This is a genomic window from Streptomyces sp. NPDC003042, from assembly GCF_053591315.1.
Map to the genome: position 1 here is coordinate 1 of NZ_JBSFTP010000030.1, position 57,304 is coordinate 57,304.

Annotated in this window: 48 protein-coding genes and 2 tRNA genes (1 of these 50 cut by a window edge); 16 read left to right on the forward strand and 34 right to left on the reverse strand. The window is 72.6% G+C overall.

Features of this window, described 5'->3' with window-relative positions; all coding sequences use genetic code 11:
* Positions 1 to 163: 163 nt before the first annotated feature.
* From ACWDYJ_RS17080 to ACWDYJ_RS17095, 4 genes are all read right to left on the reverse strand, one after another.
* A tRNA-Met gene (locus ACWDYJ_RS17080) sits at positions 164 to 237 on the reverse strand.
* 67 nt (positions 238 to 304) lie between these two features.
* Positions 305 to 2,176, reverse strand: a complete 1,872-nt coding sequence (locus tag ACWDYJ_RS17085; RefSeq protein ID WP_451566352.1) for a tetratricopeptide repeat protein — start codon at positions 2,174 to 2,176, stop codon at positions 305 to 307.
* A gap of 223 nt (positions 2,177 to 2,399) precedes the next feature.
* Positions 2,400 to 2,473, reverse strand: a tRNA-Met gene (locus ACWDYJ_RS17090).
* Positions 2,474 to 2,556: 83 nt separating this feature from the next.
* On the reverse strand, positions 2,557 to 5,445 hold the full coding sequence (locus ACWDYJ_RS17095; protein ID WP_451566410.1) for a UPF0182 family membrane protein: 2,889 nt from the start codon (positions 5,443 to 5,445) through the stop codon (positions 2,557 to 2,559).
* Between the two features lie 157 nt (positions 5,446 to 5,602).
* Between ACWDYJ_RS17095 and ACWDYJ_RS17100 the strand changes: the two genes are divergently transcribed.
* On the forward strand, positions 5,603 to 6,178 hold the full coding sequence (locus tag ACWDYJ_RS17100) for a PPA1309 family protein (protein WP_451566353.1): 576 nt from the start codon (positions 5,603 to 5,605) through the stop codon (positions 6,176 to 6,178).
* A 39-nt stretch (positions 6,179 to 6,217) separates the two neighbouring features.
* Here the strand turns inward: ACWDYJ_RS17100 and ACWDYJ_RS17105 are convergent, their stop codons facing one another.
* From ACWDYJ_RS17105 to ACWDYJ_RS17120, 4 genes are all read right to left on the reverse strand, one after another.
* Complete coding sequence (locus ACWDYJ_RS17105; RefSeq protein ID WP_451566354.1) at positions 6,218 to 7,306, reverse strand: YlbL family protein; 1,089 nt, start codon at positions 7,304 to 7,306, stop codon at positions 6,218 to 6,220.
* Positions 7,307 to 7,383: 77 nt separating this feature from the next.
* On the reverse strand, positions 7,384 to 7,581 hold the full coding sequence (locus ACWDYJ_RS17110) for a hypothetical protein (protein ID WP_451566355.1): 198 nt from the start codon (positions 7,579 to 7,581) through the stop codon (positions 7,384 to 7,386).
* 200 nt (positions 7,582 to 7,781) lie between these two features.
* Positions 7,782 to 8,243: a molybdenum cofactor biosynthesis protein MoaE gene (locus tag ACWDYJ_RS17115; RefSeq protein WP_451566356.1), complete on the reverse strand. Its 462-nt coding sequence runs from the start codon at positions 8,241 to 8,243 to the stop codon at positions 7,782 to 7,784.
* Positions 8,244 to 8,738: 495 nt separating this feature from the next.
* Positions 8,739 to 9,896 carry an SDR family oxidoreductase gene (locus tag ACWDYJ_RS17120; protein WP_451566357.1) on the reverse strand — a complete coding sequence of 386 codons (1,158 nt, stop codon included), beginning with the start codon at positions 9,894 to 9,896 and terminating at the stop codon, positions 8,739 to 8,741.
* Positions 9,897 to 10,087: 191 nt separating this feature from the next.
* Here ACWDYJ_RS17120 and ACWDYJ_RS17125 point away from each other — a divergent pair, with 191 nt between their 5' ends.
* Positions 10,088 to 11,485: a zinc-dependent metalloprotease gene (locus ACWDYJ_RS17125; RefSeq protein ID WP_451566358.1), complete on the forward strand. Its 1,398-nt coding sequence runs from the start codon at positions 10,088 to 10,090 to the stop codon at positions 11,483 to 11,485.
* Positions 11,482 to 12,012: an NUDIX hydrolase gene (locus ACWDYJ_RS17130; protein ID WP_451566359.1), complete on the forward strand. Its 531-nt coding sequence runs from the start codon at positions 11,482 to 11,484 to the stop codon at positions 12,010 to 12,012. Before ACWDYJ_RS17125 ends, ACWDYJ_RS17130 begins: the two co-directional genes overlap by 4 nt.
* Before the next feature lie 82 nt (positions 12,013 to 12,094).
* On the opposite strand, the gene ACWDYJ_RS17135 is transcribed toward ACWDYJ_RS17130, so the two are convergent.
* The 4 genes from ACWDYJ_RS17135 to ACWDYJ_RS17150 all read right to left on the reverse strand — a co-directional run bounded on the left by ACWDYJ_RS17135 (position 12,095) and on the right by ACWDYJ_RS17150 (position 15,980).
* Positions 12,095 to 12,850, reverse strand: a complete 756-nt coding sequence (locus ACWDYJ_RS17135) for an AIM24 family protein (RefSeq protein WP_451566360.1) — start codon at positions 12,848 to 12,850, stop codon at positions 12,095 to 12,097.
* Positions 12,851 to 12,867: 17 nt separating this feature from the next.
* Positions 12,868 to 13,548, reverse strand: a complete 681-nt coding sequence (locus tag ACWDYJ_RS17140) for an AIM24 family protein (protein ID WP_451566411.1) — start codon at positions 13,546 to 13,548, stop codon at positions 12,868 to 12,870.
* A 20-nt stretch (positions 13,549 to 13,568) separates the two neighbouring features.
* Positions 13,569 to 15,224, reverse strand: a complete 1,656-nt coding sequence (locus ACWDYJ_RS17145) for a TerD family protein (RefSeq protein ID WP_451566361.1) — start codon at positions 15,222 to 15,224, stop codon at positions 13,569 to 13,571.
* 117 nt (positions 15,225 to 15,341) lie between these two features.
* Positions 15,342 to 15,980 carry a M48 metallopeptidase family protein gene (locus ACWDYJ_RS17150; protein ID WP_451566362.1) on the reverse strand — a complete coding sequence of 213 codons (639 nt, stop codon included), beginning with the start codon at positions 15,978 to 15,980 and terminating at the stop codon, positions 15,342 to 15,344.
* Positions 15,981 to 16,093: 113 nt separating this feature from the next.
* On the opposite strand from ACWDYJ_RS17150, the gene ACWDYJ_RS17155 reads away from it, so the two are divergent.
* Positions 16,094 to 17,272, forward strand: coding sequence for a TOMM precursor leader peptide-binding protein (locus ACWDYJ_RS17155; protein ID WP_451566363.1), 1,179 nt, complete (start codon positions 16,094 to 16,096; stop codon positions 17,270 to 17,272).
* Between the two features lie 73 nt (positions 17,273 to 17,345).
* Positions 17,346 to 18,674, forward strand: coding sequence for an ABC1 kinase family protein (locus ACWDYJ_RS17160; RefSeq protein ID WP_451566364.1), 1,329 nt, complete (start codon positions 17,346 to 17,348; stop codon positions 18,672 to 18,674).
* A 31-nt stretch (positions 18,675 to 18,705) separates the two neighbouring features.
* Here ACWDYJ_RS17160 and ACWDYJ_RS17165 read toward each other — a convergent pair whose 3' ends face one another.
* From ACWDYJ_RS17165 to ACWDYJ_RS17185, 5 genes are all read right to left on the reverse strand, one after another.
* Positions 18,706 to 18,912: a hypothetical protein gene (locus ACWDYJ_RS17165; RefSeq protein ID WP_451566365.1), complete on the reverse strand. Its 207-nt coding sequence runs from the start codon at positions 18,910 to 18,912 to the stop codon at positions 18,706 to 18,708.
* Between the two features lie 106 nt (positions 18,913 to 19,018).
* A complete protein-coding gene (locus ACWDYJ_RS17170) occupies positions 19,019 to 19,351 on the reverse strand; it encodes a hypothetical protein (RefSeq protein WP_451566366.1) in 333 nt (110 codons plus the stop codon).
* Positions 19,348 to 19,719 (reverse strand): WhiB family transcriptional regulator, encoded by a 372-nt coding sequence (locus tag ACWDYJ_RS17175; RefSeq protein ID WP_451566367.1) that lies wholly within the window; start codon positions 19,717 to 19,719, stop codon positions 19,348 to 19,350. Before ACWDYJ_RS17175 ends, ACWDYJ_RS17170 begins: the two co-directional genes overlap by 4 nt.
* 197 nt (positions 19,720 to 19,916) lie before the next feature.
* Positions 19,917 to 20,252: a hypothetical protein gene (locus tag ACWDYJ_RS17180; protein WP_451566368.1), complete on the reverse strand. Its 336-nt coding sequence runs from the start codon at positions 20,250 to 20,252 to the stop codon at positions 19,917 to 19,919.
* Between the two features lie 166 nt (positions 20,253 to 20,418).
* Positions 20,419 to 22,596, reverse strand: coding sequence for an ATP-dependent DNA helicase UvrD2 (locus ACWDYJ_RS17185; protein WP_451566369.1), 2,178 nt, complete (start codon positions 22,594 to 22,596; stop codon positions 20,419 to 20,421).
* A gap of 177 nt (positions 22,597 to 22,773) precedes the next feature.
* Between ACWDYJ_RS17185 and ACWDYJ_RS17190 the strand changes: the two genes are divergently transcribed.
* A complete protein-coding gene (locus ACWDYJ_RS17190; RefSeq protein WP_451566370.1) occupies positions 22,774 to 23,034 on the forward strand; it encodes a mycoredoxin in 261 nt (86 codons plus the stop codon).
* 59 nt (positions 23,035 to 23,093) lie between these two features.
* On the opposite strand, the gene nudC is transcribed toward ACWDYJ_RS17190, so the two are convergent.
* The 5 genes from nudC to ACWDYJ_RS17215 form a co-directional block, all read right to left on the reverse strand.
* Positions 23,094 to 24,038 (reverse strand): NAD(+) diphosphatase, encoded by a 945-nt coding sequence (gene nudC, locus ACWDYJ_RS17195; protein ID WP_451566371.1) that lies wholly within the window; start codon positions 24,036 to 24,038, stop codon positions 23,094 to 23,096.
* Positions 24,039 to 24,103: 65 nt separating this feature from the next.
* Positions 24,104 to 25,507, reverse strand: a complete 1,404-nt coding sequence (locus tag ACWDYJ_RS17200; protein WP_451566372.1) for a dipeptidase — start codon at positions 25,505 to 25,507, stop codon at positions 24,104 to 24,106.
* Positions 25,508 to 25,517: 10 nt separating this feature from the next.
* On the reverse strand, positions 25,518 to 29,312 hold the full coding sequence (locus ACWDYJ_RS17205) for a UvrD-helicase domain-containing protein (RefSeq protein WP_451566373.1): 3,795 nt from the start codon (positions 29,310 to 29,312) through the stop codon (positions 25,518 to 25,520).
* A 43-nt stretch (positions 29,313 to 29,355) separates the two neighbouring features.
* Complete coding sequence (locus tag ACWDYJ_RS17210) at positions 29,356 to 33,012, reverse strand: UvrD-helicase domain-containing protein (RefSeq protein ID WP_451566412.1); 3,657 nt, start codon at positions 33,010 to 33,012, stop codon at positions 29,356 to 29,358.
* A gap of 621 nt (positions 33,013 to 33,633) precedes the next feature.
* Positions 33,634 to 33,963 carry an MGMT family protein gene (locus tag ACWDYJ_RS17215; RefSeq protein WP_451566413.1) on the reverse strand — a complete coding sequence of 110 codons (330 nt, stop codon included), beginning with the start codon at positions 33,961 to 33,963 and terminating at the stop codon, positions 33,634 to 33,636.
* 158 nt (positions 33,964 to 34,121) lie between these two features.
* Between ACWDYJ_RS17215 and ACWDYJ_RS17220 the strand changes: the two genes are divergently transcribed.
* Positions 34,122 to 36,884, forward strand: a complete 2,763-nt coding sequence (locus ACWDYJ_RS17220) for a lysylphosphatidylglycerol synthase transmembrane domain-containing protein (protein WP_451566374.1) — start codon at positions 34,122 to 34,124, stop codon at positions 36,882 to 36,884.
* Positions 36,885 to 36,988: 104 nt separating this feature from the next.
* Positions 36,989 to 38,638, forward strand: coding sequence for an alpha/beta hydrolase (locus ACWDYJ_RS17225; protein WP_451566375.1), 1,650 nt, complete (start codon positions 36,989 to 36,991; stop codon positions 38,636 to 38,638).
* Between the two features lie 5 nt (positions 38,639 to 38,643).
* On the opposite strand, the gene moeZ is transcribed toward ACWDYJ_RS17225, so the two are convergent.
* From moeZ to ACWDYJ_RS17260, 7 genes are all read right to left on the reverse strand, one after another.
* Positions 38,644 to 39,822, reverse strand: a complete 1,179-nt coding sequence (gene moeZ / locus ACWDYJ_RS17230; protein WP_451566376.1) for an adenylyltransferase/sulfurtransferase MoeZ — start codon at positions 39,820 to 39,822, stop codon at positions 38,644 to 38,646.
* A gap of 85 nt (positions 39,823 to 39,907) precedes the next feature.
* Positions 39,908 to 40,657, reverse strand: coding sequence for a spherulation-specific family 4 protein (locus tag ACWDYJ_RS17235; protein WP_451566377.1), 750 nt, complete (start codon positions 40,655 to 40,657; stop codon positions 39,908 to 39,910).
* The gene (locus ACWDYJ_RS17240) at positions 40,645 to 41,643 is read right to left on the reverse strand and encodes an NAD-dependent epimerase/dehydratase (protein WP_451566378.1); all 999 of its coding nucleotides are present in this window, start codon (positions 41,641 to 41,643) and stop codon (positions 40,645 to 40,647) included. The genes ACWDYJ_RS17235 and ACWDYJ_RS17240 overlap by 13 nt, the downstream gene beginning before the upstream one ends.
* Positions 41,644 to 41,744: 101 nt before the next feature.
* Positions 41,745 to 42,704: a hypothetical protein gene (locus ACWDYJ_RS17245; RefSeq protein WP_451566379.1), complete on the reverse strand. Its 960-nt coding sequence runs from the start codon at positions 42,702 to 42,704 to the stop codon at positions 41,745 to 41,747.
* Positions 42,701 to 44,317 carry a DUF3492 domain-containing protein gene (locus ACWDYJ_RS17250; RefSeq protein ID WP_451566380.1) on the reverse strand — a complete coding sequence of 539 codons (1,617 nt, stop codon included), beginning with the start codon at positions 44,315 to 44,317 and terminating at the stop codon, positions 42,701 to 42,703. The genes ACWDYJ_RS17245 and ACWDYJ_RS17250 overlap by 4 nt, the downstream gene beginning before the upstream one ends.
* Positions 44,318 to 44,545: 228 nt before the next feature.
* Entirely contained in the window at positions 44,546 to 45,901 is a 1,356-nt protein-coding gene (locus ACWDYJ_RS17255) for a DUF3152 domain-containing protein (RefSeq protein WP_451566381.1), read from the reverse strand.
* A gap of 5 nt (positions 45,902 to 45,906) precedes the next feature.
* Complete coding sequence (locus tag ACWDYJ_RS17260) at positions 45,907 to 46,887, reverse strand: alpha/beta fold hydrolase (RefSeq protein ID WP_451566382.1); 981 nt, start codon at positions 46,885 to 46,887, stop codon at positions 45,907 to 45,909.
* Between the two features lie 128 nt (positions 46,888 to 47,015).
* Here ACWDYJ_RS17260 and ACWDYJ_RS17265 point away from each other — a divergent pair, with 128 nt between their 5' ends.
* The 4 genes from ACWDYJ_RS17265 (at position 47,016) to ACWDYJ_RS17280 (ending at position 48,762) form a co-directional block, all read left to right on the forward strand.
* Entirely contained in the window at positions 47,016 to 47,231 is a 216-nt protein-coding gene (locus ACWDYJ_RS17265; RefSeq protein WP_451566383.1) for a hypothetical protein, read from the forward strand.
* Positions 47,232 to 47,357: 126 nt separating this feature from the next.
* Positions 47,358 to 47,996, forward strand: a complete 639-nt coding sequence (locus ACWDYJ_RS17270) for a TetR/AcrR family transcriptional regulator (RefSeq protein ID WP_451566384.1) — start codon at positions 47,358 to 47,360, stop codon at positions 47,994 to 47,996.
* A gap of 121 nt (positions 47,997 to 48,117) precedes the next feature.
* Positions 48,118 to 48,345, forward strand: coding sequence for a DUF3107 domain-containing protein (locus ACWDYJ_RS17275; protein ID WP_451566385.1), 228 nt, complete (start codon positions 48,118 to 48,120; stop codon positions 48,343 to 48,345).
* Positions 48,346 to 48,462: 117 nt separating this feature from the next.
* A complete protein-coding gene (locus ACWDYJ_RS17280; protein ID WP_451566386.1) occupies positions 48,463 to 48,762 on the forward strand; it encodes a hypothetical protein in 300 nt (99 codons plus the stop codon).
* Between the two features lie 45 nt (positions 48,763 to 48,807).
* Here ACWDYJ_RS17280 and ACWDYJ_RS17285 read toward each other — a convergent pair whose 3' ends face one another.
* Positions 48,808 to 49,566 (reverse strand): ferritin-like fold-containing protein, encoded by a 759-nt coding sequence (locus tag ACWDYJ_RS17285; protein ID WP_451566387.1) that lies wholly within the window; start codon positions 49,564 to 49,566, stop codon positions 48,808 to 48,810.
* A gap of 470 nt (positions 49,567 to 50,036) precedes the next feature.
* Between ACWDYJ_RS17285 and ACWDYJ_RS17290 the strand changes: the two genes are divergently transcribed.
* The 3 genes from ACWDYJ_RS17290 to ACWDYJ_RS17300 all read left to right on the forward strand — a co-directional run bounded on the left by ACWDYJ_RS17290 (position 50,037) and on the right by ACWDYJ_RS17300 (position 53,288).
* Complete coding sequence (locus ACWDYJ_RS17290; protein ID WP_451566388.1) at positions 50,037 to 52,079, forward strand: DEAD/DEAH box helicase; 2,043 nt, start codon at positions 50,037 to 50,039, stop codon at positions 52,077 to 52,079.
* An 89-nt stretch (positions 52,080 to 52,168) separates the two neighbouring features.
* On the forward strand, positions 52,169 to 53,041 hold the full coding sequence (locus ACWDYJ_RS17295; RefSeq protein WP_451566389.1) for an alpha/beta hydrolase: 873 nt from the start codon (positions 52,169 to 52,171) through the stop codon (positions 53,039 to 53,041).
* A 94-nt stretch (positions 53,042 to 53,135) separates the two neighbouring features.
* A complete protein-coding gene (locus ACWDYJ_RS17300; protein WP_451566390.1) occupies positions 53,136 to 53,288 on the forward strand; it encodes a hypothetical protein in 153 nt (50 codons plus the stop codon).
* A gap of 61 nt (positions 53,289 to 53,349) precedes the next feature.
* Here the strand turns inward: ACWDYJ_RS17300 and ACWDYJ_RS17305 are convergent, their stop codons facing one another.
* From ACWDYJ_RS17305 to ACWDYJ_RS17320, 4 genes are all read right to left on the reverse strand, one after another.
* On the reverse strand, positions 53,350 to 53,955 hold the full coding sequence (locus tag ACWDYJ_RS17305) for a MarC family protein (RefSeq protein WP_451566391.1): 606 nt from the start codon (positions 53,953 to 53,955) through the stop codon (positions 53,350 to 53,352).
* Between the two features lie 57 nt (positions 53,956 to 54,012).
* The gene (locus ACWDYJ_RS17310) at positions 54,013 to 54,879 is read right to left on the reverse strand and encodes a PHP domain-containing protein (RefSeq protein WP_451566392.1); all 867 of its coding nucleotides are present in this window, start codon (positions 54,877 to 54,879) and stop codon (positions 54,013 to 54,015) included.
* A 62-nt stretch (positions 54,880 to 54,941) separates the two neighbouring features.
* Entirely contained in the window at positions 54,942 to 55,586 is a 645-nt protein-coding gene (locus ACWDYJ_RS17315) for a DUF6758 family protein (RefSeq protein ID WP_451566393.1), read from the reverse strand.
* Positions 55,587 to 55,669: 83 nt separating this feature from the next.
* Positions 55,670 to 56,254, reverse strand: a complete 585-nt coding sequence (locus tag ACWDYJ_RS17320) for a suppressor of fused domain protein (RefSeq protein ID WP_451566394.1) — start codon at positions 56,252 to 56,254, stop codon at positions 55,670 to 55,672.
* A gap of 376 nt (positions 56,255 to 56,630) precedes the next feature.
* On the opposite strand from ACWDYJ_RS17320, the gene ACWDYJ_RS17325 reads away from it, so the two are divergent.
* On the forward strand, positions 56,631 to 57,304 hold the 5' portion of the coding sequence (locus ACWDYJ_RS17325; RefSeq protein ID WP_451566395.1) for a magnesium and cobalt transport protein CorA. The gene runs 451 nt beyond the window's last position; 674 of the gene's 1,125 nt are visible here — the first part of the coding sequence; its start codon is at positions 56,631 to 56,633; its stop codon lies beyond the right edge, outside the window.

A 57,304-nucleotide genomic window follows, 5' to 3' on the forward strand; every position in this document is an offset into this window, starting at 1 on the left:
TACAGTAAAGTAGGGGCGGGGCCTGACCACCGCCGATGGGGGGGGGGGGGGCGGGGGGGGGCCCCCCCCCCCCCCCCCCTTCTCTCTGTCTCTCTACGCTTCTCTTCACGTTCAAGAACGACTCAAGGCCCGGATCCATGGGATCCGGGCCTCGGGCCTTCAGTAGCGGGGACAGGATTTGAACCTGCGACCTCTGGGTTATGAGCCCAGCGAGCTACCGAGCTGCTCCACCCCGCGTCGGTAAACCTCACTGTACGGGGAGGGTGACAGCAGATGCAAATCAGTTAACCGGCCCGCGGAGGGACTACCCCGACAGCTCCTCGGCCAGCGCGTCCCGCAGCCGGGCCGCCCGCTCCGAGACCTCCGCCGGGCCCAGCTCCATGGCCCGTACGCACCACTTCTGCCCCTCCGACAGGTCGCCGTGCCGGGCCGCCAGGAGTCCCAGCCGCAGAGCGGCCCGGCCGTGGCCGGCGACCGCGGCGCGCGTCCACCACAGCGCCGCCTCGGGCTCGTCGCCCTCCCGCGCCAGCAGCAGCCCGAGGTTGAAGGCACCGTTGCGGGACCCCGCCTCCGCCGCCTCCCGGTACCACCGTGCGGCCACCACCAGATCCCCCCGGGCGGCGGCCAGCATCCCGACCCGCACCTGCGCCCGGCGGTGCCCCTGCTGGGCGGCCCGCTCGTACCACTCCTCGCTCTCGGTCCGCGCGGCGCCGCCGGCCGGCTCGCCCAGCGCCACCGGCTCCGGCGGCGGGGCCAGCGACTCCAGCAGGGAGGCCAGCCGGAACGCCGCCTCCGCGCTCCCGCCGCCCGCCGCGCACCGCAGGTGCCGCTCCGCGGCCCGCTCCGCGCCGTCCCGTACGAGCGCGATGCCGACCTGGAGCGCCGCGTCCGTATGCCCGGCCGCGGCGGCCCGCTCGTACCACTTCAGCGCCGTGCGGTCCTCGTCCCGGCTGGCGAAGAGGATGCCGAGGTTGAAGGCCGCGTCCACGCTGCCGGCTTCCGCCGCCTTGGAGAACCACGGCTCCGCTCCGGCCGCGTCCCCGACCTGGAGCAGCATGATGGCCAGGGCGTTGGCCGCCTCCCGGTGCCCGGCGTAGGCCGCCCGCCGGTACCACTGCTCGGCCTGCGCGGTGCGGTCCTGTGCCGCGCACAGCAGGGCGAGGTTGTACGCCCCGTTCTGGTCGCCCGCGTCCATGGCGGCCCGGTACCAGCGCTCCGCGGTCTGGGTCTCCCCGCGCGCGGCGTGCAGGGCGCCCAGCGCGTTGGCGGCGTTCCCGTCGCCGTCCTGCGCCGCCCGCAGCCACCACGCCGCCGCGCTCTCCTCGTCCCCGGCGTCGCGCAGCAGGAAGCCGAGCGCGCACGCGGCCCGGGCCTCCCCCTGCTTCGCCGAGCTGAGGTACCAGCGCCCGGCCTCCTTGAGCTCGCCGCGGGCCTCCAGCAGCGCGCCCAGGTGCAGCCCGGCGCGCCGGTGCCCGCGCGCGGCGGCCTGCCGGTACCACTGCTCGGCCTCCGCCGGGTCGCCCTTGCGCAGGTGCCGCGCCAGCCGGTACGCCGCTTCGCGGTGTCCCTGTTCGGCGGCAGCGCGGAACCACCGCTCCACTCCCTTGTCCCCGCGGTGCTCCAGGAGGTCGGCCAAGCCGTACGCGCCGAGGGCGTGGCCGGACTCCGCCGCCTGCCGCAGCCAGTACTCGGCGGCCGGCTCGTCGCCGCGTTCGCGGTAGTGGCGGCCCAACGCGTGCGCCGCCGGGGCGGATCCGGCCACGGCGGCCACCCGCCACCAGCCGGCGGCGTCGTCGGGGTAGCCCCGCTGGTGCAGCAGGACTCCCAGGTTGTTCGCGGCTGCGCGGTCCCCTTCCGCGGTGGCACCGCGCAGGTACGGCTCGGCCCCGGCCAGGTCGCCCCGGCGCAGCAGCAGCGCCCCGAGCACGCTCATGGCACCCGGGTCCCCCTTGTCGGCGGCCACCCGGTGGCGGGCCTCCAACTCGGCGTCGGTGGCCCCCTCGGCCTCGCCGAACGCTTCCTCCGCGCTGTGCCTGTCCAAGAAGTCCGCATCGGTCAATGCGGTTCGCGGGGAACCGGCCTGGGCCGCCCCACTGGTCTCGGTGCCCGACTCGGCCTCCGCCCTCACAAACCGCCCTGTCTCCAGCAGAGTTGACCTGTCCCCCATAAATCCCATCGTCGCATCACCTGCTACCCGCGTACACCTGGTATGTCGCAGCCAGTGAGGTCACTACAGCGTTTTGTCGACATGCCCACAGAGAGACAAGTCAAACACGCTCCCACCTCAACTCACCCGTCCCAGTGACCCCGTGTCCCCCGTGTGTCCCCGCCGCGCCCCCGCGCCCCGTCAGGGAACGACGAAGGCCCGGATCCCATTGGATCCGGGCCTTCGTCTTCAGTAGCGGGGACAGGATTTGAACCTGCGACCTCTGGGTTATGAGCCCAGCGAGCTACCGAGCTGCTCCACCCCGCGTCGGTGAAACCACAGTATCACGACACGGGACGGAGCCATTACCGCACGCACATATACAACTGGCCGGGCAACCAGCCGGCCAACTACCCGGCCGGCTTGGGCGCCGTCAGCTTCGCCTCCGCGTCGATCGCCCGCTTCAGCGCCGCCTCCAGATCGTCCTGGGCCTTGCCGTACGCGGCCCAGTCACCGGCCTTCATCGCCTTGTCGGCGTCCTCGACGGCCTTCTGCGCGTCGGAGAGGGCCGCCTTGACCGTCGGGTCCTGCGCGGCCGGGGGCGTCGTCGTGCCGTCGGGCGGAGTGGTGGGAGTCGTCGGCGTCGTGGGCGTGGTCGGAGCCTCGGCCCCGAAGACCACGTTCAACGCCTTCTCCAAGGTGTCCTCGAAGGCCGTCTGGCCGCCGTAGGTCACCAACACCTTGCGCAGCAGCGGGTACTTCAGCCCGGAGCTGCGCACGTACACCGGCTCCACGTAGAGCATTCCGCCGTCGAGCGGGACCGCGAGCAGGTTTCCGTACTCGATCTCCGAGTCACCACCGCGCAGCAGGCGGATCGACTCGGCGATCTTCGGTTCGGACTGGAACTTGCTCTGCACCTGCCCGGGGCCGTCCGGCGGCTTGCTCGTCGGCATCTTCAGGATGCGGATCTTGCCGTAGTCCGAGGTACCCGGATCGGCGTTCACCGCCATGAAGGCACTCAGGTTGGGCCGCCCGTTCGGCGTGAACGTCGTCGTGAGCGAGAAGACCTGGTCCTTCTCCTTCTGCTCCGGCATCTTCATCGACAGGTAGTACGGCGGAACCGCCGTACCGGCCTTGGTCGTCGGGTCGTCCGGGACGGCCCACGCCTCACTGCCGCTGAGGAAGGTCTGCGGGTCGGTGACGTGGTATCGCGTCAGCAGCTCGCGCTGGACCTTGAAGAGGTCCTGCGGGTAGCGGAGGTGGTCCATGAGCGGCTTGGAGATGTCGCTCTTGGACTTCACCGTCCCTGGGAACGCCTTCATCCAGGTCTTCAGGACCGGGTCCTGGGTGTCCCACTGGTACAGGCTGACCGTGCCGTCGTACGCGTCGACCGTGGCCTTCACCGAGTTGCGGATGTAGTTGACCCGGTTCTCCTGCGCCACCACCGCGCGCTGGCTGTTGGTCAGCGAGTCCGCGGTGCTCTGGCCCAGCGTGGTGCGCGAGGCGTAGGGGTAGCCGTTGCTGGTCGTGTAGGCGTCGACGATCCACTTGATGCGGCCGTCGATCACCGCCGGGTACGGGGCCCCGTCGATGGTCAGCCACGGCGCGACGGCCTCGACGCGGGCCTTGGGCGTGCGGTGGTACAGGATCCGCGAACCGTCGCCGATGGCACCGGAGTAGAGGATCTGCGGCTCGCTGAAGGCGAGCGCGTACGCCGCCCGGTTGACCGGGTTGTCGAGATTGACGCCGGAGCCGCCCTTGTAGCTCGTCTCCTTCTCGCCCTTGTCGTCCGAGTAGTCGAGCTCCTTCTGCGGTCCGCCGACGATCGAGTACTGCTTCGTCTGCTCGCCGTAGTAGATGCGCTGCTCGAAGTCCGTGCCGAACATTCCGTTGGAGGGCAGGTCGGACTGGGTGAAGTCGGGAGCGCCCTGGTCACCGACGGTGGTGCCCTTGGCCGCGACCACGCCGTAGCCGTGCGTGTACTTGAAGTGGTCGTTGATCCAGTTGTTCTTCGGGATGCCGCCGATGTTCAGCTCGCGGAGCCCGATGACCGTGTCCTGGCCGTCGTACCGGTCCACGGCGAGCGTGGATGGGAAGCCGTAGTAGCCCTTGACCTGCTGGAGCTGCTGGAAGGCCGGCGAGACGATGTTCGGGTCGAGGAGCCGGACGCTGGCGGTCGTGTCCGCCGCCCTGCGCAGCTGCTCCTTGTTGGTCCCCGGAGTCGGCGTACCCGGGTAGTCCTTGACCTCGGTGTCGCCGATCGCGTAGGCGTCGCGCGTCGCCTTGATGTTCTTCTCGACGTACGGGGATTCCTTGGCCTGCTCGTTCGGCTGGACCTGGAACTTCTGCACGATCGCCGGGTACAGCCCGCCGATCAGGATCGCCGAGAGGACCATCAGGCCGAAGCCGATGACCGGCAGCTGCCAGGTGCGGCGCCACAGGGTGGCGAAGAACAGCACCGCGCAGATCGCCGCGATGGCCACGAGGATCGTCTTCGCCGGCAGGTAGGCGTTGGCGTCGACGTAGCGCAGACCGGTCCAGTTGTCGGCCGCCTTGAAGTCACTGGACTTCACCGCGAGCCCGTACCGGTCGAGCCAGTAGGCGATCGCCTTGAAGGTGACGAAGAGGCCGAGCAGCACCGACAGGTGCCCGGTCGCCGCGGCGGTGGCCCGGGCGCCCGGGCTGGTCACGCGCAGGCCGCCGTACAGGTAGTGCACGACGACGGCGGCGATCACCGACAGCACGACCGCGGCGAAGCCGAAGCCGAGCAGGAAGCGGTACCAGGGCAGGTCGAAGGTGTAGAACGACACGTCCAGCTGGAACTGGGGGTCCTTCTGCCCGAAGGGCACCCCGTTCACATACATCAGCCAGGTCTTCCACTGGCCTGCCGCCGAGGCACCCGCGATCAGGCCGATGATCGCGGCGATGGCCAGGAGCAGCCACTTCTTGTACGGAGCGATGCTCATCCGGTAGCGGTCGAGGCTCTGCTGCTCCAACGACATGGCGCTGAGCGGCGGCCGCAGCCGGTACGCCAGCCAGATGTTCAGGCCGACGGCACCCGCCATCAGCAGACCGAAGACGGCGAAGAGCCCGACCTTGGTCCACAGCGTGGTGGTGAAGACTGAGGAGTACTTCACGGAGCGGAACCAGAGCCAGTCGGTCCAGAACCCCGCGAACATGATGAACGCCATGGCCAGGACGGCCAGGACGCCCAAGGTCATCAGAAGAGTCCGGGCGCGCCTGGACGGGCGGCCGACTCTCATCCGTGGCCCGGAGGGGCCTCCGCCGCGGTCCGGCATCTGGAAAGCCAAGGTGCGCACCTCGAAAGTCGCTGTGTCTGGTGTTGTCTCTGGTCTACTGAAGAGTTTCCAAAGCTGGGCCCCCGATCGTAGGGCCCACTCATGCAACTTACTGAGGCTTTAGTCAGTTCCCGGTATCGGGGGTGAAGGAGGCAGGATGTTGTCCATGTCCAACCTTTCGCCTTCCTCCTCCGGCACCCCGATGGCGGCCAGCCCGCTGACCCGCGCCGTCCTCGAGATCGACGAGTACGCCGCCACCCTCGGCTGGGACAAGCCGGCCCGGCTGTTCGCCCTGGTCGACACGGCCCGGCTGCGCAAGCAGGAGCCGGGGCTCGCCCGCCAGCTCGGCCTCGACCAGGACGACACCGGCAAGAACCAGCTCACCCCGATCGAGCAGGACGAGGTCCCTGCCGGCACCCCGCTGGACAAGTTCCTGGGAACCATCGCCTGGCCCGCCGCGATCGTCGGGTGCGCCCTGACGGTGGAGCGGCTGATGCTGCCGCCGTCCGCCGAGGCCTCCGTACCGGAGGGGCTCAGCGACAAGCAGCTGACCAAGTGGGTCGCCGCGCACCCGGACCGCCAGGAGGTACGCCTCACCGTGGGCGTCCTGCGTGACGGCTCGCGGGAGTCCGCCGTACGACTGCGGGAGAAGGACTCGTCCAGCGAGGTGCTGACGGGCGCGACCCTGGTGCCGGGGCTGGCCGAGGCGCTGGCCGCGACCTTCCTGGACTAGGACGCGGAGGGGATCGCGGAGGGGCCGCGCAGGGGCCGGTCAGGGCTTGGTGCACTGCGGCAGCCCTGCCGTGTCCCCCTTGGCGATCTTCTCCAGCGCCTTGGTGGCCTCGTCGATGGTGGAGACCTTCACGAGGGTCAGGCCGTCGGGCACGTGCGCGGCGGCGGAGGCGCAGTTCTCGGCCGGGGTGAGGAAGTATTCGGCCCCGGCCTGGCGGGCTCCGACGGTCTTCATCTGGATGCCGCCGATGGGGCCGACCTTGCCCGCGTCGTCGATCGTGCCGGTGCCCGCGACGAACTCGCCGCCCGTGAGGTTCTCCGGGGTGAGCTTGTCGACGATGCCCAGGGCGAACATCAGGCCGGCGCTCGGGCCGCCGACGTCGGCGAGCTTGATGTCGATCGGGAACGGGAAGGTGTGGTCCGTACCGGCCCGGATGCCGACGATGGCGTGGCCGTCGTCCGCCGCCTTGCCCGCGGTGACGGTGACCTTGGCCGAGGTGCTCGGCTCGCGGTTGGTCTTCTCCGCCTCGGCGGCCTCGGCGGCCGGGACGACGGTGAACTCCACCGGTTCGCCGGGCTTGTGGTTCGTCACGAGCTTGGCCACGTCGGCGGGGCCGGTGACGGCGGTGCCGTCCACGGACTTGATCACGTCTCCGGCGTGCAGCTTGCCCTCGGCGGGGCTGGCCTTGACCACGGAGGAAACGATCACGCGCGCGGAGACCGGGATGCCGAGCTGCTTGAGAGCGGCCACCTTGGCGCTCTCCTGCGACTGGCTGAACTCCTCCGCGTTCTCCTGCGTGGATTCCTTGTCCGTCTTCCCGTTCGGGTAGAGGTTCTCGTGCGGCACGACGATGTTGTCGTCGGCCAGCCAGCCGTACACCGCTTCCAGCAGGTTCATGTCGTAGTCGGCGCTGGTGACACGGACCGTGGTCATGTTGAGGTGGCCACTGGTCGGGTACGTCTTGCGCCCCGAGATGCTGAGGACCGGCTCACCGCGCGAGTCGCCGAGCGTGTTCACGGTCGGGCCCGGGCTCATCTCGGAGTACGGGACCTTCAGGAAGAGCCCTGTGCAGAGCAGCGCGAACAGCATGAGGGTGGAGGCGAGCATCGTCGCAGTGCGGCGTGGCATGGAATCGACAGTACGGGACGCCTCTGACGGGCGGCCCCTGGGGCCGGTCCGTACGGGGCGGGGGCTCGCGGGACGCGTCAGACGGCGTCGGAACCGGAGTGCGCGCTCTCCTTTGCCCTGGCCTGATCGGCCCTGTCCATCGCCTCGCGGAATCTCGCGTAACCCGCGAGTTCGGATATGTCGCCGGATGTACGGTCACGTGCTGCCCAGCTGCCCCATATCGCCGCTCCGATCGCGGCGGACAGCGGAATCAGCAACCATGCCAGTGACGCCATGGGCGTGCCTCCCTGCCCCGAAAGTACGTGTCGTCGATGGCTTCAACGCTCGTGCCCGAGAGGGGGTTACGCAAATCGGGGGCGTGTTGCGCGGCCGAACGGGTGTGACGTTACCGCCTTCCGAGTGTCAGTCCCCGCCGGGGTGCTTGAACCGCCCCGAAGGCGGTCGGCCGCGCCGGACTCCGTACGCCGGAGGCGACTCAGCAGGCGCCGACCCACTCCTCCGTGCCGTCGGCGAACGTCTGGTGCTTCCAGATCGGGACCTCGTGCTTGAGGTCGTCGATCAGCATCCGGCACGCCTCGAAGGCCTCGCCGCGGTGGGGGCAGGAGACGGCGACGACCACGGCCAGGTCGCCCACGGCCAGGTCGCCGATGCGGTGGACGGCGGCCAGGGCCCTGACCGGGTACTTCGCGACGACGCGCTCGGCGACGCGGCGCATCTCGGCCTCCGCCGACGGGTGCGAGGAGTAGCCGAGCGAGTCGACGTCGGCCCCGCTGTCGTGGTTGCGCACCGTGCCGACGAAGAGCGTCGTGCCCCCCGAGGCGTCGTCGCCGACGGCCTGGAAGACCTCGTCGATCGAGAGCGGGGTGTCACGGATTTCGAGCAGCCGGATCGGGTCCGGAGCGGCCTGCTCGCCGGGGTGGTCGAAGTGCGGTGCCATGCCTTCATCGTGCCCTAGCCGCTGACATGGCGGAATAGCCGATTCGCCCGGGCCGGGCCCGCCGGCTTGGGAGCCTCCTACAGAAACCGGGCCCCGGGCCCCTTCCCCTCCGGGCCGCCTCCCCCTGCCCACGGTCCCGTCACCCGCCCCGGCCTTCCCCTTTCACGGGGCGCACGGAACGCCACAGCGTGTGCCGGCCCTGCCTGACCCCGCAGGGTGCGGCGCGGCACGGCGCAGCCGGTGCGGACCCCACGCGGAGCGGCCCAGGCGAAGCCCGCCCGCGGGCCACACCGTGTCGTCGGTGCGGCTCTACCGGGCACGGGAGCCGCGGGGCGCGGTGTACCCGGTGCGGCCCCATCCGGGCCGCAGCTGGCGGCCGTCCGGCCCTGCCGGGCCCCGGCAGGCGGACGCGCGGCACGGTGCGACCGCGCGCCGGCCGTGCACGGCCCCGGCCCGGCGGGAGAGGCGGGGTGGACCCGTAAACGGCCGGCCAGGTCAGAGCCCGCGGCGTTTGCGGGCGCGGCGGACCGCGGCGGCGGCGCCCAGGAGGGCGACCGTCGCGCCGGCGGCGCCCGCGGCCGTGGCGGCGTCCTTGCGGCCCAGGCGGCGCCCCGCCACCGTGTGCCGGCCCGCGACCTCCTGGAGCAGCTCGGCCAGCACCTCCTCATTGGTCCAGCGGGGCCGCCAGCCCGCCGCGTGCAGCCCGCTGACGCTGACCACCCACGGGTGCATCGTGTACGCGAGGTCCCCGGCCGGAGACGGGGTCAGGCCGATCCGGTGCAGCCGGGCCGCGGCCCCCAGGGCGACCGCCGAGGGCAGTTCCATGCGGCGGATGCCGCTCAGCTCCTCGACCTCCTCCTGCTCCAGCCAGCCCTCGCAGCCGACGGCCAGCTCGCCCTCGACCTTCTCCAGCGCCGCGTACTCCAGTGCGCTGACCAGGTCCTCGACGTGGCAGAACTGCCAGGTGGGCCGGGATCCGGCCACCACGAGGAGCCGTGGGGACTCGAAGTACCGGGTCAGGGCGGTATCGGTGCCGCCGACCAGGACGGCGGGGCGGACCACGGTCACGTTGAGCCCGGGGTGCGCCCGCGGCGCCCGGCGGCCCAGGCGTTCGATCTCCAGCAGGTCGCCGACGCCGGTCGCTTCGGCGGTGGCCCGCAGTTCCGAGTCCTCCGAGAGGGGGATGTCGTTGTCGGGGAGGGCTCCGTAGACCATCGCCGAGGTGCACAGCACCACCCGGTGCACTCCGGCGGCCGCGGCGGCGGTCAGGACGGTCTGGGTCCCGCGGACGTTGTACGCCGTACGGGCCGCCGGGTCCGTCTCCAGGTCGAGGTCCAGCGCGAGGTGGACGACGACGTCGGCGCCGCGCAGCTTCTCGGCGATCGCGGGGTCGCGTACGTCCAGGATGTGCCACTGCGCGTCCGCGCAGTCCCCGCGCCGTTCGTCGATGGCGACGACCTGCTTGACCTCGTCGGATGCGGCGAGGCGGGTGACCAGGGCCGCGCCGACCCCCGACGCGGCACCGGTCACCGCGATCACGGGGCCTCGTACGGCCGGGTTTCGCGGCTGGCGAACGCCCGAGGCGCTGTCACCGTGCTCAGGGCGGTTTTCGGCGTCGTGCGGCGCGCGACCTTGCGGATCTGGGGAACTCACCGGGCGTCTCCAGCGGTTGTCTTCAGTGGGGACGCGCCGTGACGCGTACCTACCAGGTGATGTCCATCCTGCCGCAGCCCAGGAGTCGGCGGAGCACCGAGCCCGGAAGCGGGTGCGGTGTCTACGCTGGGTGGTGTTGTCGGACCATCGCCGTCGGCTCCCGCCGGCGGCCCTACGAGCCGAGGAAACCCGTGAGCGACACCCCATTCGGATTCGGCCTTCCGCCGGAGGAGCCGGAGAACGGCGACGAGGGCAAGAAGAGCGGCCAGGGCGGCCAGGGCGGTCCCGCGAATCCGTTCGGGTTCGGCCCCGGCGGCCTGCCGGGCGGCGCGGACAATCCGTTCGCCGCGATGTTCGGTTCGATGAACCCGAACGATCTGGGTGCGGCCTTCCAGCAGCTCGGCCAGATGCTGAGCTACGAGGGCGGTCCCGTGAACTGGGACATGGCCAAGGACATCGCGCGCCAGACCGTCGCCCAGGGCACGGCGGACGGCGTGAAGGACGCGAGCGTCGGCCTCGCGGAGAAGTCGGCGGTCGAGGAGGCCGTGCGCCTCGCCGACCTGTGGCTGGACAGCGTGACCTCCCTGCCGTCAGGTGCCAACACGGCCGTCGCGTGGAGCCGCGCCGAGTGGGTCGAGGCGACCCTCCCGGTGTGGAAGGAGCTCGTGGACCCGGTCGCCGAGCGGGTCGGCGCGGCCATGGGCAGTGTCCTGCCCGAGGAGATGCAGGCGATGGCGGGCCCGCTGCTCGGCATGATGCGCTCCATGGGCGGGGCCATGTTCGGCCAGCAGATCGGGCAGGCCGTGGGCGTACTCGCGGGCGAGGTCGTCGGCTCGACCGACATCGGGCTGCCGCTGGGTCCGGCCGGCCGGGCGGCGCTGCTGCCGCTGAACATCGAGAGCTTCGGCAAGGACCTGAGCGTCCCCTCGGACGAGGTACGGCTCTACCTGGCCCTGCGCGAGGCGGCCCACGCGCGGCTGTTCGCGCACGTGCCGTGGCTGCGTTCGCACCTGTTCGGCGCGGTCGAGGGCTACGCGCGCGGCATCAAGGTCGACACCTCCAAGCTGGAGGACGTGGTCGGCCAGCTCGACCCGTCGAACCCCGAGCAGCTCCAGGAGGCGCTGCAGGGCGGCATGTTCCAGCCGCAGGACACCCCGGAGCAGAAGGCCGCCCTGGCCCGCCTGGAGACGGCGCTCGCGCTGGTCGAGGGCTGGGTGGACGCGGTCGTGCACGAGGCGGCCAAGCCGCGGCTGACCTCGGCCGACGCCATGCGCGAGACCATGCGCCGGCGGCGTGCCTCGGGCGGCCCGGCGGAGCAGACCTTCGCGACCCTGATCGGGCTGGAGCTGCGTCCCCGGCGGCTGCGCGACGCCTCGCGACTGTGGGCCTCGCTCACCGACGCGCGCGGTGTCGAGGGCCGCGACGGGCTGTGGGAGCACCCGGACATGCTGCCGACGGCCTCCGACCTGGACGACCCGGACGGGTTCGTGCACCGCGAGCAGCTCGACTTCTCGGAGATCGACAAGATGCTGGGTGAGGCCGCCCAGAAGCGTGACGAGGACGGCAAGAACGGCGACGAGAAGAAGTGAGCCTGTACGACGACGCGGTCCTCGTGCTGAAGGGCTACGAGGGCCAGCCGGAGATGCGCGATCTGTACCTGGAGCACCTGGCCGGGCATCCGGACGGGGTCTACAAGCCCTGCCGGGCCGGGCACGTCACCGGCAGCGCGCTGGTGATCGACCCGGCGCGCGGGCGGGTCCTGCTGACCCTGCACAAGAAGCTGGGCATGTGGCTCCAGATGGGCGGCCACTGCGAGGACGGCGACACCACGCTGGCCGGGGCGGCGCTGCGCGAGGCCGTCGAGGAGTCGGGCATCGCCTCCGGGCTGACCCTGCTGCCGGGCGGGCCGGTGCGCCTCGACCGGCATCCGATCCCGGCGCCGTGCAACTGGCACCTGGACGTGCAGTACGCGGCGCTGGCGCCGGACGACGCGGTGGCGGAGATCAGCGCGGAGTCGCTGGACCTGCGCTGGTTCCCGTACGCGGAGGTCGCGGCGGTCGCCGACGCCTCCGTCGTACGCCTCGTCGAGGCGACCCGGGCGCGGCTGGACGCGTAGGCCGACAGGACGAGGCAGGGGCGGGTCCGCGCGATGCGCGGGCCCGCCCCTGCCTTTGCCGTAAGGGCTCTGGTTCTGCCGGCTAGTTCCAGGCGTTGTTCTGGTTCTGGGCGTGGGCGCCCTGCTGGCCCATGCCGAACTGCGCGGCCGCGCCCTGGCCGATCTGCGCGTTCTGCGGCGGCAGCACCTCGCTGGGCTGCACCAGCGCGAAGCCGGTGCCGAGGAAGCTGAGCTCCCAGCCCTCGCCGGTGTTGCCGCGCCGCCGCCAGACCCCGGTGGAGTGGGTCTGTGCCTGCATCTGCACGCGCAGTGAGGTCGACCAGGCGACGATCGCGTCGGCGTCGGCGTTGACGTACTTGTCCGGGGTGACCTGCATCATCAGCGGCTGTCCGGAGGTCATGAGGGCGACCTTGCCGCGGCCGGTGATGTTGAGCTGGTACTTGCCGGACCCGGAGATCCCGTACTGGCTGTCCACCGCGATGACCTCGGTGTGCAGGGTGGAGTCCAGGGCCAGCACGTAGCCGCTGTCGACGGTGAGCCCGTCGTGGTCCACGTCCAGGACGTGCACGTACTGGGCCAGGTTGGCCAGGTAGACCGTGCCCTGCCCGGAGCAGCGCATCAGGTCCAGGCCCTCGCCGGTGCGCGCGCGGGCGCCCCGCTGGCTGGTGGTCTGGATCTCTCCGTCGAAGTCGATGAGGCCCTGGTAGGCGACCATCGCGCCCTTGCGGGCGAGTACGTCGTCGGTGCCGTTCAGCGAGACCCGCAGGAGCTGCGGGTTCTGGACGGTGTACCGGTCCTGGGACTGCGCTTCCGCGTAGCCGAAAAGTGCGCTCTGCATGATGTGTCCGCTCCCCCTCAGCCCCGGGCCCGGAGCCGGTCGGTGCTGTCCTCGCTGGGCTGTACGACGACGATGCCCTGGCCGGAGAAGGCCATCTGGTAGGCCTCCCCGCTGCCCCGGCCGATCATCGACGAGGCCTTGAAGCTGCGCTTCCCCTTGACCTTGAGGTTCGGGGACCAGGCGACGAGCGCGTCCGGGTCGACGTACGTCTCGTCGTCCCCGCGGCCGCAGTCAACCACGATCGGGGTGCCGCGGGAGGTGATCGCGACCCAGCCCGTGCCGGCGATCTGTACGTTGAACAGGCCCTGGCCGGCGAACTTCGCCATGCCCTTGACCCGCTCGACGCCCCACTGGAGGTGGGCGTCGAAGGCCAGGAGGTTGGTGCCGTTGACCGAGAGGTTGTCGTTGTTGAGGTTGATCACGACGACGTCGGCGCCGTAGTCGGCGAGGTAGAGGAGCCCGTCGCCGGTGCACTTCATCAGCGGGGCGCCCTCGCCGGTCAGCCACTGCGAGGCCATCTGGCGCACGGCGGGCGGATTGGGCTCGTACTGGACGAAGCCCTCGTAGGCGACCATCGAGCCGGTGCGCGCGAAGAGGTCCTGGCCGCTCTGCATGGCGACCTTGAGCATGGCGCGGCCGTGGTTCTCCATGCGGGCCGTGACGGGGGTGGGGGCGTAGCCCGCGAGCTGCTGGTTGATTGCGTTCATGACGGGCTCCCTCAGACCTCGTACGGCTGGACGACGATGAAGTTGCCGGGAGCGCCGCGGAACTGGAGGTTCACGGTCTCCCCGCTGTGCCCGGGGTAGGCGTTGCGCCGCAGCCGGACCTGGCTGGAGATGATCACCTGCGAGGCGGCGGACCACGCGACGATGGCGTTGCTGTCCGCGAAGGTGGTCGGGGTGACGGGCAGGACGACGGGGATGCCGTGCGTCTTGACGATCACCGTGCCCGAGCCCTGGAACTGCATGGTGAACAGGGCGCCGCCTGGGATTCCGTGGCCTTCGATCCGCCGGACCTCGTGCTGGAGGGACTCGTCGAAGGCGAGGACGTTCTCCGCGGAGACGCAGATCGCGTCGCCCTGGAGCTCGATGGCGTGCAGGTGCGCACCGTTCTCGGCGAGGAAGACCTGGCCGCGGCCGGTACAGCGCATGAGCTGCATCTCCTGGCCGGTGGCGTTGCCGACGATGCGGCCGGCGAAGCCCGCGCTCTTGTAGCTGAAGTCGACCTTGCCCTGGTAGAGGACCATGCTGCCCTGGCGGGCGAGGACGGCCTGGCCGCCCATCGCCAGGTCGACCCGCATGAGCTGCTGGTTCTGCGCGGTCCAGCGGGCGCCGGTGGCGGCTTCCTTGTAAGGCTGGAGGGCGGCGGCGAGGCCGGCGCCGGTCGCGGCGGCGGCCTGCGGGGCCTGGCCGTAGCCGGGCTGCTGGCCCGGGACCTGGCCGTACGCCGGCTGCTGGCCCGGGACCTGGCCGTACGCCGGCTGCGGCTGCTGCCCGTAGGGAACGGGGGCGGGGGCGGGAGGCGGCACCTGGCCGCCGTACGAGGGCTGCGGCTGCTGGCCGTACGGGGGCGGGGTGGGCTGCTGCGGCTGCGGCGGGTGCCCGTACGGCGCGGGGGCCGGGGCGGGCGGGGCCAGCGGCGCCGCCATGGTCGGGGCCGAGTGCACCGGCGCGGGCGCCGGCGCCGGGGCGCCGAAGGAGGGCGCCGGGGCCGGAGGCTGCTGCTGCGGGGCGGGCGCCTGGGCGGGGGCGCCGAAGGACGGCGCCGGGGCTGCTGCCTGCGGGGGCGGGGCGAAACCGGGCGCGGCGCCGGCCTGGGCCGGGACCTGCTGCTCCGGCTGGGCTTCCTCGGCGACCTCGCCGCCGAAGTTCTTCAGCAGGGCGGCGAGCCCTCCGTCGAAGCCCTGGCCCACGGCGGCGAAACGCCACACGTCCTTCAGGTAGAAGTCGCCGATCATCAGCGCGCGCTCGGTGCTGAACTCGGCGCCGGTGAAGGAGTAGCGGACGACCTCCTCGCCTCCGGCGACGATGCGGATGTAGCCGGGGCCGATCTGCGACATCTGCCCGGCGCCGTCGAGCGTGGCGGTGAAGGAGAGCTTGTGGATCGTCGGCGGAACGCGGTCGAGGGTCACCCGGAAGGATTCCGTGTCACCGGCCTGCGCGCCGAGCTGCTGGATGGACTCTTCCGGAGACTTCGGCTGGTTGAAGAAGACGAAGTAACGGTCGTCCGACAGCTGCTCGTTCGCGTCGAGACCGAAGCAGCTGATGTCGAAGGTGAGTCCGGGCCCGGCGATCTGCACGCCCACGTACAGATCGGTGCCCGGCGTCAGATCGCTGATCTTGGCCTTGTGGCCGCGTTGGAATTCCCTGGCCATGCGTACGACCGTCCCCCATCCCGACTGTGAATCCGTGGCGCTCAGGCTAACGGCAACTGCCGACATCCGGCCAAGTCGGTACCGACCCGGTACAAATCACGGTCGCCGCCGTGACGGTCATTCCTCGCGGGCGGCGGGGACCTTCGGGAGGCGCTCGGCCGCGACCACTCCCTCCAGATACCCGCGGGCCCGCTCGGTCTTCGGGTACGCCTCCAGCAACTCCCAGAACCGGGGCCCGTGGCCGGGCACGAGGAGGTGCGCCAGCTCGTGCAGGAGCACGTAGTCGACGACGTACTCCGGCATTCCCTGGAGGCGGTGGGAGAGCCGGATGCTGCCCTCGGCCGGGGTGCAGGAGCCCCAGCGGGTGTTCTGGTTGGTGACCCAGCGCACCGAGCGGGGGCGGGCGCGGGCGCTGAAGTACTGCTCGGACAAACGCTCGGCGCGCTCGGTGAGTTCCGTGTCCCCGAGGGTGCGCTTGCTCTCCTGCGCGGCGAGTTTGTCGAGCATGACGCCCACCCAGCGCTGCTCTTCCGCCTCGGACATCCGGGCAGGGATCAGGACGACCGTCCGGTCACCCTCGCGGTAGGCGGACACGGTCCTGCGGCGGCGCGCGCTCCGGCGGACTTCGACGGCGCGCTGGGGTGGGTCGGCGGACACGCCACGACGGTACCCGGTCGCCGTGGCCGAAGTCGCGCCCGTCCGGGCATCGAACGTGATCGATTCCCGGGTGGCGGCCGGAACACCCCATTTCTTCATCTCATATGCCTGATTCCCCTTCCCTGTGGACAACTTTCCGCACGTCGTCGGGCGGACGGGCAATGTGGGCGACGAACGGAAAAGGTGCGGTATGCGAGCGAGGAGGAACGGCGATGTATCCGAAGGTGAAGCCGGCGTTGGCACGGGCCTGGCGGGATCGGCAGACGGTGCAGTTCGGCGTGACCCCCGCCCATGCGGTGGTGCTCGGACCGGTGGACACGGCCACCGGATCGCTCATCGACCGGATCGACGGGACGCGGGGGATGGACATGCTGCGGGTGGAGGCCTCCGGAATGGGCCTCGCGGAGGGGCTGGTGGACGAGCTGGTCCGGCGGCTCGCGGCAGCCGGGCTGCTCGACGACGTCACGGCGGGCGGGCAGCGGGCCCAGGCGGTGCGACAGCGTCCGGAGGTCCTGGAGCGGCTGGGTCCCGATCTGGGCTCGCTCTCACTGGTGCACCGGGAGCCGGGTGGTGATTTACGGGGCGTCGCGGCGCGCAGGGCGATACGGGTCCAGGTGCGCGGGAGCGGCCGGGTGGGGGCGGTGATCGCCACCGTCCTGGCGGGAGCCGGGGTCGGCCGGGTCGAAGTACTGGACGGCGGCCGGGTGCTGCCGGCCGATGTGGCGCCGGGCGGGCTGGGCCCGGGGAGCGTGGGCCGGCTGCGCGCCGAGGCGGCGGCGGCGCTCGTACGGGAGTCGGCCCCGGGGAGGGCTCCGCGGGCCGGGGAGTGGGCGGGGCCGGAGCCGGGGCTGGCGCTGGTGGTGGTCGCGCCCCGGGACGGGTTGCAGGCGTGGGCCCCCGACCCGGAGACGGCCGCCGACTGGGTGGGCACGGGCATCCCGCACCTGTACGCGGGGGTGCTGGAGGGGACCGGGCTGGTCGGGCCGCTGGTGCTGCCGGGGACGACGGGCTGCGCCGGATGCATGGAGCGCGACCGGGTCGACCGGGATCCGGGCTGGTCGAGAATGCTGGTCCAGTGGCGCTCGGCGCACCACCGCCGGGCCACGGCGGCCTGCGACCTGGGGCTGTCCACGGCGGTGGCCGGCCTGGCCGCGGCCCACGCGCTGGCCTTCCTCGACGGGGAGGTCCCGGCTTCGGCAGGAGCCCGCTGGGAGGCCGCCCTGCCCGGACTGCGCTGGGAGCGCTCCGCGGTGTGGCCCCACCCGGACTGCCCTTGCGCGGCGGCCACCGCCCCGCAGCCGGAAGCCGGCGCGGATGGTACCGACGGGGGTCGAGCGGAGCTGGAGGGTGCCAAGGCAGGATCGGCCTCGGAGTGCGCGGGAGGGCCGTGACAGGATGCGTCGCAGCCGAAGTTCGTCCTGAACCGCCGCTTGCGGCACAGCTGTCTGGGAAATGGAGGGGCGCATGTCTGATCTTCCCCTGAAGGCGGTCACTCGTACCGTCAAGCTGGCCGCGCTGCCACTCGGGATAGCGGGCCGGGCCACTTGGGGGCTGGGGAAGCGGATCGGCGGCAAGTCGGCCGAGATCGTCGCCCGCGAGCTCCAGCAGCGCACCGCCGAGCAGCTGTTCCGCACGCTCGGGGAGTTGAAGGGCGGCGCGATGAAATTCGGGCAGGCCCTGTCGGTGTTCGAGTCCGCCCTGCCCGAGGACGTGGCCGGACCCTACCGGGCGGCGCTGACCAAGCTTCAGGAGGCGGCCCCTCCGCTGCCCGCGGGGCGGGTGCACCAGGTACTGGCGGAGCGGCTCGGCGAGGACTGGCGGGAGCTGTTCGAGGAGTTCGAGGACAAGCCGGCCGCGGCCGCCTCGATCGGGCAGGTCCACCGCGCGGTGTGGCACGACGGGCGGCAGGTGGCGGTCAAGGTCCAGTACCCGGGGGCCGGGGAGGCGCTGTTGTCGGACCTCAAGCAGCTGAGCCGGTTCGCCGGGCTGCTGGGGCCGCTGATCCCGGGCATGGACATCAAGCCCCTGATCACCGAGTTGCGCGACCGGGTCACCGAGGAACTGGACTACGAGCTGGAGGCCGAGGCGCAGCGCACGCACGCGGACGCTTTCGACGGCGACGTGGACGTGGTCGTCCCGGATGTCGTGCACCAGGGGGACCAGGTGCTGGTGACCGAGTGGATGGAGGGCACCCCGCTGTCAGAGGTGATCGCCGACGGCACGCAGGAGGAGCGCGACCAGGCCGGACAGTTGCTGGCCCGGTTCCTGTTCTCGGGGCCCGCGCGCACCGGTCTGCTGCACGCCGATCCCCACCCCGGGAACTTCCGGCTGATATCGGGGGCCGACGGGCGGATGCGGCTGGGCGTACTGGACTTCGGCACGGTCGACCGGCTGCCGGGCGGCTGGCCCAAGCCCATAGGCCGGTCCCTGCGGATGACACTGGACGGAGACGCCGAGGGGGTCTACGGGCACCTGTCCGCCGAGGGGTTCGTGAAGGAGTCCATCGCACTCGACCCGGAAGCGATGCTCGACTACCTCAAGCCGATGATCGAGCCCGCCGAGGCCGACGAGTTCACCTTCACCCGGACGTGGCTGCGCGGGCAGGCGGCACGGATCGCCGATCCCCGCTCCCCCGCGCACCAGTTGGGCCGCCAGATCAATCTGCCGCCGTCGTACCTGCTGATCCACCGGGTGACGCTGAGCACCATCGGGGTGCTGTGCCAGTTGGGCGCGACGGTGCGGCTGAGGGACGAACTGGAGTCGTGGCTGCCGGGGTTCCTGCCCGAGGACTGAGCGGGAAGCCCGAGCGGGACCACGGCCGCGGTCACCACCAGGAGGAGTCGAGTCTGCCCTCGATCGCCCGGATGTTGGCCCGGGCGCAGTCGTCGCAGAAGTACTGTCTGCTGCCGTTCTCCATGGAACAGGTCCAGGTGGGCGGGGCACCGTCCGGGGAGCGGGCACCGCAGCGCGCGCAGACGACGGGCTGGGCCTCGGATCCTTGCGGTCCGCGGCGGGGAGTCGGCTGGTCCACCTCCAGACGATATCCCCGCGGGGGTTGACCGCGCTCCGCAACGCACCGGGGGGACCGGTCCGTTCGGACCGGTCCCCCCGGGTGGTTCTTCGGCTCTTGCCGACTCTTAGTGCATGACGGCCATGGCCAGCGCGCGCCGGGCGCGCATGGAGACGCGCTCGGCCTTGCGCTGCATGCGCCGAGCGGCGACCAGGCGCAGGGCGTGACGCTCGGCGTCCGCCTCACGCATGCGGTCGTCCATATGGGCACGAGCCATGGCTTCTGGGATGAGTTGCATTTCGCGGGTCCTGTTCTGACGCGAGGTAATCGCGCCGGCGGTGATGAAGTCTGCGGTGGCGGAGCCGTGCGGCTGCTCGCTCGTGGTGGCGTGGGGGGACATGAGGGCCTGCTTCAAGGGGTCGCGCGTCAGGGGGCGGTCGATGGTTCCGGTGGCGGTCATGCCGCTGCGACCGGGTTCTTGCGCGGACGGCCACGCGGCCGCTTGCGGGCGACGACGACACCCTGGACGAAGAGCTCGCCACCCCAGACACCCCAGGGCTCGCGGCGCTCCTGGGCGCCGGCGAGGCAGGCCTCGACCAGCGGGCAGGTGCCGCAGAGGGACTTGGCGTACTCGACGTCGGCCGGGGACTCGGCGAAGAAGACCTCGGGGTCGAAGGTGCGGCAGGGGACGGGCACGCCGAGGTTCTCGATGGCGTCGTCGAGCGCGGTGAGCGCGGTGAGGGGGGTCAAGGTGGAGTCCTCCGGGACTGCGGGCGGGGAGATCGTTTGGGTCTGCGGTACGGACGGGGCGTGCGCTTCGAGTTGCACGGTGTTTTCTTCCTCGTCTTGTTCGGCTAGTCGTTCCGGCCGGTCGGCCGGGTGCGGCTGGGCTACGTCGTCTCACCGACTGGTCTTGCCAGTCCCGAGGCCCCTTCGCTGCGTCGTCCCCGTTCGGGGACAAACAAAAGGGCCGCGGATCCCGGGTGGGGTTCCGCGGCCCTGAAGGCGCCGGCCTGATCTTTCGATCAGGCTGGATCACTCCAGGGTTCGAGCCCACGGAAGGCCCACATCAGGTGGTGCTGCTGCTTCGTCGTCTTCGTCTGCTGCGTCTTGAATCGGGCACTGGCGGCACCGGCTGCGGCCGCGAAGCCATAGGCGCCATGCGCCTGGGCTTCCAGTACTGCCACCGGTGCCTGGGTCGGTCGCTCATTGCGCTCGCTGACCGGAAGGGTCGCCAGCAGGGCGGGGCTGTCAGCGCAAATCGCGGACAGACCGGTACCCCGGAGGGAGACAGAACCGAGCAGGCAGGAAGCGTCGACCGAGCGATCGGTCATTTTGGTGAAGGTCATGAAGCTGGCCACTGGTCTCGCCTCCTCTCGGCGTCTCGGGGACTCGGCCCGGGGGCCTGTCCCTACGTGTTCGGATAAGTACAGCACGGATCCTGGGCTTCGGAGAAGCCACCGTTTCCGTTGCTAAGAACCTATGGGGATTCGCTGGGCATGCGCAAACTATTTTTCCGACGAGTTTCTACGCGTCGTCAGAATCCTCGCCCCCAGGCTCCTGGCCTGCGCAGATGGCCAGGACGTCGGCTCCGTACCGCTCGAGCTTACGGCCTCCCACCCCCGAGATCATCGAGAGCTCTCCCTCCTCCGCGGGCGTGGCCTCCGCGATGGCCATCAGCGTCTTGTCGGTGAAGACGCAGTACGCGGGCAGACCCTGGGCCTTCGACTGGACGGCGCGCCACTCGCGCAGCCGCTCGTAGAGACCCTCGTCCATGTCGGACGGGCAGTCCTCGCAGCGCATCAGCTTGATGTCCCCGGCCTCGGTCAGGGTCTTGCCGCAGACCCGGCACAGCGCCGGGCCGCGGCGGCCGCGCTTGCGCGTCGCGCGCTCACCCGGCGCCCCCGGCCCGCTGCCGGGGGCCGCGGAGCCCGGCCGAAGGCCGTTCAGGAAGCGGCTGGGCCGCCGGGAGGCCCGGCCGCCCGGAGCCCGGGAGAGCGCCCAGGAGAGCGTCAGGTGCAGCCGCGCCCGGGTGACGCCGACATAGAGGAGCCGGCGCTCCTCCTCGACCTGCTCGTCGGTCTTCGCGTAGGTGATCGGCATCATGCCGTCGGCGAGGCCGACGAGGAAGACGGCGTCCCACTCCAGACCCTTCGCCGCGTGCAGCGAGGCGAGGGTGACGCCCTGCACGGTCGGGGCGTGCTGTGCGGCCTTGCGCTCCTCCAGCTCGATCGTCAGGTCCGCCAGGGTGGCGCCGGGCCGGGTGCGGGCGAAGTCCTCGGCGAGGCGCACCAGCGCGGCGAGGGATTCCCACTGGTCGCGCACGGCGCCGGAACCGGCGGGCGGCTCGCTGGTCCAGCCGGTGGAGCTGAGGACGGCCCGGACCTGGGAGCCGAGCTCCACGACGTCGTCGAGCAGCGGGTCGTTGCCCCCGGAGCGGGCGGCTCCGCGCAGGGCGAGGACCGCTTTCTGGACCTCCTGGCGCTCGAAGAACCGCTCGGCGCCGCGCAGCTGGTAGGGGACTCCGGCGTCGGCGAGGGCCTGCTCGTAGACCTCGGACTGCGCGTTGATCCGGTAGAGCACGGCGATCTCGCCGGCCGGGACGCCCGCCGCGATCAGGTCGCGGATCCGGTGGGCGACGCCCTCGGCCTCGGCGGGCTCGTCCGGGTACTCGGCGTAGACCGGGTCGGGACCGGCCTCGCGCTGGGAGATCAGCTCCAGGCGGTGTTCGGCGGCTCGGCCTTTGGCCTGGTTCAGCAGACCGTTGGCGAGGTGGACCACCTGGGGGGTGGAGCGGTAGTCGCGGACCAGCTTGACCACGGTGGCATGCGGGTAGCGGGTGCGGAAGTTCAGCAGGTGGTCGGGGGTCGCGCCGGTGAAGGAGTAGATGGTCTGGCTGGCGTCGCCGACGACGCAGAGGCTGTCGCGCTCGCCGAGCCACAGGTCCAGCAGCCGCTGCTGGAGGGGGCTGACGTCCTGGTACTCGTCCACCACGAAGTGCTGGTACTGGGTGCGGATCTGCTCGGCGATGTCGTGGCGGTCCTGGAGGATGCCGACGGTGAGGAGCAGCACGTCCTCGAAGTCGATCATGCCGCGGTCGCGCTTGAGCTGCTCGTACGTGCCGTAGATCTGGGCGATCTCGGCCATGTCCCGGGGGGCCTCGCGGCCCGCCTTCAGGGCGGCCGCCGGGTAGTCGGCGGGCACGGTCTGGGTGACCTTGGCCCACTCGATCTCGCCGGTGACATCGCGCAGCTCGCCCCGGTCGAGGCGGATGCGGCTGCGCGACCCGGCCTCGGCGACGAACTGGATCTTGCGCTCCAGCAGCCTCGGCACCTCTCCGCCGATGGCCTTGGGCCAGAAGTACTGGAGCTGGCGCAGGGCGGCGGAGTGGAAGGTCCGGGCCTGGACCCCGCCCGCGCCGAGGGTGCGCAGGCGCCCGCGCATCTCGCCGGCGGCGCGGTTGGTGAAGGTGACGGCCAGCACACTGGCCGGCATGAGCTGACCGGACTGGACGCCGTAGGCGATGCGGTGGGTGATGGCCCGGGTCTTGCCGGTACCGGCGCCGGCGAGCACGCACACCGGCCCGCGCAGGGTCGTGGCGACCTCGCGCTGCTCCGGGTCGAGGCCCAGGAGCACGGCGTCGGCGGCATCGGCGCCGGGATCGCCGCCGGCCGCGAAAGCTGGGGTGTGCGTTGCTGTGGTCACCCCGCCATGCTGCCAGGTCTCGTGGGTCGGACGGGAAACTTGTCCACAGGCTGAGGGTGTCCGTCATATCACCACACCGGTTCCGTCACACCGGTCGCCGTGCGGGAATGGCGGGGTGGCGGCAGGCGTTCGAGTACTCGGTTCCACCGAGACCAGACCTCACAGAGGAGAGCGAGCATGCAGGACACGGGTTCCGTCACGATGTACAGCACGACCTGGTGCGGCTACTGCCGTCGGCTCAAGAGCCAGCTGGACCGGGAAGGCATCGCGTACAACGAGATCAACATCGAGCTCGACCCGAAGTCCGCGGCTTTCGTGGAGCAGGCGAACGGCGGCAACCAGACCGTTCCGACCGTCCTCGTGGTCTCCTCCGCCGGCAGCGAGTCGGTCATGACGAACCCCTCGCTCGCCCAGGTCAAGCAGGCCCTCGCCGTCTGATGTCCCCTGACAGCCGTGAAGGCCCCCGCCGTCGGCGGGGGCCTTCGCCGTGACGTCGGTTACCGGCCCGGCTTCGGCAGCGGCTTGCCGTACCAGCTCTCGACCAGGCGGGCCGCGATGGAGATGCCGCCCGACGGGGGCAGGACCTCGCCCGCCTCGATCGCCGCGCACAGGTCGTCGCGGGAGAACCAGCGGGCCTCCTCGATCTCCTCGCCGTCCACCGTGATCTCCGAGGTGATCGCACGGGCCGTGAAGCCCAGCATCAGGCTGTACGGAAAGGGCCAGGGCTGGCTGGCGACGTACTCGACGGCGCCGACCTTGACGCCCGCCTCCTCCCACACCTCACGGATGACGGACTGCTCGATCGACTCGCCCGGCTCCACGAAGCCGGCCAGCGTCGAGAAGCGGCCCTCCGGCCAGTGCACCTGGCGGCCCAGCAGCGCGCGGTCCTGCTCGTCCGTGACCAGCATGATCACGGCCGGGTCGGTGCGCGGGTAGTGCTCGGCGCCGCAGCCGGGGCAGCGGCGGATGTGGCCGGCCGCGGCGACCACCGTGCGCTCGCCGCAGCGGGAGCAGAAACGGTGCATCCGCTGCCAGTTCTCCAGCGCCACCGCGTGCACCATCAATCCGGCGTCGCGCGGGGACAGCAGCAGCCCGGCCTCGCGCAGCCCAGCCGGGCGGGCCGACTGGTCCATCCGGCCCGGCAGCGCGTCCTTCTGGAGCGCGAAGTACCGTACGCCGTCCTCGTCGGTGCCCAGGAAGTAGCGGTGGGTCTCGGTGACCGGTGCCTCGAAGGCCGGGGTCATCACGATGCCGCTGCCGCCGTCGGGGGTGTCGTCGATCAGCACCTGGCCGCCGGAGACGACGAAGACGCGGGTCGTCGGGTGGCTCCAGGCGGCGGCGAGCCACGCCTCGTCGAGGCGGTGGTGCGCGGCGCGGTCGATGCCGCTGGGCGCGGCGAGCGAGAGCGGCCGCTCGGTATGGGTGCTCACAGGTACTTCCAACTCCCCCGGTGGTGGGACAAGGCAAGCGTGGCGGTGGGTGCGTGCGTCGTGCGTGGGCGGATGCGTCAGGCCGTCTTCCAGTGGTCGGCCAGGTCGCCCCACAGGTAGGCGGTCGTCTCGACGCCCTTGAGGAGCAGGTCCAGCTCGACCTTCTCGTTCGGCGAGTGCCAGCCGTCGGAGGGTACGGAGATCCCGAGGAAGAGGACGGGCGCGTGCAGGACGTCCTGGAGGTCGGCCGCCGGTCCGGAGCCGCCCTCGCGCGTGAAGCGGACCTGCTGCCCGAAGGCGCGGCCCATGGCCCGTACGACGGACCGCAGCGCCGGGTGGTCCAGCGGCGTGAGGCAGGGCCGGGTCGGCGCGCCGAACGTGATGGAGTGCCGGATCCCGGCGGGGACCCGGGCCGCGACCCAGTCCTTGACAGCCGCCTCGATCTCGTACGGGTCCTGCCCCGACACCAGGCGGAACGACAGCTTCAGGTGGGCGGAGGCGGGCACGATCGTCTTGCCGCCGGGGCCCTGATAGCCGCCGCCGATGCCGTTCACCTCGGCGGTCGGGCGGGCCCAGACGCGCTCCAGGGTGGAGTACCCGGCCTCGCCCGCCGCCGCGTAGGACTTGGCCGTACGCAGCCACTCGGCCTCGTCGAAGGGCAGCTCCGAGATCAGCCGGCGTTCGGCGTCGGTCAGCTCGGTGATGTTGTCGTAGAAGCCGGGGATGGTGACCCGCTCGTCCTCGTCGTGCAGCGCCGCGACCAGGCGGGCGGCGACGGTGGCCGGATTGGGCACGGCCCCGCCGAAGGCACCGGAGTGGATGTCCTGGTCGGGCCCGTGGAAGTCGATCTCGCAGTCGGCGACACCGCGCATGCCGGTGCAGACGGTGGGGGTGGTCTCGGACCACATGCCGGTGTCGGAGACGATCACGACATCGGCGGCCAGCTCCGGGGCGCGGGCCTCGACGAGCGCGCGGAAGTGCGGGGAACCGGACTCCTCCTCGCCCTCGATGAGGAGCTTGAGGTGCACGGCGGGGGCTGCGGCGCCGGTGGCGGCGAGGTGGGCCCGTACGCCCAGGGTGTGGAAGAACACCTGGCCCTTGTCGTCGGCCGCGCCGCGCCCGTACATCCGGCCGTCCTGGACGACCGGCTCGAAGGGCTCGGTGTGCCAGCCGTCGGCGAGGGCGGCGGGCTGGACGTCGTGGTGACCGTAGACGAGGACGGTGGGGGCCGCCGGGTCGGCGCTCGGCCAGTGGGCGAAGACGGCGGGGGCGCCGTCGGTCTCCCATATCTCGGCGACCGGGAAGCCGGTCTCCTTGAGCTTCGCGGCGAGCCATTCGGCGCTGCGCCGTACATCACCCGCGTGCTCGGGCTGCGCCGAGACGGAAGGGATGCGCAGCCACTCGGCGAGGTCGTCGAGGAAGGTCGCGCGGTGGGTGTCGATGTACGTGCGGACGACGCTGTCCGCCGGGAGGTCGCTCATGCCCACGAGCCTAGCTGTCCGCCTGGTGGGCACCGTCCGGGCCCGTATCCCCTTGGAGGATCCGCTCAAGGCGGGCCCGGTCGGGCAGGTCACGGGGGCGGATCACGCGTCCGCTGCGGACGTGCAGGAAGGCAGCGCCGACCCGGTCGAGGGGGGTTCCGGTGGCTTCGGCCCAGGCCAGCCGGTAAACGGCGAGCTGGAGCGGATCGGCCTGGCTGGTACGGCCGGTCTTCCAGTCGACGACCTCGTACGAGCCGTCCGGGTCGCGGTACACGGCGTCGATCCGGCCGCGGATCACCCGGCCGGCGAGGGTGAGCTGCACCGGGGCCTCCATCCGGTACGGAGTGCGCTCGGCGTACTCGCTGCGCTCGAAGGCCGCCTTGAGGGAGTCGAGGTCGGCCTCGTCGGCGACCTCCTGGTCGGAGCCGGGCAGTTCCGTGGCGGGGTCGAGGATGTCGAGGAGGGGCAGCGGCAACTCGTCGAAGCGGGACTCGACCCAGGCGTGGAAACGTGTGCCCTGGCGCGCCGCGGGCTGCGGGGGCTTGGGCATGGGGCGGGCGAGGTCGCGTACGAAGCCCTGCTCGTCGGCGGCGAGGCGCATCAGCTGGCTGGCGGAGAGGGCGGAGGGCAGCTCGACGTCGCGCACGGCTGCGCGGGCACGGCGGAGCTCGCCCTCCAGGGCCTCGAGGTCACGGTCCCAGGAGGCCACCGCGCGGGCGTCCTCGGGGGTGAGGTCGCGCCGGCCGGGCCTGGCGGGGTCCCGGGGGCCGGCCTCCGGCCAGAGGTCGTCGTCCTGCACGTCGGTTCGGACCACGGGCCCGGCCGCGCCGTCGCCGACGTCCGGTCCTGCCGGGGCGGCCGGCGTGACGGGGGCGGGTTCTTCCCCCACCCCGCCCCTTCCCGAAACCGGGGCGCTGCCTCGGACCCCGGCGCGACCGTGGCCTGCGGCCCCGGGCGCCCAGAACTCGGCCTCCGGCCAGAGGTCATCGCCCCCAGCGGCCTCCGCCGAGCCCGGCCCCGCCGAACGGCCCGAACCCAGAACCGGGGCGTCGCCCCCCGCGCCCCCCGGCGCCCGGGCGGCGGGCGCCCAGGACTCGGCCTCCGGCCAGAGGTCGTCGGCTGCGGCGGGCGGGGTCGGCCGGGCGGCGGGCGGCTCCGAGGCCGGCAGGGCCTCGGACCAGGGGTCGTCCGGCTCGGCCGGGGCCGCTTCGGACCAGGGGTCGTCCGGGGCGTCGTCGTACGCGGGTTCCTCGCAGTCCGGCGGCCAGAGGTAGGCGTCCTCCTCCGGGGGCGGGGCCGACAGGTAGGACTCCACCAGGGCCGCCGCCCGACGGCGCAGGGCGAGGGACTCGGGATCCAGGGGCAGGGGCCAGGAGTGGTCCGGGGTGGTGTCCGAGGCCAGGGCCGGGTTCTCGGCGTCCGGGGCGGGCTCGTCCGCCCAGGCCTCGATCTCACCGAACCCGGCCGCGCAGTGCTCGTAGAGCTCGGTCAGGAAGGCTGACGGGCCGCGGCGCTTCTTCTGGGTCGGTCCCCACCAGTGGCCGGAGGCCAGAAGGAGGGAACGGGGGCGGGTGAAGGTCACGTAACCAAGGCGCAGCTCCTCCACCGCCTTGTGGGCCTTCAGGGCCGCCTTGAAGGACGCGAGGCCGGCCGAGGTCCACGCGGGGGCCCCGGGAAGCGTCGGGGCGTCGCCGCGCAGCTCGTACGGGAGCACTTTGGCGTACGAGGTCCAGGACTCCGGCGGCTTCTCCTTCGGGAAGGCCCCCGCGCACAGGTCCGGGACCACCACGACGTCCCACTCCAGCCCCTTGGACTTGTGGGCGGTGAGCACCTTGACGGTGTTCTCCCCACCCGGGAGGGCGTGGTCGAGGCCCTTCTCGTACTGGGCGGCGGTGCGCAGGAAGCCCAGGAAGGCGAGCAGGGTCGCCTCGCCGTCCAGCGCGGCGAAGCCGGCCGCCACGTCCATGAAGTTCGACAGGGTCTCGCGGCGGCGGGCCGCGAGCGCGTGCGGGGACGCGGACAGTTCCACCTCCAGGCCGGTGACGGACAGCACCCGGTGCAGTACGTCCATCAGCGGGTCTGCGAGCGAACGCCGCAGGTCCCGCAGCTCCTGCGCGAGGTGCGCGAACCGCACGCGGGCGGCCGCCGAGAAGGGGAGGTCGTCCGGGGACTGGCCGGAGCCGTCGAGGAAGGTCTCCAGGGCGTCCGCGAGGGAGATGATCTCCGCCGGGTCGACGCCTTCGACCGCCGCCGCGAGGCGCCCGTCGGGACCCGCGTCAGGCCCGGAGGGGCGGGCGACCAGCTGCCGGGCCCGGCGGCCGAGCAGCGCCAGGTCGCGGGCGCCGATCCGCCAGCGCGGGCCGATGAGGAGCCGGACGAGGGCGGCGTTGGCACCGGGGTCCTGGAGCACCTCGCACACCGAGACGAGGTCGGCGACCTCCGGGAGGTGCAACAGCCCGGACAGGCCGACGACCTCCACCGGCACGTCACGGGCCACCAGCACGGCCTGGATCTGCGCGAAATCGGCGGCGGACCGGCACAGCACGGCGATCTCACCCGGCTCCTTGCCGGTGCGCACCAGGTGGGCGACGGAGTCGCCGAGCCACTCCAGTTCCTCGGCGTGGGTCTCCAGCAGCGCGCAGCGCACCGAGCCGTCGCGCTCGGCGCCCGGCGCGGGGCGCAGCGCCTCGACCCCCTCGTGCATGGCGCGCAGCGGGCCGGCGAGGCCGTTGGCCAGGTCGAGCAGGCGTCCGCCGCTGCGCCGGTTCTCGCTGAGGGAGAGGCGGGTGGCGGGCCGCCCGTCGGCGTGCGGGAAGTGCTCGGGGAAGTCGTCGAGGTTGGCCACGGACGCGCCGCGCCAGCCGTAGATGGCCTGGCAAGGGTCGCCGACGGCGGTCACCGCATGCCCGGTACCTCCGCCGAACAGGCCGGACAGGAGCAGCCGCTGGGCGACCGAGGTGTCCTGGTACTCGTCGAGCAGGACGACCCGGAATTCCTCGCGCAGCAGCGTTCCGACCTCGGGCCGGGTGGTGGCGAGCTGCGCGGAGAGGGCTATCTGGTCGCCGAAGTCGAACAGGTCGCGGGAGCGTTTGGCGGCGCGGTAGCGGGAGACGAGTTCCAGCAGTTCGAGGCGTCCGCGCACCGCCTCGGGCACCTTGCGCAGGTCTTCGTTGGTGAGCTTGGCGTCCGCGAGGGTGTCGAGGAGCGCGGTGTCGTACGCGCGCAGGTCCTCCGGGGTGACGAGGTGCTCGGAGAGTTCCCCGTCGAGTGCGAGGAGGTCGCTGACCAGGTCGGGGACGGACTTGGTGAGCGAGGGGTAGGGGCCGGGGGCCTCGCGGAGCACCTTCGCGGCGAGCTGGAAGCGGGTGGCGTCGGCGAGCAGCCGTGCGCTCGGTTCCAGGCCGATGCGCAGGCCGTGGTCCTTGAGGAGCTGACCGGCGAAGGCGTGGTAGGTGGCGATGCGCGGCTCGCCGCCGGCCGCGCCGGTTTCGATGTCGGCCGGGGAGGGGTCCGGGTCGGTGATGCCCGCGCGGGCGAGGGCCTTGCGTACGCGCTCGGCCAGTTCACCGGCGGCCTTGTTGGTGAAGGTCAGGCCGAGGACCTGCTCGGGGGCGACGGCGCCGGTGCCGACGAGCCAGACGACGCGGGCGGCCATGACGGTGGTCTTGCCGGATCCGGCGCCCGCGACGATCACTTGGGGGGCGGGCGGGGCGGTGACGCAGGCCAGCTGTTCGGGCGTGAAGGGGATCCCGAGGAGCTCTTTCAGCTGCTCGGGATCGGTGAGGACGGACGCACGCGCGGACACGTAAAGAGGCTAGCCGCAGGGACCGACAACGCTTGCCGCCGTTCTATTCGACGGTCTGGCGGCCCTCCGGGCGGGCGCTGCACGCGCTGCGGAAGGAGCAGCGCTTGCAGTGCTCGCCGGTGGCGGGAGCGAACCGCTCGTCCAGCACCCGCCCGGCGGCGGTGGCCAGCAGGTCGCCGACCCACTCGCCGGACGCGCCGCCGACGAGCGGCTGCTGCGCCTGGATCTTCGGGATCTCCCCGCCGCCGTCCTTCTTGGCGGCGCCCTGGCGCAGCTGCACGAGCTCGGCGCCACCGGGCTCCGGGCGCTGCCCGTCGAAGACCTCGTCGACGGCGCCTTCGCGGACGGCGAGCTGGTAGACGGCGAGCTGGGGGTGCCGGTCGACCTCTTTCTTCGTGGGCGCGGCCTTGCCGGTCTTGAAGTCGACGACGTACGCACGCCCCTGCGCGTCCGATTCGACCCGGTCCATGGACCCCCGGATGCGAACGGCGTACTCGCCCGCTTCGAGCGTGACGTCGAAGTCGTGCTCCGTGGCCACGGCCGTCCGGCCCCCGCGGTCGGTGGTGTGCCAGCGCAGGAAGCGTTCCAGGGCAGCGCGGGCGTTGTCCTTCTCCTGGCGGGATTTCCAGGGGGCGTCGAAGGCGAGGGCGTCCCAGACGGAGTCGAGGCGTTCCATCAGGACGGCGAGGTCGGCGGGCGTGCGGCCGGAGGCCACCTCGTCGGCGAGGACGTGCACGACGTTCCCGAAGCCCTGGGCGGCGGTGGAGGGGGCGTCGGCCTTGACCTCGCGGCCCAGGAACCACTGGAGGGAACAGGTGTTGGCGAGCTGGTCCAGGGCGCTGCCGGAGAGGGCGACCGGCCGGTCCCGGTCGCGGAGCGGAACGCTGCTGCGGGTGGGCTCGTACAGGCCCCACCAGCGCTGCGGGTGCGCGGCGGGGACCAGGGGGCGGTCCTCGTCGTCGGTGAGCGCGGCGAGGCGGGCCAGGCGGCGGGCGGCGGCGTCGCGCAGGGCGGGTGAGGCGGCCGGGTCGACGGTGGTGGCGCGCAGCTCGGCGACGAGCGCCGGGACGGCGAGGGGGCGGCGGGGGCGGCCGGTGACGTCCTTGGGGGTGACGCCGAGTTCGGTGAGGAAGCGGGAGGGCTGGTCGCCGTCCTCGGCGGGCGCCTTGACGGCGGTCACGACGAGGCGGTGGCGGGCGCGGGTGGCGGCGACGTAGAAGAGCCGCCGTTCCTCTGCGAGGAGCGCGCGGGGGGTGAGGGGCTCGGCGAGGCCGTCGCGGCCGATGCGGTCGGCTTCGAGGAGGGAACCGCGGCGGCGCAGGTCGGGCCAGAGCCCTTCCTGGACGCCGGCGACGACGACGAGGCCCCACTCCAGGCCCTTGGAACGGTGCGCGGTCATCAGTCGGACGGCGTCCGGGCGGGTCGCGCGGGCGGTGAGGGTGTCGGCGGCGATGTCCTCGGCCCCGAGCTGTTCGAGGAAGTTCAGGGCGCCACGGCCGCCCGTACGTTCCTCCGCGCGGGCGGCGGTGTCGAAGAGGGCGCAGACGGCGTCGAGGTCACGGTCGGCGTTGCGGCCGGCCGTGCCGCCGCGGCGGGCGCTCCGCTCCAGGCGCTGCGGCCACGGGGTGCCGTCCCACAGGGTCCACAGGGCCTCTTCGGCGGTGCCGCCGCCCTGGAGCAGCTCACGGGCCTTGCGCAGGAGCAGCCCGAGGCGTTGCGCTCCGCGGGCGTACGCGGGGTCGTGGGCGGTGAGCCGCTCGGGCTCGGCGAGGGCGCGGGCGAGCAGGACGTCGGAGGGCGCGGGTGCGGTGACCCCGGCGGCCCGCTCCTCGTCCCGCAACGCCCGCCCGAGCCGCCGCAGGTCGGCGGCGTCCATCCCCCCGAGCGGGGACCCGAGCAACGCGATGGCGTCTTCGACGCCGACCCACTGCTCGGGGGCCGCGTCGGCGGAAACCGGCGCGGCCGGCTCGGTGGGGGCCTCTGCGTCCGGCGCCTGAGCCGGGTGGGGGACGGCCACCGTGCCGGGGTCCAGGACTCCGCCCGGGACGGAGTCCGCGGGCCGCACCGTATCCGCGTGCGGCAGGCCATCCCCGCCGACGGAGGCCTGCCGGGAGGCCTTCGGCGAAGCCGGAGCCGGATGCGCGACGGCGTCCCCGCCGAAGGCCGCGCCCGAGACCGGGGCTCCGCCCGGAACCGCGGCCCCCTCCGGAGCCGGGTGCCGGGCCGCGTTTGCGTCCTGGGCCGGGGTCGGGAGCCCGCCGGAGGCAAGGGCCGGGGTCGGGAGCCCGCCGGAGACCGGGGTCGGGAGCCCGCCGGAGACCGGGGTCGGGGTCGGGAGCCCGCCGGAGACCGGGGTCGGGGTCGGGAGCCCGCCGGAGGCAGGGGCCGGGGTCGGGAGGCTGCCGGAGACCGGGGTCGGGGTGGCCGCCGTTGCCGTGAGGCGGAGGGCCGTCAGGAGGGGGGCGACCGCCGGTTCGTGGCGGAGGGGGGTGCCCGCGCCGTCCGTTTCCGTCGGGACGCCCGCCGAGATCAGCGCGCGGCGCATCGCGGGGAGGGTGCGGCCGCCGGAGCGGACCAGGACGGCCATGTCCTGCCACGGCACCCCGTCCTCCAGGTGCGCCCGCCGCAGGATGTCCGCGATGTTGTCGAGTTCGGCGCCGGCCGTGGGGTACGTGTACACCTCGACCCGGCCGCCCTCCCGCGTCGGCTGGAGCGCGCGGTGGGCCCGCACGGCCGCCGCGGGAAGCCGCGGGACCGGCATGCGGGTGGTCAGGAGGCGGGTGGCGGCCAGCAGGGCCGAGCCCGAGCGGCGGCCGACCGTCAGGGCGCGGACGGCCGCTCCGGGGAAGGACGTCTCGAAGTCCAGGATGTTGTCGAGGTCGGCGCCCCGGAAGGCGTAGATCGACTGGTCCGGGTCGCCGAAGGCGACCAGCGTGCCGCCCGGGCCGGTCAGCGCGCGCAGCAGCCGCAGCTGCGAGGCGTCGGTGTCCTGGTACTCGTCCACGAAGATCACGTCGTAGGCCGAGGCGAGGGCCGGGGTGCGTTCGGCGAGCAGCACGGCCCGGTGGAGGAGTTCGGCGTAGTCCAGCGTGCCCTGCATGTCCAGGACGTCGAGGTATTCGGCGAGGAAGGCCGCGGCCGCCTTCCAGTCGGGGCGGCCGATCCGGGTCGCGAAGGAGTCGAGGGCGGCCGGGCCGAGGCCCAGTTCGCGGGCGCGGGCGAGGACCGCCCGTACCTCGTCGGCGAAGCCGCGCGTGGTCAGGGCGGCCCGCAGGTCGTCCGGCCAGCGGATGGAGCGGAGCCGGCGCTGGCCTTCCAGCAGGGTGCGGACCATCACGTCCTGCTCGGGCCCGGAGAGCAGCCGCAGCGGGTCCGCGAAGAGTTCGTGGTCCTGGTGGGCGCGGACGAGCCCGTAGCAGAAGGAGTGGAAGGTGGTGGCCTGCGGAGCCCGTGCGCCGCCGAGGCGCAGGGCGGCCCGGTCGCGCAGTTCCACCGCCGCCTTGCGGCTGAAGGTGAGGATCAGGATGCGGGCCGGGTCGACTCCGGCCTCGACGCGGGCGGCGGCCGCCTCGATCAGGGTGGTGGTCTTGCCGGTGCCCGGTCCGGCCAGGACGAGCAGCGGACCCCGGGTGTGATCAACCACAGCGCGCTGCGCTGCGTCCAGCACAGGGGGCGCCACCCGTTCCGGCCCGGTGCGCACCAGGCGGTACGCGTCAGGAGTCCGCGTACGCCGCTCTGCGCGGCCGGAGGAAGAGGTGATCACGTGGGGTGCCGGTCCTGGTGGGTCTGCGGTTGCCGAAGAGGCAACGCTACGGCAACCGGCGGACTCGGGGTGGTTCCCCCGGGTCCGTCATCCGGTCCCGCGCGTGCCCCGTACGGATCTCCGCACGGGCCTTCGACCGCCCACTCGGGCGTCGCATGGCCGAAGCTGTCAGGTGTGAGCGTCTCGGATGAGCTTAGGTTTTCCTGGGCGGGCCTGGGTTTGCGGGCCTGCCCGGAAAGCGGCGCCTGCTGCCGTGCGCGTTCTGGATGCCTGCGGTGGGCCGCATGCCCACGCCGCTGGTTGCGGTGGGATGCTCATCGTGTGCGGTACCTGCCGCCTGTGTCGCCGCTGGCTGCGGGGGTTCGGTGGCTGGGGCAGCCGCCCCGCCGGACGCTTTCCACCCGGTATGGACCCGGGCAGGGCGGGGACCCCGCGTCGCTACCTGGGCACGGGGCGGATTCTTGGTCGGCCCACCCCCTGTGGCGGACCGATCTACCGGGAAGAACGACAGTCCAGCCGCCAGGACACGGTCCAAGTCACTATCAACAGATCAGACGATCACCCATGAATCCCGTCCCAGCGGGCCGGCCGCATCGCCACTCGCGGCTCACCGCCGCTGCTCTCGCGCAGCGGAGTGCCCTCCGTCCGGTAGTGCTCCAGGGCGCGCCGCTCGCTGCCGGGCAGCGGTACGCCGTCCGCCCGCACCACACGCCACCAGGGCACGGCTCCTCCGTACAGGGCCATGACACGCCCGACTTGGCGCGGTCCGCCCTCGCCGAGCCACTCCGCGACGTCGCCGTACGTCATCACCCGGCCGGGCGGAATCCGCTCGACCACCTCCAGCACCCGCTCCGCGTAAGCGGGCAGCTCTTCGCTCATCCCGCCCATGGTGCCCGATGCCACGGACATGCGGACGGAAGCTTCGCTTCCGCACCGGCGCGCACCCTGCTGCCCCGCTGGGTGGCCGGTCCGTGCCACCATCTTCCGGGCGGTGACTGGTGATACGTGATCAAGAAGAGACGGAAGTGACGGCGAAGGAGCAGGGTGTGAGCCCTCCGGACGGCGCGACGAGGGACGAGGGCGCGCACCCAGATCCGCGGCCGGGCGAGCCGCGCGACGCGCACGCGCACCCGCGCCCGGGCGAGCCGCTCCCGGCCGACCCGCCCCCGGGTCCGCGCCCGGACCACGCCGACGAGCCGCACCACGGACACGCCCCGACCGCGGCCGACCAGGTCGAGGTCGACGAGCCGCTGCTCGCCGCCCGCGTGCACCGCCCCTCCGACCTCGTACGCCTCCTCGTCGGCATCCTCGGCATCGCCGTCGTCCTGGCCATCGCCGCCTTCGCCCAGGGCACGACCGTCGGCCTCGAGGCCGACATCACCAAGGGCACCGGCCAGGCTCCGGACCTGCTGATCAAGATCGCGGGCCTGGTGTCCAGCATCGCCGTCCTCCTCGTACCCGTCGCCTTCGCCATCGAACGGATGATCAAGCGCGACGGCCTGCGCATCGCCGACGGCGTCCTCGCCGCCGTCCTCGCGCACGGCATCACCCTCGCCACCGACCTGTGGGTCTCGCAGGCCGCCCCCGGCACCATCCAGGACGCCCTGACCCAGTCCACCGGCGTCGGGCAGACCCTCACCGATCCGGTGCACGGCTACCTCGCGCCCGTCATCGCGTACATGACCGCCGTCGGAATGGCGCGGCGCCCGCGCTGGCGGGTGGCGCTGTGGGTGGTCCTGCTGCTCGACGCCTTCGCGATGCTGGTCAGCGGGTACACCACTCCCTTCTCGATCATCCTGACCGTGCTGATCGGCTGGAGCGTCGCGTACGGCACCCTCTACGCGGTCGGCTCGCCGAACGTCCGCCCCACCGGCCAGAACCTCCTCGCCGGGCTGCGCCGCGTCGGCTTCCAGCCGGTCAGCGCGATGCGCGCCGAGGCCCCCGACGAGAGCAACTCCGAGGTGAGCGACCGGGGCCGCCGCTACCACGTCACCCTTGAGGACGGCCCACCGCTCGACGTCACCGTCGTGGACCGCGAGCAGCAGGCGCAGGGCTTCTTCTACCGGGTCTGGCGACGGCTGACCCTGCGCGGGATCACCACCCGGCGCAGCCTCCAGTCGCTGCGCCAGGCGCTGGAGCAGGAGGCGCTGCTCGCCTACGCCGCCATCGCCGCCGGGGCCAACGCGCCGAAGCTGATCGCCACCTCCGAGCTCGGCCCGGACGCCGTGATGCTCGTCTACGAGCACCTGGGCGGCCGCACCTTCGACTCCCTCCCCGACGAGGAGATCACCGACGAGCTGAGCCGCAACGCGTGGGAGCAGGTACGGGCCCTCCAGTCGCGCCGGATCGCGCACCGCCGGCTCACCGCGGACGCGCTGGTGGTGGATCGTTCCGGCAAGGTGACGCTGACCGACCTGCGGGGCGGCGAGATCGCGGCCGGGGACCTGGTCCTGCGGATGGACATCGCGCAGTTGCTCACCACGCTCGGCCTGCGGGTCGGCGCCGAGCGCGCGGTGGCCTCGGCGGTGTCGGTGCTCGGGCCGGACGCGGTGGCGGACTGCCTGCCGCTGCTCCAGCCGATCGCGCTGAGCCGTTCCACCCGGGCGACCCTGCGCAAGCTGGCCCGCGAGCGGTCGGAGCGGCAGCGGGAGGCCGTACTGGAGTCCTCGCGCGCGGCGAAGGCGGCGCGCGAGGCGGACGCCTCGGCCGCGGCCACTGCCCCGGCGACGGCGGCGGCCAGCGCGGCGGCCGAACGCAAGGCCGAGAAGCGGGCCCTGGACGACGCGCTCGAAGACGCCCGCGAGGAGGACCTGCTGAGCCAGATCCGCCGGCAGGTGCTGCTGATCCGCCCGCAGGCGCCGGTGGAGCCGGCCCGGCTGGAGCGGATCCGGCCCCGCACGCTGGTGTCGTTCATCGCGGCCGCCTTCGCCGCGTACTTCCTGCTCACGCAGTTCGCGCACGTGGACTTCGCGAAGATCATCGGGCAGGCGCAGTGGGGCTGGGTCGGGGCGGCGTTCGCCTTCTCGGCGCTGACCTACTTCGCGGCGGCGATGAGCCTGCTGGGCTTCGTACCGGAGCGGGTGCCCTTCCTGCGGACGGTGCTCGCGCAGGTGGCCGGGTCGTTCGTGAAGCTCGTCGCTCCGGCGGCGGTCGGCGGAGTCGCGCTGAACACCCGGTTCCTGCAACGGGCGGGGGTCCGCCCGGGGCTGGCGGTCGCCAGCGTGGGGGCGTCGCAGCTCTTCGGGCTGGCGAGCCACATCCTGCTGCTGCTGGCCTTCGGCTACCTGACCGGGACCGAGAAGACCCCGGAGATGACGCCGTCCCGCACGGTCATCGCGGGTCTGCTGACGGTGGCGGTGCTGGTGCTGGTGGTGACGGCGGTGCCGTTCCTGCGGAAGTTCGTGGTGACGCGGGTACGGGCGCTGTTCGCCGGTGTGGTGCCGCGCATGCTGGACGTGCTCCAGCGGCCGCAGAAGCTGGTGACGGGCATCGGCGGGATGCTGCTGCTGACCGGCTGCTTCGTGATGTGCCTGGACGCGTCGATCCGCGCCTTCGGGGGCGGGGAGGCCATCAGCTACGCGAGCATCGCGGTGGTCTTCCTCGCCGGCAACGCCCTGGGGTCGGCCGCGCCGACGCCGGGCGGCATGGGCGCGGTGGAGGGCGCCCTGACCCTGGGCCTGATCGCGGCGGGCCTGGAGAAGGAGGTCGCCATCTCGGCGGTGCTGCTGTTCCGCCTGATGACCTTCTGGCTGCCGGTGCTGCCGGGCTGGCTGTCGTTCAACTTCCTGACCCGTAAGGAAGCCATTTAGCTCCGCGCGCCCGGCCGGGGCGCGCGTTCCCGGGACGGGGGCGCGCGTCCCCCGGACGGGTCAGCGCGCGGGCGCCGGGGTGCGGGCGGCCACAGGATGGGTACATGCCGAGAATCGTCCTGCGGACAGCCGCTGCCGCCGCCCTCGCCGCCGCGCTGCTCACCACCGGCGCCTGTTCCGACGGCGGCGACGGAAAGAGACCGCGGGCCGACGGCGCCACGGAGGTCAAGCCCCTCAAGTGGGGCGAGTGCCCCATCCCCTCCCCCATCGAGGGCGGCGGCCAGGCACCCGGCAAGGACTGGCAGTGCGCCACGCTGGACGTGCCGCTCGACTACGCGAAGCCCGAGGGCGAGACCATCCCGATCGCCCTGATCCGCGCCAAGGCACGCAACAGTGACCAGCGGATCGGCTCGCTCGTCTTCAACTTCGGCGGCCCCGGCGGCTCCGGCATCACCACGCTTCCCGGCGCCGCCAAGGAGTACGAGGCCCTGCGCGCCCGGTACGACCTGGTGAGCTTCGACCCTCGCGGGGTCGGCCGCAGCACCCCGGTCCGCTGCGAGGACGACCGGCAGCTCGACGCGTACTACGCCCAGGACGCCACTCCCACGACCCCCGCGCAGGAGAAGGCCTTCATCGAGAACATCAGGGACTACCAGCAGGCCTGTCGGGAGAAGTCCGCCAAGATCCTCCCCCACGTCGGCACCTCCAACGCCGCCCGCGACCTGGACCGCATCCGCCAGGCCCTCGGCGACGAGAAGCTGCACTACTTCGGGATCTCCTACGGCACCGAACTGGGCGGGGTCTACGCCCACCTCTTCCCGAAGAACGTCGGCCGGGCGGTCTTCGACGCCGTCGTGGACCCGACGAAGGACGCCGAGGAGGGCGCACTCGGCCAGGCCGAGGGCTTCCAGCTGGCCCTCGGCAACTTCGCCCAGGACTGCGTGGACCGGGGTGACGCCTGCCGGCTCCAGGGCAGCACCGCCAAGGAGATCGAGGCGAACATCATCAAGCTCCAGAAGGAGCTGGCCGCCAGGCCCATCCCGGGCATCGGCGGCCGGCAGCTCACCGAGACCGCCGCCACCAACGGCATCGCGCAGGCCCTGTACTCGAAGGAGCTGTGGCCGCTGCTGGAGCAGGGGCTGGACGAGGCGGAGGGCGGTCAGGGGCAGCTGCTGATGGCCCTCTCCGACGCGCTCAACGGGCGTGACCAGCAGGGGCGTTACAGCAACATCGGCGCGGCCAACACGGCAATCAACTGCGCCGACTCCAAGGAGCGCTACACGCTGGAGGAGACCAAGTCACGGCTGGCGGCCTTCCGTTCGGCCTCGCCGGTCTTCGGGGACTTCCTCGGCTGGGCGATGATGAGCTGCACCGGCTGGCCGGTCGCGGGCGCGTGGGAAGCCCCGGACGTCTCCGCCCCCGGCGCCGCCCCGATCCTGGTGATCGGCAACACCGGCGACCCGGCGACCCCGTACGAGGGCGCCCGCAAGATGGTGGAGCGGCTCGGCCCCGGCGTGGGCGTGGAGATGACGTACAAGGGCGAGGGGCACGGCGCGTACAACAGCGGCGACCCGTGCGTGCAGCAGACGGTGAACGAATACCTGCTGGAGGGGAAGGTCCCGGGCCCGGGCACGGTCTGCACCGCCGCCAGGCAGCCCGCGGACACGGCGGGCACGGCGGAGGCGGCGCAGGCCACGGACATGCCGGAGGGGCCGTACCGGCGCACGTGGCGCGGTACGGCCCCTGCGGCATGACGTGGCTAGTAGACCGGCTTCTCGGGCTCGATCTGGTGGACCCAGCCGATGACGCCGCCACCGACGTGCACCGCGTCCGCGAAGCCCGCGGACTTCAGGACCGCGAGGACTTCCGCACTGCGGACACCCGTCTTGCAGTGCAAGACGATGCGCTTGTCCTGCGGCAGGTCCTGGAGGGCGGTGCCCATCAGGAACTCGCCCTTGGGGATCAACTTCGCGCCGGGGATCGAGACGATCTCGTACTCGTTGATCTCACGGACGTCGATGATCTCGATGGGCTCGTCGTTGTCGATCCACTCCTTGAGCTGCTTGGGAGTGATCGTCGAGCCGGCGGCCGCCTCCTGGGCCTCCTCCGACACGACGCCGCAGAAGGCCTCGTAGTCGATGAGCTCGGTGACGGTCGCGTTCGGACCGCAGACCGCGCAGTCGGGGTCCTTGCGGACCTTGACCTGGCGGTACTGCATCTCCAGGGCGTCGTAGATCATCAGGCGGCCGACCAGGGACTCGCCGACACCCGTGAGGACCTTGATGGCCTCCGTCACCTGGATGGACCCGATGGACGCGCAGAGCACGCCCAGTACGCCGCCCTCGGCGCAGCTCGGGACCATGCCCGGCGGCGGGGGCTCGGGGTAGAGGCAGCGGTAGCACGGGCCGTGCTCGGACCAGAAGACCGAGGCCTGGCCGTCGAAGCGGTAGATCGAACCCCACACGTACGGCTTGTTCAGCAGCACGCAGGCGTCGTTGACCAGGTAGCGCGTGGCGAAGTTGTCCGTGCCGTCGACGATGAGGTCGTACTGGCTGAAGATCTCCATCACGTTCTCGGCTTCGAGCCGCTCTTCGTGAAGGACCACGTTCACGTACGGGTTGATGCCCAGCACGCTGTCACGGGCCGACTCGGCCTTGGAACGGCCGATGTCCGCCTGGCTGTGGATGATCTGGCGCTGCAGGTTCGACTCGTCGACCTCGTCGAACTCCACGATGCCGAGCGTGCCGACACCGGCGGCGGCCAGGTACATCAGGGCGGGCGAGCCGAGTCCGCCGGCGCCCACGGCGAGCACCTTGGCGTTCTTCAGGCGCTTCTGCCCGTCCATCCCGACGTCCGGGATGATCAGGTGCCGCGAGTACCGGCGGACCTCGTCAACGGTGAGCTCAGCGGCTGGCTCAACCAAGGGTGGCAGCGACACGGGGACTCCAGGCGGTGGTCATCCCCGCGGTGGGCGGGGAGCATTCAAAGGGTTGTTCTGACCGGTAACACTGCCACGCCCTCCTTCATTCCGAGACACCCGGTCCGATCCGCGAGACGATTTCGTCCCAGTACCCGGGCATCGACGCCCACGGGTCCCGGTTCCCGGCTCCGCGCCGGTCCGTGAACCAGATGGTCCCGGCACCCTGCCAGCGGGCGATCCGCGTCGCCTCCTCCAGGTGGGTGCGGGGCACCCCGTGGACGAGGTGGCAGAACCGCTCCGGCGGATGGTCGGCCGTCCACTCCGCCACCTGCGACCACCGGTAGTCGGCCCACGCCCCGGAGAAGGTGACCAGCTGGTCCGCGGTCTCGGTGTAGCCCTCGTACGGGTGGGTGCCGTGCCCCAGCACGATCCACAGGTCCTCGCCGAGCCCGCGCAGGGTGTCCACGACCCGGCGGACCGAGGCCAGTTCGGCCCGGTCGGCCGGGGCCTGGGCCAGGTAGAAGCCGCCCACCCCGTACCAGTCGCGGAAGCGGTGGGCGTCGGAGACCAGCTCCCCGAAGGAGCGGGATCCGTCCCGCATGGCGAGATGGCCGAGGACGACGCCGCCCGCGCCGCGGAGCTTCGCGGCCGCCTCCGTGCAGTGCGGGTCGGGCCGGCCACCCGGGCCGTCCGTGACATTGAGCACGGCCCAGTGCAGCGGGGTCCCGGGGCGGGTCAGCTCGGCCCACTCGACGGGGGCGAGCAGCGGGTGCGCGTAGCCGGGGATGCCGAGGCCGAGGCGGCCCGCCCCGGTGGTCGCCGCGATCCCGGGCGGCGTCGTCAGATACGGCACGCCGCCTCCATCCAGATGTCGGCGAGGGATTCCTCCAGGTTGATCCGGGGCCGCCAGCCCAGCCGGTCGCGGGCCGTGCGGACGTCGGCCTGCTGCCAGGCTCCGCAGCCGTCGGGATAGGGGTACGGCTGGGGGGCCGCGGCGGCGAGCTGCTCGGCCGTCGCCTCGGAACGCGGCGAGCCGATGGCGGCCAGGCCCGGCGGGCGGCCGGGGTGGGCGTGCGGCTGCTGCGGTACGTCCAGCTCGTGCAGGGCGCCCGCGTACCCGGCGACCCGGGCCAGCACGCCCGCGGCCTCGCGCAGCCGGACCGCGCGGCCGGTGCCGATGTTGACGACGCCCTGGGCCGCGGAGAGCGAGGCGGCGTGCACGGCCCGCGCGACGTCCCGTACGTCGACGAAGTCGCGCTGCACGCCGAGCCCGCTGAGCTTGAGCTCCCCGTCCCCGGACTGCATCGCGCGCCGCATGGCCTCGGCGAGCCGGCCCAGCGGGGAGCCGGCCGGGGTGCCCGGGCCGACGGGCGAGAAGATCCGAAGGACGACGGCGTCCAGCCCCGACCCGAGCACCAGCTCGGTGGCGGCGAGCTTGCTGACGCCGTACGGTCCGCCGGGTCTCGGCACGGCGTCCTCGGCCGTGGACGATCCGGGCTGGCTGGGCCCGTACTCGGCGGAACAGCCGAGCTGGACGAGCCGGGCCCCGCAGCCGCTGCGGCGCAGCGACTCGCAGATGGTGGCGACGGCGACGGTGTTGTGCCGGGTGAGCTCCCGGGCACCGCCGCGGGTGGCGCCCGCGCAGTTGATGACGACGCCGGGGTGGACGGCGTCCAGGAACCGGGTGAGGGCGCCGGGACTGCCGGTGGCGAGGTCGAAGCGGACGTCGGCGTCGTCGCCGCGGCCGAGCGCGGTGAGCTGGACGGCGGGGTCGGCGAGCAGTCGGTCCGCGACGTAGCGGCCGAGGTAACCGTTGGCTCCGATCAGCAGCACCCTCATCGCGCGGCCCCTTGGTTGATTGGCTGGCCGGTCATCCTGTTTCTCCTTGGGTGGTGGGGTCGGTCTGGGGGTACGCCGCTCCGGTGTCGGATCCGGAGGGCTCAGGGCCGCGCGTGTGCGGAGGCGCGGGACAGCGCGAGGAAGGCGTGTACGAGGAGCCCCGCCACCGCGGCGGGCACCGCCGCCGGGTCCGGGACCAGGGCGAGCGCCAGGGCCAGGCCCACGGGTGCGCGGTGCGCGCCGTGGACGAGCAGCAGCCGGGCGAGGAAGAGCAGCACCGCGAACGGCACGGCCGCCGCGAAGGCGGCTCCGGTCACCGCGGCCGCCCCCGTGGCGGCCGCGGTGAAGAGCAGGACGGCCCCGGCGAGCAGCGGCCGCGCCCCGGCGGCGAAGTCCTCCAGGGCCCGGCTGCCGGCGAGCCTGCGCCGCGCGCGGGCGGCGAAGACCGCCGCGGTCAGGTGTGCGGGGGCGACGGCCAGCGCGAGGGCGGCGCCGAGGGCCGGGCCGTGCCGGTGGACGGCCCAGCCGACGGCGGCCGTCGCGAACAGGTGCGCGGCGTAGGGGAACCGCCCCCCGGCGGTTCGCCCCGGCCACACCAGCGCGACGACGGTGACGAGCGCCGCGAGGACCCCGGCCCCCGGCGTGCCGGTGGCGGCCGCGCCGACGGCGAGGGCGCCGGGCAGCAGGGCGTACCCGAAGCCGCGCAGGGCCCGCGGCCCGTACGGGACCCCGTACGGGGCTGCGGCGGGCGGGGCATCGCCGTAGGGCGTCCGGGCGTAGAGCTCCTCGGCGAGGGAGAAGACGTCCCGGTGCCGGAACCGCGCGGCGGTCCGGTCGGTGATCCCGTACGCCTCCAGCCCGGCGGCGATCTCCAACGCGTCGACGGCCCGCTCGCACAACTCCCGATGCCGGTGCAGCAGCGTCTTGACGGGATCCCCACCGCCCCTCCGCCGGGGGTTTTCAGCCCCGCCGGGGTTCGAGGCGCGGGGTCCGGGGCGGAGCCCCGGCAACGGCGCCGCACCAGCCGCACCGGCCCCGGCGTACGGATCGACCGTGGTCACACCTCCACCCCCGCAACCCCGGCGGAGCCAACAGCGGAGCCGGAGGCCCAGGCGGGCGTCGTCCAGTGCCCCGGCACCCTCGCCTCGGCCGGGTACTCGAACGGGATCTCCGACCCCGCCCGCCCCGCACCCCGCGCGAGCAACTGGAGGTAGATCTCCCGGAAGGCGCCCACGTTCTGCTCGACGGTGAACAGCTCCACCGCCCGGGCCCGCGCCGCCGCCCCCAGCCGCTGGGCCCGTTCCGGCTCCCGCAGCAGTGCCAGGCAGGCGTCCGCCAGGGCCCGGGGGTTGCGCGGTGGAACGACGAGCCCGGTCCCGCCGATGACTTCGCAGACGGCTCCGACGTCGGTGGACACGGTGGCCCGGCCGCAGAACATGGCTTCGGCGAGCGTGACGGGGAAGCCCTCGATCACGGAGGACAGCACCACGATCCGCCCGGCGGCGTACGCGTCGGCCGGTGACGGCGCTTCGGGTCCGCCGATCTCCTCGAAGGTGACGGGGTTCTCGCCGACCGTGCGCGCGTCGGCGGCCTCGTCGGGGAAGAGTTGCGCGGCCAGCGAACGGCAGTCGGCCAGGTATCCGGGGGCGGCCGCCGTGGCGAAGATCCGCAGCCGGGTCCGCGGCGCGGCCTTGCGGATCTCCGTGAAGGCGTGCAGCAGGGCGATCAGGTCTTTGGCCGGCTCTATCCGGCCGACCCATACGAGTGTGTCGGGGTCTCCGCAGTCCGGGTCCTCCCCGGCGGCGGCGAATCGGTCCGCCTCCATCCCCGGGTACACGGTCCGCAGCCGCTCCTTCACCGCACCGCAGCGCTCCTGCCAGCGGCGGGCGTGCGCGTTGCCGGGGGTCAGCAGGTCGGCACGGGCGTAGATCTCACCGGCCAGCCGGGTGTGGAAGGCGGCGAGGAGGGCGCGTACGGCGGGCCGGGCATCGGTCCCGGCCCGTTCGAGGTAGTGCGCGCGGAGCTGGACCCCGTACTCGGTGACCAGCAGCGGGACCCCGAAGAAGCGTTTGGCCAGCAGCCCGGGGATCGCCGCGATCCCGCCCGCGGCGGCGTGGCAGACGTCGACCGCGCCGAGGCCCCGCCGTCCGGACTCCTCGTACCAGTCGAGGGACAACGGCCGCAGCGCGCGCTCCAGTTCGTCCACGAAGTCGAGCAGGTCCGGCACCTGCGCCGCCTGTACGGCGCGGCTCGCGCCCTGCGTCCGGCAGGCGGACTCCACCGCCCGCACGGCCGTCTCGGAGCGCAGGGCGGCGTACATTCCGCCCTGCTCGCGGGCGAGGTCGGCGAGCCCGTAGAACCCGGCGGCGAAGGGATCGGCCCCGCCCGCGCAGATCCCGCGGACCAGGTCCGTGAAGCTTGCGGTGAAGCGGCGCCGTTCGCGCCGGGAGTACGTGCGCCCGTCGTCGGCGGGGGCCCACAGCGGGGCGGTCTTCACCCGGATGACGTGCTGCGGGAGCGGGACGCGGCCGCGTTCCTCCAGCCCGGCGCTGCGGCTCAGCGCGTAGAGCTCGAACTCGTGCTGCGGAAGCCCGCGCACGAGCCGGTCGCACCAGAGCCTCGCCTCTCCCGCCACATACGGATAACCACCTTCCGTGAGTAGTCCGATCCGCACGAGTGGCACCCCCGATCTCCCGTTCAGGCGGTCGCCGTCGGTCCGGCGACCCGCCGCGGAAGAACTCAAGCGGAAATGGCCAACGCACGGCGGACGGTTGTCCGTCGCGCCACTGGAAGGGGTGAAGAGTCGTAACTTTCCCGCGCGGTCCGCGTTCGAGCACGCTAGGAGTTCGTCCCGGCCGCCGGATCGGGCGGTACGGGGAGCCTCAGGAAACGGTGGCAGCCGTCAATTGCCGGGATAGACCCAGGGATTCGGCTTGCACCGGATGTTGTTGATGTCGAGGGACTTCGTCTGCTGCTGCATGATCGGCGCGAGCGCGCCCGGGGTCTGGCAGCTGACGTGCCCGTGTCCGAGCCGGTGCCCGACCTCGTGGTTGATGAGCATCTGACGGTAGGCGAACATCTGGTCCGGGCCGAAGGTGGGCGAGCCCTGCGCCCACCGGTAGGCGTTGATCATCACGCGCTCGGTGGACGCGGAGTCGCAGGAGACGTTGTCGACGGTGGTGTCCAGCCCCGACTTCGCGCACCAGGTGCCGGTGGTCCCCGGACTGGCCAGCGTGATCACGAACTCGGTCTCGCCGCTCGGCACCCGCTCGAAGGACATCGCCCCGCCGTGGGCCCAGCTGCGCGGGTCGTTGAGGGTGCGCTGCACGGCCTCGGCGAACAGCGCCCGGTCCAGGTCCAGCCCCTGCTCCACGTCGACCCGGTAGCGCACGACCCTGCCCTTGCCGGGCGCCTTGGCGACGCCGGGCACGGTGTCGAAGGTCCCCGGGCCGGTGAGCCCCGCGTCGATCGGCAACTGCCGCGCCATCTGCTGCTCGTACGTCAACGGCGGCGCGGGGCTGGACGGGGCGGGCGGCGGGGAGGCGGGAGGGGTGGGGCGGCCGTCGCCGTCGGAGCGGGAGGCGGCGGACCGGCCGCCCATGGGCCGGTCGGCGCCGTCGTCCCCCGCGGCGCGGGCGCCCTTGGCGCCGGCGTCGCCCTCGGTGGCCACCTGTCCGGCGACGACGACGGCGAGCACGGTGGTGACGGCCGCTGCGGCCATCCCGGTGTACGTGAGGATCTTCGTACCGCGCCCGGACGCGGGCGGCTCGGCGACGACGGGAGGAACGGGTTCGCGCGGCCCGGGGATGCGCCGGTGTGAGCCGGTGCTCGTGACGGGGTCGGCCGGGGCCGGGGCCGGGGCCGGCGGCTCCGGGGTGACCTGGGGGAAGCCGATCGCGGGAGTACCGAAGGCGGGGGTGCCGGTGTCCCGCACGGGCCGGCGGGGTACGGAGGTCCGCGGGACCCCGCGCCAGTCCCCGTAGGCGCCGACCGGCTCGGGCGTGCGGACCGGGCCCGCGCCCCAGGCGCCGCCGGGTTCACGCTGCTCGGGATGCCCGCCGGGCCGCCCGTACGGCCCGGGGCGGCCGGGGGGCGCGTACCCCTGGTGGCTGACGGTGGGCTCGGGCACCCTGCGCGCGCCCGGCGCCTCCTCGTAGAAGAGGGGCTCGTAGAAGGGGGGCTCGTAGAGGAGGGCCTCCGGATCCGGCGCCGGCTCCGGACGGGCAGGGGCGGGGGCCTTGCGACTATGTCGTCCCACGGTCGTCAGCCTTCGCCGTCTTCGGTATCTCGATCGGTGTCGCGGAGCAGCTCCCGGAAGGCGGCGGCCACCACCTCTGGGTACTCCATCATCGCCACGTGCCCGGCCTCGGGCAGACACAGCAACCGCGAACCCCGGAAGGCGGCGGCGGCCTTGCGCGCCATACGGTACGAGACCAGTTGGTCCCGGCCACCGTAGACCAACAGGGTCGGCGCGAGCACCCGCTGTGCCTGCCGCCACAGTCCGTGCTGCCCGCCGAGGGTGTACGCGTCGACGATTCCGCGCGAGGAGCGGGTCATCGCCTCCCAGAAGTACGGCAGCGCCATCCGCCGTTCCATCTCCTCGACGGCGTACCGGAAGGCCTCGGACGTCACCCGGGAGGGGTCTCCGTAACAGAGGTCCGTCACTCCCCGGGTGCGCCGCTCGGCGGTCATGCCCTGGGTCAGGCGCCCGAACAGGGCGGCCATGCCGGGCACGGCCAGCAGGGCGGTGGGTACGGCCCCCTTCTGCACGCGCAGCTCGGGGAGCGCCGGCGAGACCAGCGTCAGGCTGCGCACCAGGTCGGGCCGGACGGCCGCGACCCGTGTGGAGACCGCCCCGCCGAGGGAGTTCCCGAACAGGTGCACCGGCCCGCGCCCGGCGGCGTCGAGGTGGCGGATGACCGCGCGGGTGAGCGCCGTGAGGGTGTAGTCCCGGTCGGCGGGCGGCGGCGACCAGCCGAAGCCGGGCAGGTCGAGGGCCTCGCCGTCGACGTTGTCGGCCAGCCGCTCCATGAGCGCCGACCAGTTCTGCGAGGAGCCGCCGAGCCCGTGCACGAAGAGCGCGGGCGGCAGCCCGTCCCGCACGGGTGGCCGAAAACGTACGTTCAGCTCCAGGCCCGGCAGGGCGACGGTGCGCAGCCGCTCCCCCTCGGCCACCCGGACGGCCCCCACCTGGGAGGTCGGCTGGGCGGTGGAGCGTACACCCGGCAGCTCGGTCGAAGACATGGGGCAATGTTACGAGACCGTCACGCCGCCCCCTGTCCCTTGTGGCCGCGGTCACAGGACCGCCTGGCGGCAGACCCGCGATCCTCCTAGGCTCGTAGTGAGGTACGAGCGAAGGCGAGGGGAGCGGAATGACTGTCGATCCTGCGGAACCGGACACTTTCCGGGAGCAGTTCGCGGAGACGTTCGACGCCGAGGCGCCCGAGGCGGACGCGGCCGAGCAGCAGACCGACCTCCGGCCGGAGGAGGACGAGCCGCTCACCGAGCTGGAGCCGGGCGAGGCCACCGACGGGGACGCCGCCGAGCAGGCCCGGGTGGTCCCACTGGACGAGGAGGACTACCGCTGACCAGCGTGTCCAGGCAGTCCGTACCGCGAGAAAAGTCGGCTTGAACCCACCAGATCCGGTTACCGAAAAGTACGATGGCGGCGCGGCGCAGAGCGCACTGTGTTCTTGAAGAAAGTGGGAGGCGGCGTGACAGCCATCGAGCAGACCGAGGCAACGCGTCCGCGGGGCACGCGACTGCCGCGCCGTGCCCGGCGCAACCAGCTGCTGGGCGCAGCCCAGGAAGTGTTCGTCGCCCAGGGCTATCACTCCGCGGCGATGGACGACATCGCGGAGCGCGCCGGCGTCAGCAAGCCGGTGCTCTACCAGCACTTCCCCGGCAAGCTCGACCTCTACCTCGCGCTGCTGGACCAGCACTGCGAGGCGCTGCTGCTCGCCGTGCGCACCGCGCTGGCGTCCACGACCGACAACAAGCTGCGCGTGGAAGCGACGATGGACGCCTACTTCGCGTACGTCGAGGACGAGGGCGGCGCCTTCCGGCTGGTCTTCGAGTCCGACCTGACGAACGAGCCCGCGGTGCGCGAGCGCGTCGACCGCGTCTCGCTCCAGTGCGCCGAGGCCATCTCGGACGTCATCGCCGAGGACACCGGCCTGTCGAAGGACGAGTCCATGCTGCTGGCCGTGGGCCTGGGCGGCGTCTCCCAAGTCGTGGCCCGCTACTGGCTGTCCAGCGAGAGCCCGGTCGCCCGGGACACGGCGGTCGGCCTGCTGACCTCCCTGGCCTGGCGCGGTATCGCCGGCTTCCCGCTGCACGGCACGGACGTCTGATTCGGACGCTGTTCGCTGCGAGCGTGTCCACCGCGAGCCGATCGTGTCCCCTCGCCGGGCTAATGTGGACCGCGTACGGCGCGGCTGATCGCGCGAACCGGACCGTCGGAGGGACAAAGCCGTGGAGGTCAAGATCGGCGTGCAGCACGCACCCCGGGAGATCGTGCTGGAGAGCGACCTGAGCGCCGAGGAGCTGGAGAGCGTCGTCACCGCGGCGCTGTCCGGCAAGGCGCCGCTGCTGAGCCTCACCGACATCAAGGGCCGCAAGGTCCTGGTGCCGTCCGACCGCCTGTCGTATGTCGACTTGGGCGAGCCGAGCGCGCGCAGGGTCGGCTTCGGAGCGCTCTGAGGCACCGAGAACCACGAGAAACGGCCCGGCGGTTGACTCCGCCGGGCCGTTTCCCTTTCTTCCGCTTCGGGTAGGACGGCAGTGACCCGGTTTGCCCTGACGCATGGGAGTGACCAGATGCTGCTGATGGAGGCGCTCGGCTCCGGCCTGCTGGGCCTCGCCCTGGCCAGTGCCGCCGTACGGGTACTCGCCGAGCGGCTGCCGTCCCCCAGAACGGTCCTGGTCAGCGGAGTGGCGGGGGCCCTATTCGGGGCTTACCTCACCCACACCGCCCTCGGCCCGGGCCACAACACCCTGGCCGCGACCTTCATCGGCGGCGTCCTGGTCTCGACGGTCGTCCTCTCCCTGCTCCTGCGCCCCGCACCGGGCTCCCGAAGCCGCCCCCACAGGACTCCGTTTTCGCTCCCGCAGGGCTGACCGCGAGCCGGACCCCTGAGCGGGGTCCGGGTCAGGGGCAAGGCCTCAGGCCGCGAGGCCCAGGGCGGCCATCCGCTTCGTGTGGGCCTTCGTGATCCGGGCGAACATCTCGCCGACGGCCGCCAGGTCGAAGCCGGCCGCCATCCCGTCGACGCCGCCGACCAGCATCGTGGACAGCGCGTCGCGCTCGGCGACCACGCGCTGCGCCTGCGACAGGGCCTCGCCCATCAGCCGGCGGGCCCACAGCGCGAGCCGTCCGCCACAGCGCGGGTCGGCCTCGATGGCGGCGCGCACCTTCTCCACGGCGAAGCCGCCGTGGCCGGTGTCGTCGAGGACGCCGACGACCAGCGCGCGGGTATCGGTGTCGAGGTGGGTGGCGACCTCGCGGTAGAAGTCACTGGCGATCGAGTCGCCGACGTACGCCTTGACCAGGCCCTCGAGCCAGTCCGACGGGGCCGTCTGGCGGTGGAAGTCGTCGACGCCCTTGGCGAAAGGCTCCATCGCGGCGGTGGGATCGACGTCGATCGCCGCGAGCCGGTCGCGCAGACGCTCGAAATGGTGGAATTCCGCAGAGGCCATCGCGGCGAGTTCGGCCTTGTCGTCGAGGGTGGGCGCGAGTTTCGCGTCCTCCGCGAGGCGCTCGAAGGCCGCGAGCTCTCCGTACGCGAGCGCGCCGAGCAGGTCCACGACGGCGGCCCGGTACTGCGGCGAGGTGGAGGCCGTCGCCCAGTCCTGGGCGGCGATACCGCGGGCCTCGGCGGGGGCGCCGTCGTCGGCGGGAGATGCGTTTTCTACGGTCGACATGCTCCGCACAATAGCTCGCCTAAAGGCGGCACAAGTCACCACACCTACTCACTGTGAGTCCACGTAAACGCGCCTACCCGGTGAATTCGCCCGACACAGCTGCGAGATTCCGGGGTACAGTGGTAATGCGCCTGCCGGAGACTCGGCGGGCCATCCGAATGAGGATGCCCGGTCGGTGGCCCGATCGGCTCCAACCGACCCGCCCTCGTTGTGGTGCGTGCGTTCATGCGTACGGCCACCCTTGAGGGGCCCCCTCAGCGGCAGAAGCGCTTGAGCGAAGGCTTAGTGGTCCCGCGCAGCTTTGTACGACTCGCCCGATTTTCGGGTGGGCGCAGTAGTGCAAGCCCGGCACGGTACGACCCCCCTCGCCGCCTCGCGCCGCGTCTCACAGAAGAGGCAGCACCCTGACTACGTTCCGAGACCTCGGGATCCTTCCCGAGACCGCCGAAGCCCTTGAGGCCGTCGGCATCGTGTCCCCCTTCCCGATCCAGGAGATGACCCTCCCCGTCGCCCTTTCCGGCACGGACGTCATCGGCCAGGCCAAGACCGGCACCGGCAAGACGCTGGGCTTCGGCCTGCCCCTGCTGGAGCGGGTCACCGTCCCCGCGGACGTCGAGGCGGGCCGGGCCCAGCCCGAGCAGCTGACCGACGCACCGCAGGCCCTCGTCGTGGTTCCGACCCGCGAGCTCTGCACCCAGGTCACCAACGACCTCCTGACCGCGGGCAAGGTCCGCAACGTCCGCGTCCTCGCCATATACGGCGGCCGCGCGTACGAGCCGCAGGTCGAGGCGCTCAAGAAGGGTGTCGACATCATCGTCGGCACCCCGGGCCGCCTGCTCGACCTGGCCGGTCAGAAGAAGCTCGACCTTTCGCACGTCCGGGCCCTGGTCCTGGACGAGGCCGACGAAATGCTCGACCTGGGCTTCCTGCCCGACGTCGAGCGGATCATGAGCTACCTGCCCCCGAAGCGTCAGACGATGCTGTTCTCGGCGACCATGCCGGGCGCGGTCATCGGCCTGGCCCGCCGGTACATGACGCAGCCCACGCACATCCGCGCCGTCTCCGAGGACGGTGAGGGCGCGACCGTCGCCAACACCGCGCAGCACGTCTTCCGTGCGCACAACATGGACAAGCCGGAGCTGGTCTCCCGCATCCTGCAGGCCGAGGGCCGCGGCCTGGCCATGATCTTCTGCCGTACCAAGCGCACGGCGGCCGACATCGCCGAGCAGCTGGAGAAGCGCGGCTTCGCGTCCGGCGCCGTCCACGGCGACCTGGGCCAGGGCGCGCGCGAGCAGGCGCTGCGCGCGTTCCGCAACGGCAAGGTCGACGTGCTGGTGTGCACCGACGTCGCCGCCCGCGGTATCGATGTCGAGGGTGTCACCCACGTCATCAACTACCAGACGCCGGAGGACGAGAAGACCTTCCTGCACCGTGTGGGCCGCACCGGCCGCGCGGGCAAGAAGGGCATCGCCGTCACCCTGGTCGACTGGGACGACATCCCGCGCTGGCAGCTGATCAACAAGGCGCTGGAGCTGGACTTCCACGACCCGGTCGAGACGTACTCCACGTCCCCGCACCTGTTCGAGCAGATGAACATCCCCGTCGGCACCAAGGGCGTCCTGCCCCGCGGTGAGCGCACGCGGGCCGGCCTGAAGGCCGAGAACCTCGAGGACCTGGGCGAGACCGGCGGCCGCGGTGGCCGTGGCGGTCGCGGTGGCAACGGCAATGGCAATGGCAATGGCCCGGCTGCTGCCGCAGCCGTGGTGACGGAGGAGCGCCCCGCGCGAACCCGTACGCCGCGTCAGCGCCGCCGTACCCGTGGTGGTTCGGACCTGGGCAACGAGGGCGTGGACACGCCCGTGGCCCCGGTCGCCGACGCCCCCGCGGCTCCGGCCGCCGACGCCCCCGCGGCTCCGGCCGCCGACGAGGTGCGCACGCCGCCGCGCCGCCGCCGTACCCGGATCGCGCTCCAGGCTGCCGCTCCGGCGTTCGAGACGGTCGAAGCGGCCGTCGCCCGGGCCGCCGTGGTCGAGGCCCCGGCCGTCGTCGCCGAGGCGCCTGCCGTGGTCGAGGAGGCCCCGGTCAAGGCCCGCCGCACGCGGACCCGCAAGGTCGTCGAGGCTGTCGCCGAAGCCGCCGTCGTCGAGGCCCCGGCCGTCGCCGAAGAAGCGCCGGTCAAGGCCCGCCGTACCCGGACCCGCAAGGTCGTCGAGGCCGCCCCCGAGGTGGCCCCGGCCGCCGAAGCCGCCGTGGTCGAGGCCCCGGCCGTGGTCGAGGAGGCCCCGGTCAAGGCCCGCCGCACGCGGACCCGCAAGGTCGTCGAGGCTGTCGCCGAAGCCGCCGTCGTCGAGGCCCCGGCCGTCGCCGAAGAAGCGCCGGTCAAGGCCCGCCGTACCCGGACCCGCAAGGTCGTCGAGGCCGCTCCCGAGGTGGCCCCGGCCGCCGAAGAGGCCCCGGTGAAGCCGCGCCGCAGCCGCGCCCGCAAGGTCGCGGACGCGGCCCCGGAAGCGTAGGGCTCACGCCCGTACGACGGCCCCGGTCCCCTTTCGAGGGGGCCGGGGCCGTTCTCGTACCCGGGTGTACGGGCCGGTAGCCTCGGGCCATGAGCAAGCCGCCGCGCCTGACCCTGCCGCCCCTCGCCCGCGCGTACCGCCTGCGCACCGAACGCGGCGAGTTCGCCGTGCACGAGGCCGGCGAGCCCGAGCGCGGCACCGCCCTGCTGGTCCCCGGGTTCACGGGCAGCAAGGAGGACTTCATCGGGCTGCTGGAGCCGCTGGCCGGCGTGGGCTACCGCGTGGTCGCCGTCGACGGGCGGGGACAGTACGAGAGCCCCGGGCCGCGCGAGGAGGCCGCGTACGGGCTGGAGGAACTGGCCGGCGACGTCCTCGCGCAGGCCCACGCCCTCGGCGGGGGTCCGCTGCACCTGGTCGGCCACTCGCTCGGCGGGCTGATCGCGCGGACCGCCGTACTGCGCGACGTCGCCCCCTTCGCCTCGCTGACCTTGATGAGCAGCGGGCCCGCCGCGATCACGGAGTCCCAGCAGACCCGTACCAAGCAGCTGGTCGCCGCGCTGGAGACGCTGCGCGGGATGGGGCCCGCCGAGAGCATGCCGCTGGTGTGGGCGGCGATGCGGGCGCAGGACCCCGAGGACGCCGTCCCGGACAGCCCCGAGGTGGCGGCGTTCCTGCGGGAGCGCTGGCTGGCCACCGTCCCGGAGCAGCTGATCGCGACCGGCCGGGTGCTGATCTCGGAGCCGGACCGGGTCGCGGAGCTCGCCGCGGTCCCGCTGCCGAAACTGGTGCTGTCGGGAAGCGTCGACTACGCGTGGCCGGTGCCGCTGCTGGACGACATGGCGGAGCGCTTGAGCGCGACGCGAGTGGTGGTCAAGGACGCGGAACACTCCCCCAACGCGGAGAATCCGCACGTCACGGCGGGTGCGCTGGCGGCCTTCTGGGCGGCGGCCACCGGAAGGTAGTTAGCCAGTGAAAAAATTTCCTTAGCGTAGGGAATGTTTGCCCCGTACACTTCGTTGGAACCTGTGCAAGGAGATACCGACGAAGGGAGAAGCCGTGCGCTTCGAGATTCTGCGCCTGGACGACGTCGACGGAACCGCCGTGGACAGCACCGTCGTGGACGCGGCCTCCGTCAACCGGATCGTGCAGCAGGCCGCCTCTGTGGGCCAGCGCATTCTGATCCGACCGGCCAAGACCGCGTCTTTCTGATGCTTCCGACGCCCCCGCACCGAATCCGGTGCGGGGGCGTCCGCATGCGCGGTCCGGCCGGTCAGCCGCCGCGTACGACCTGGAGCACACCGTTGATGATCTGCTGGACGGCGATGGCCGAGAGCATCATGCCGGCGAGGCGGGTCACCAGGACGACGCCGCCGTCCTTGATGATGCGGATGATCACGAGCGAGTAGCGCATGGTCAGCCACAGCACGATGTGCATGGCGACGATCGCGGCCCAGACCGAGAACTGACCGTCGAACCCGTCGGCCTTCTGCACGGCCAGGATGACGGACACGATCGCACCGGGACCGGCCAGCAGCGGCATCCCCAGCGGGACGAGCGCGACGTTCACGTCCTTGGTCTGCTGGGGCTCGTCGGTCTTGCCGGTCAGCAGGTCGAGCGCGATCAGCAGCAGGAGCAGACCGCCCGCGATCATCAGCGCCGGGACGGAGACGTGCAGGTAGTCCAGGATCTGCTGACCGCACAGCCCGAACACGGCGATGACGCCGAAGGCCACGCAGACGGCCTGCCAGGCCATGCGGCGCTGCACCTTGGCGGGGCGGCCGGAGGTCAGGGCGAGGAAGATCGGCGTGATCCCCGGGGGGTCCATAATCACAAAAAGCGTGAGAAAAAGGGATCCGAAGACGGCGAAGTCGAACACAGTGATGCCTTGCGGGAGAGGGGTGTGGAGGGCGAAGGGCGGAGCGGGCGCGGTGCTTTACGCGCGGGCGTCTCCACCGGCGCCGGGCACGGGGAAGGCCCCCGTCGCGCGGCGCGTGATCTCGCCGTAGATCTCGGGGTCGGTCGTGTACTCGCCGAGGCGGCAGGTCTTGCGGCTGCCGTGGTAGTCGCTGGAACCGGTCGTCAACAGCCCGAGGTCCCCCGCCAGGCCGCGCAGCCGGGCGCGCGTGGCGGTGTCGTGGTCCATGTGGTCCACCTCGATGCCGTCCAGACCGGCGGCCGCCAGGGCGGCTATCGCGGACTCGGGCACGCACGCGCCGCGCTTGACGGCGGCGGGGTGCGCGAAGACGGTGACTCCGCCGGCCGCCTTGACCAGGCGGATCGCGTCGAAGGGGTCGAGCTCGTGCTTCTCGGCGTAGGCACGGCCGCCGTCGGCGAGCCAGTCGGGCGTGAAGGCGTCTGAGACGGTGGGTACGACGCCGAGTTCGACGAGGGCGGTGGCGATGTGCGGCCGCCCCACGGAACCGGCGCCGGCGATCCGCGCCACCTGCTCCCAGGTGACGTCCACGCCGAGCGCCCGGAGCTTGCCGATCATGGCGTGCGCGCGGGGCGTGCGGTCGTCCCGTACGAGTTCCCGCTCGCGGAAGAGCTCGGGCTCCTCGGGATCGAAGAGGTACGCGAGCATGTGCAGCCCGACCCCGTCGAGCCGGCAGGACAGCTCGGCCCCGGTGACCAGTGTCAGCCCGGCCGGCAGCGCGGCGATGGCCTCGGCGTATCCCCCGACGGTGTCGTGATCGGTCAGCGCGAGCACGTCCAGCCCGGCGTCGGCGGCGTTGCGCACCAGCTCGGCGGGGGTGTCGGTGCCGTCGGAGGCCGTGGAGTGGGCGTGCAGATCGATGCGCACAGCCGAACTCCAAGGTTCACACGGACAGGGGGACACTCCAGGATACCCGCGCCCCCGGTCTTCTAGGACGAGCCGAGGATGCGGGGGCTGAGGGCGCCGCAGGGCAGGAGTTCGACCTCGGAGCCCGCGTCGCGCAGGTCGGTCAGGACGAGTTCGTCGTACATCAGGAGGCCGGACTGCTCGGGCCAGACGACGGCCCACAGCCACAGCCCCCGCGCCTCGCCCGCGAACACGGCCCGGTCGTCCGGCGCGCCGGCGACGTGCCACAGCGGGGTCGGGCGGCCCGCCGCGACGACCTTGGCGTGGGGTGGGGCCGATACGTCGATGTAGGGGCCGGGGTCGGGGCCGTCGATGCCCGCGAACCGCGCGCCGAGGCCGACGCCCAGTTCCTCCGCGACGAGCAGGAGCTCCCCCATGCCGCCCAGCGGTCCGGGGCCCGAGCAGACCACGGCCGTGGCCCGGCCCCCGCTGCGGTCGTCACCGGCGGACGCGGCCCCGGTGAACAGCCACCCCACCGGCAGCGGCCACGGCATCCACACCGGAACCTTCGCCCGGTGCGCCACGACGCCGATGCCTTCGACGCTGGGTGGGATGACAGGCTGTAGCGGATGGACGGCGCCGTGTACCGCGCACTGCCAGGAGTCGGCGAAAAGACCGGGCGCTCGCACCCGGCCACCGCACTTCGGGCAACTCGGTTCGCCCCTCATAAGAAGCACGCTCCTCCCCGCCCGGCGCCCCGTCAAGACGCGATCACCCGTCCGGATGTCATGCGTACCCGCGGGCGCGGCGCTCAGTCCAGTGCGACGGCCGTACGCAGAGGGTCCCGCAGATCGGTGCCCCGCGCGAGCCAGCGCTCCTGGAGGGCCGCCGCCCCGTGTACGCGCTTCCACGCCGCCTCGTTCGCCGTCATCGGCAGCAGCGGCAGGAAGTGGACCGGGTCCATCGGCTCGTCCAGTTCCACGTCTTCGACCAGTCCGCCCGGCTCCGCGACGAGGACCGAGCTGAACGGCGCCCCGTCCCACAGGGGTTCGCCGACGTCGAGCGAGGCTCCGGGGGCCACGACCAGACCCTCGACCTGGGGGGAGGCGGCCAGGACGGCGAGCGGGCGGAGCAGTTTGTCCGTGGGCGCCACGCCGGCCCGTACGGTCAGGACGAGTTCGGCGCGCGGGCCGCGGACGGGGTCGGCGACCACGGCGGTCGGGTCGGTCATCGGGTGTGCGGACATTCCGAGGGTCGCGTACCGCACGAGGTCGCCCTCGGTGAAGCGGAGGACCTCGATGCGGTCGGTGCCCAGGAAGGTGACGGCGGCGCGGGCGTCGGGTTCGCCGAACGTGCTGCGCAGCCGGGCCTCGACGAGAGCCAGAGTTTCTGCCATGAAGTGAGCATAGAACTCGTATCGGGCGGGTAAAGGGCGGCCCCTGACCATCCGTCGGCTGATAGTGTTGACAGCTGTTCGGGGCCGCACGCGGAAGCGTTGTTTAAGTGCTCCGGCTACAGGACGTCCCCTACGGGGGACCGGCCGGAGGAGGTGGGGCTGCGGTGGATCGAAGTCGATCGTGCAGTACCAATCGCTCTTCCGCTTCTGTGACAGGCGCTTCCCGCCCCCTTTGATCATCTGATCAGCAGAAGAGCGACGGCAGACCTTTGTCCTCCCGTCCTGTTTCCCTCCCCCTGCCGTGGCCTGCCCGCCCGCGGGGCTGGAGGGTCTCCCACCCGTACGGCTCGCAGCCGTGCGTGCGAAGGAGCCTGCGATGTCGATGCTGCCCTACCTGCGTGCGGCCGTCCGTCCGACGCTGCGCAAGTCCACCCCCGCCCAGCCCGGCTACGACACCACCCGCGATCCGTCGGTGAACAGCGCGGTGGTCGACTGCGCCGTGTACCGCGACGGCCGGCGCGAGGCGCCGAAGTCGGGGTCCGCCCGTCTGACGTCGAGTGAGGCGATGCGCCGGGTCCGCGAGGGCGGCGGTTTCGCCTGGATCGGGCTGCACGAGCCGACCGAGGACGAGTTCGCCGGGATCGCCGCCACCTTCGGCCTGCACCCGCTCGCCGTGGAGGACGCCGTGCACGCGCACCAGCGGCCGAAGTTGGAGCGCTACGACGACACGCTCTTCACCGTCTTCAAGACGATCCACTACGTCGAGCACGCCGAACTGACCGCCACCAGCGAGGTGGTGGAGACCGGCGAGGTGATGTGCTTCACGGGCCCCGACTTCGTCATCACCGTCCGGCACGGCGGCCAGGGGTCCCTGAAGGGGCTGCGCCACCGGCTCCAGGACGACCCGGAACTGCTCTCGCGGGGCCCCTCGGCGGTGCTGCACTCCCTCGCGGACCACGTCGTCGACGGTTACATCGCGGTCGCGGCGGCCGTGCAGGACGACATCGACGAGGTCGAGAGCGAGGTCTTCGCCGCCCCCGCCAAGGGCGT

Bases quoted from the DNA above. Each gene is read 5' to 3' on its own strand.
- ACWDYJ_RS17265 (WP_451566383.1), top strand. From the start codon at position 47,016: ATGACTGTCGATCCTGCGGAACCGGACACTTTCCGGGAGCAGTTCGCG.
- ACWDYJ_RS17260 (WP_451566382.1), bottom strand. From the start codon at position 46,887: ATGTCTTCGACCGAGCTGCCGGGTGTACGCTCCACCGCCCAGCCGACC.
- ACWDYJ_RS17105 (WP_451566354.1), bottom strand. From the start codon at position 7,306: ATGCCACGCCGCACTGCGACGATGCTCGCCTCCACCCTCATGCTGTTC.
- ACWDYJ_RS17170 (WP_451566366.1), bottom strand. From the start codon at position 19,351: ATGACCGCCACCGGAACCATCGACCGCCCCCTGACGCGCGACCCCTTG.
- ACWDYJ_RS17320 (WP_451566394.1), bottom strand. From the start codon at position 56,254: ATGGCAGAAACTCTGGCTCTCGTCGAGGCCCGGCTGCGCAGCACGTTC.
- ACWDYJ_RS17135 (WP_451566360.1), bottom strand. From the start codon at position 12,850: ATGCAGAGCGCACTTTTCGGCTACGCGGAAGCGCAGTCCCAGGACCGG.
- ACWDYJ_RS17095 (WP_451566410.1), bottom strand. From the start codon at position 5,445: ATGCCGGACCGCGGCGGAGGCCCCTCCGGGCCACGGATGAGAGTCGGC.
- ACWDYJ_RS17160 (WP_451566364.1), top strand. From the start codon at position 17,346: ATGTCTGATCTTCCCCTGAAGGCGGTCACTCGTACCGTCAAGCTGGCC.
- ACWDYJ_RS17285 (WP_451566387.1), bottom strand. From the start codon at position 49,566: ATGTCGACCGTAGAAAACGCATCTCCCGCCGACGACGGCGCCCCCGCC.
- ACWDYJ_RS17200 (WP_451566372.1), bottom strand. From the start codon at position 25,507: ATGAGCGACCTCCCGGCGGACAGCGTCGTCCGCACGTACATCGACACC.
- ACWDYJ_RS17240 (WP_451566378.1), bottom strand. From the start codon at position 41,643: ATGAGGGTGCTGCTGATCGGAGCCAACGGTTACCTCGGCCGCTACGTC.
- ACWDYJ_RS17295 (WP_451566389.1), top strand. From the start codon at position 52,169: ATGAGCAAGCCGCCGCGCCTGACCCTGCCGCCCCTCGCCCGCGCGTAC.
- ACWDYJ_RS17225 (WP_451566375.1), top strand. From the start codon at position 36,989: ATGCCGAGAATCGTCCTGCGGACAGCCGCTGCCGCCGCCCTCGCCGCC.
- ACWDYJ_RS17190 (WP_451566370.1), top strand. From the start codon at position 22,774: ATGCAGGACACGGGTTCCGTCACGATGTACAGCACGACCTGGTGCGGC.
- ACWDYJ_RS17155 (WP_451566363.1), top strand. From the start codon at position 16,094: ATGTATCCGAAGGTGAAGCCGGCGTTGGCACGGGCCTGGCGGGATCGG.
- ACWDYJ_RS17150 (WP_451566362.1), bottom strand. From the start codon at position 15,980: ATGAAGAAATGGGGTGTTCCGGCCGCCACCCGGGAATCGATCACGTTC.
- ACWDYJ_RS17280 (WP_451566386.1), top strand. From the start codon at position 48,463: ATGCTGCTGATGGAGGCGCTCGGCTCCGGCCTGCTGGGCCTCGCCCTG.
- ACWDYJ_RS17115 (WP_451566356.1), bottom strand. From the start codon at position 8,243: ATGGCACCGCACTTCGACCACCCCGGCGAGCAGGCCGCTCCGGACCCG.
- ACWDYJ_RS17100 (WP_451566353.1), top strand. From the start codon at position 5,603: ATGTTGTCCATGTCCAACCTTTCGCCTTCCTCCTCCGGCACCCCGATG.
- ACWDYJ_RS17145 (WP_451566361.1), bottom strand. From the start codon at position 15,224: ATGGCCAGGGAATTCCAACGCGGCCACAAGGCCAAGATCAGCGATCTG.
- ACWDYJ_RS17110 (WP_451566355.1), bottom strand. From the start codon at position 7,581: ATGGCGTCACTGGCATGGTTGCTGATTCCGCTGTCCGCCGCGATCGGA.
- ACWDYJ_RS17215 (WP_451566413.1), bottom strand. From the start codon at position 33,963: ATGGGCGGGATGAGCGAAGAGCTGCCCGCTTACGCGGAGCGGGTGCTG.
- ACWDYJ_RS17085 (WP_451566352.1), bottom strand. From the start codon at position 2,176: ATGGGATTTATGGGGGACAGGTCAACTCTGCTGGAGACAGGGCGGTTT.
- ACWDYJ_RS17315 (WP_451566393.1), bottom strand. From the start codon at position 55,586: ATGAGGGGCGAACCGAGTTGCCCGAAGTGCGGTGGCCGGGTGCGAGCG.